This is a genomic window from Pirellulales bacterium (genome assembly GCA_036267355.1).
Taxonomy (GTDB): domain Bacteria; phylum Planctomycetota; class Planctomycetia; order Pirellulales; family DATAWG01; genus DATAWG01.
This window is the reverse complement of the sequence record DATAWG010000050.1, coordinates 1-57,671: the sequence shown is the minus strand read 5'-3', so window position 1 is coordinate 57,671 and position 57,671 is coordinate 1. Positions and strand designations below refer to the sequence as shown.

Here is a 57,671-nt window from a genome sequence, read left to right as displayed (position 1 = left end):
AACCGAATTCTGGAAAGGCATTCAGCTTGATGAAGTCGCTAGTCCCATTTTGCTGCTCGATCTGGCCCGCCGGCACGAGAAGATCCAGCCCGGCGAACTCGACCGGCTGTGGCTAATGGTTCGCAAGGCGGCCGGCTATATCGTGCGGCATGGGCCGTCGACGCAGGAAGATCGCTGGGAAGAAGACGCCGGCCTGACCGCGTACACCCTGGGGGCCATGATCGCGGCGCTGCTGGTCGCCGCGGAAATGGCCGCGGGAAACAACGAGCCGAAACTCGCCGCCTACCTTCGCGAGACGGCCGACGCTTGGAACGATGCAATCGAAAGGTGGACCTACGTCGAGCAAACGGCTCTCGCCAAGAAAGTCGGCGTCGACGGCTACTACGTGCGCATCGCTCCCAAAGAACGGCTTTCCGGGCGGATTCCGCTGACCGAGGAAATGATCAAAATTCCGAACCTGCCCGGCGACAATGAGTTCGCGGCCGATGCGATCGTCAGCGTCGATTCGCTGGCGCTCGTGCGATTCGGCCTGCGAGCCGCCGGCGATCCGCGGATCGTGAACACGGTGCGAGTGGTCGATGCGGTGTTGAAGGTCGACACGCCGAAAGGCCCGTGCTGGCATCGCTATAATCACGATGGCTACGGCGAACACGAAGACGGAAGCCCGTTCGACGGCACCGGCGTCGGGCGCGTCTGGCCGCTGTTTGCCGGGGAGCGGGCTCATTACGAGTTGGCCGCCGGCCGCACGCGTGAAGCCCGGCGGCTGCTCGAGTCGATGGAAGCCCTGGCCAGCGACTCGGGCCTGATTTCCGAGCAGGTTTGGGATCGCGAGCCAATCCCGGAAAAAGAGCTGTTTCCGGGCCGGCCGACCGGATCGGCCCGGCCGCTCGTTTGGGCGCATGCCGAGCACGTCAAACTGCTCCGATCGCTTGCCGATGGCAAGGTGTTCGACACGCCGCCGCAAACGGTGGAACGCTATTTGGTGGAAAAGACGCGCGGCAAACATGCTCCCTGGCGGCTCGACGCCCAGGTTCAACGCATTCCTGCGGGGCACATCCTGCGGATCGAAACCGAAGCCCCGGCCCGCATCCGCTGGAGCGCCGATGGCTGGAAAACCGCCGAGAACACCGATTCCCGCGATACGGACATCGGCATGTACGTGGCCGACCTGCCGATACGATCGCTGGCCGCCGGCGCCCGGATCGTCTTCACCATCTACTGGCTCGACGCCGGGAATTGGGAAGGGAAAGATTTTTCCGTGGGCGTCGTGAACTGAATTGCCGTGCATTGTGCGACTATGAACGATGTCCCCAAGATCGATCGGCTCGACCTCGCGATTTATCGCGTTCCGACCGATGAGCCTGAATCCGACGGTACGCTCACATGGGACCACACAGATGTGGTTGTCGTTCATGTCGCCGCCGGCGGTTCGACCGGCTTGGGCTGGACCTTCGCCGCTCCGGCTGCCGCCAGTATGATCTCGGGCATTCTCCGCGATAAGATCCTCGGCCAGTCGGCCTTGGCCATCGAAGGGGCCTGGGCGACGATGAACCACAGCCTGCGCAACGTCGGCCTGCCCGGCGCCGGCTCGATGGCTGTGGCGGCGGTGGACATCGCGCTCTGGGATCTGAAAGCGAAATTGCTCGGCACGTCGCTGGTCGACTTGTTCGGCGCCGTTCGCAGCGCGGCCCCCATCTATGGCAGCGGCGGTTTTACCAGCTACACGCTCCGCCGCCTGTCGGAGCAGCTCGGCGGCTGGGCGGCGGAGGGAATCGGGCGGGTGAAAATGAAAGTCGGCCGTGAACCCGAGGCCGATTTGCGCCGTGTCGGCGCTGCCCGCGATGCAATCGGAGCCGATATCAAATTGTTCGTCGATGCCAACGGGGCATACTCGCGGAAGCAAGCGCTCGCCCTGGCCGAACGATTCGCCGAAGATTTTCAGGTGTCGTGGTTCGAAGAGCCGCGGCCGTCGAACGATGTGGCGGGATTGCGGCTATTGCGAGATCGCGGACCGGCCGGCATGGACATTGCCGCAGGCGAATATGGCGACACGCCCGCGTATTTCCGCCGCCTGCTCGACGCCGGGGCCCTCGATTGCCTTCAGGCCGACGCCACGCGCTGCGGCGGCTACACGGGCTTTCTCAAAGTGGCGGCGCTGTGCGAGGCTTATGAAATGCCGCTATCGGCCCACTGCGCTCCGCAGTTGCACGCCCACGTCGCTTGCGCCGTGTCGTGCCTCCGGCATGTCGAATACTTCCACGACCACAATCGCATCGCTCGCATGCTTTTCGACGGATCGCTCGACCCGCGCAACGGCGCTCTCTCGCCCGACACATCCCGTCCCGGCCATGGCATGACGCTGAAGACCGCCGACGCGGAACCATACCGAATCTAGCTGTGAGTCTCGACGGGCATTTCAAACAACATCTATCTCGATCTATCTCGCATACCAAGCCACCAGCCGTTGCAGGCTCCCGTCGTAGGCGATCGTTGCCACTCTCCGGCGATGCCGGGCACTCAATAGCGGCACGTAGCCCATCCCACGATCCAAGCAGCCGATGATCGGAATGATTTCTTGGGGTTGGATTCCTTCGCGTCCGGACGCCCAGCGCCATAGCCACAGTGCGACGGCATAGGACAGCGCGGCTGAGCGAATCCCTTCGAGCATCGGCCAATCGGCGTAGCCGAGCCGCGCATACCGCCAGGATGCGACGAGCGATTCGAAATATCCGTCGAGCGGGGCAATCGTTTTCGGGTCCAGCGCCCCGAGCGGCCGTTCCAAGTCGGCAAAATCGACCGGTGGAAACCCCTCGATCAGATTCGGCAGAGCGCCCTGGCCATGGACGAGTTTCACCGCGGCCCCCGCCACTCCCAACCGCTGCCGCCAGGTGGCTTGAATCAGGCTCCGCGGATGCAATCGCAGATATTCGCCGGCCGTCTGCCGGAAGAGCACCGCCATTGGAGCGCTCGGCGGCTGCCGCTCGCGAAACCAATCTCCCGCTTCTTCCAACGCCGCCCCTTCGAACACTTGAACCAGTTCGCCGAGCGCTCGGCTATCCATGGCCCGCAGTTTTCGCAGCCGGCATTCCGACAAAAGCCGGCCGAACTGCAACAGGTGGATCCAGCGCCGCACCATCGGATAGCGTCGATCGGTCGCCAGACGTTCCAACGCGGCAGCGACGATCCGCGCGGTTTGCCAACTGCGCCGCAATCCGCGCAGAATTCTCGGCGGCGCGCCGGCCGTATAGTCGGAAAGTTGATACGGCTTTCCTTCGATGCGCTGCTTCGCAACGGGCCGGCCGACATCGGCGGCCGCGGAGGGGCAGCTTCGCCGCATCGTGAGCAAGGCCACGTCGTCGAGCGCGACCAACTGCAAGGGAAACAGCCGGCAGATGCGCGGCTTCGCTTCTTCGCCGTGCAGTTCGTGAATTCGGCAGCGGCCTTCGGCGGTGAGAAACACGCAACTGCCATCCGGCCGCTTGGCCAGCATGTGTGTCTTCGACAATATTCCTTGCGAAACGACGGTTTGCACGCCGTGAAACTCCGGCTGCTCGTCCCATCGCTGCCCGCGCAAGCGGGCGAGATCGTCGTCATCCAGCCGAACGATCGACCCGCGGCAACACTGCCCGCACTGCTGGCAATCCCAATGCTCGAGAATCGGCAACGTGCGGATCGGAAGAGACATCGGCGCGGAACGGCGAGAGTGTGGGGGACAGGATGAGGTGCCGTGAGCGGCAAGGCGCTAGCCGCCGTGCGGCGGGACCTCGGCTCTATCCCGATTGTAACCGGCGGCGGCAGCCGGGTGAAAAATTGGCTGAGGCGCGAACGTCGGCCCGCGTCGGATGGCACACATAGCGCGGTGCCCGACCCTTCCGAGGCAAAGGGACTGGTCTGCCAGCTTCGCCTTACAGAAACGGAGCGGGAGCAATTCGAGGATGCGCGACGAAAGCCGGCGTCAAGCTCTCAGCGTGGATGCGGAACAGGCTAGCGAAGCCGCCGTGCGCGAGCCCAGGCGTGACTAGCGGAAAGAGGGGGAGTCGAACCCATTCGGCGCAAGCCGATGCCTAGCCGGGCTTATAAAGTCACCGCCGCCGCCAAGACGCGGCCGCCCTCCGCGATTTCCCGAAGAAAGGAACCAGCGATGGCAGATAAATAATCTGGGGATGTACATACAGACAGCAGACGCGGTACAATGGCGAAGGTTCGATTGGAACCCGACTGAAGCCCAGCAGACCGATGGCAAAAAACGATCCCGACACATTGCTGGGGATTGGGCTTTATTCTCCGCGCGAGGCAGCCCTATACGCGCGCTGCTCGACGCAAAAGCTCTCTCGTTGGTTCTACGGTACGGCAAAAGCCGAGCCGGTGTTGAGTCCGCAGCTAGGGCCCGATTCCGATAGAATCGTCACATTTCTGGATTTCGCGCAATCCTTGTCGGTGAATGAAATCCGGCTATCAATCGGAATTCCGCTGCAAAAAATTCGCGCGGCGTACATGGCTGCGCAAGAAGAATTTGGGGTCAAGTATCCGCTTGCCGTGGAAAACGGCATTTTCGTGTTCGGAGACCTAGCGCGCCCAAATAAGTGCGAGCTTGCGATCTATCTTCCCGATAGGGGCCACGACGCCGCGGAATGGAAGCAAGAGCGACTTGCCGCGATCAGCGAACGCTGCGTTCAATTGACCGGCAAGCACAGGGGCAATTTTCTTATCAGCAGGGTTGTCAGGCAATTTTCGCACAACCTGATATTCGGCGAGGATGGCGTTGCAACGCGCTACGTCGCATTTAAGCACCACCGCCACAATATCGTGATGGACCCGCAAATTCGATTCGGCAAGCCTTACCTGGAGGATTCCGGCTACGAGGCCCAGACGCTCGCGGACGCCGTGCTGGCAGAGAAGAGCCCTGAACGCGTAGCAACGCTGTATCGCGTTGAAGTTGCGGCCGTCCGGGCAGCATTAGAATATCAGCAATTACTGAAGACGCCTCCAACAAGAACGCCGCCTAAGCGAAATGCTGCGTGACCAGCATCCAGTGTCGGTTATTCATCGACGAGTGCCTTCCTCCTGAACTAATTGATACGTATCTAAGACCGCATATCGCCTTGGCGGGCATCGCTGCCGAGACGGTCCATTGCGTCGAGAAGTTCGGCCCGAACGGCAAGTGGAAAGACCCTGATATTATTCCCGAGCTAGCGCGGGATCGTCGGTGGGTGGTTATAACTGCCGACCGAGGCAAGAATAGCTCAACGTTCGACGGAATGCGGCATCTTTGTCGATTGCATAACGTCACGCTTATTTGCATTTCCACGGCAGTCAACATTCGCGGATTGTCTTTCTACGGTCCACAGCTCCTGTCGCACTGGGACGCGATGCTTTGCCTGAGCGACGGCCCTCGTGGCCAGCAGTACGTTCTGCGAATGGATGCGGCTAGCAAGCGAACGTTATTTCACGCAACCCATTGCCCATCCGGATACCGGCTCGACAAGGGCCGTTGCGTTCAAAAATAAATTCTATTTTTCTACCGTTGTTTCCTTACACGTCCCTGAAAAGACATCGCTACCGAGAACGGCAGTTTGCCCTGAACGCCAAACTGGACGCGAGCCGCAATGCTCGCGCAGACGGCACACGGAGTGTGCCTGCTACGTTGTTTAACCTAGCACGGGACAGGTGTCGAACCAGTTGCAGGCTTGGTCTTGCATCCAGGTCGTGGCGACTTCGGGGCCCCAGAGATCACGATCGTAGGGCAATAGCGCCGGCCGGTTCGTGTCGCGCCATGCGGCGAGGATCGGGTCGATGATTCCCCACGCCAATTCGACTTCGTCGGCCCGGGCAAACAAGCTCGCATCTCCCGCCAAGGCATCCAGCAGCAGTCGCTGATAAGCCTCCGGCATTTGACCGGCAAATTCGCGGCAAAAACTAAAATCCAAATCCGTCAGCCGAAGTTTCATTCCCTGGTCGGGCACTTTGGTTTGAAACTGCAACTGGATTCCCTCGGCCGGCTGCACCTGAATGACCAACCGATTCGCTTCTTCTCGGTATCGTCTGCGGCCGTCGGCAAACAACATGTGCGGTGGCTGGCGAAATTGGATGACGATTTGCGTCGTGCGGCACGACATCGCTTTGCCGCTGCGGAGATAGAACGGGACACCTTGCCAACGCCAGTTGTCGATCGCCAGCTTCACCACCGCGTAGGTCGGCGTCTGGCTGTTCTCGGCAACGCCCGGGCTGCCGCGATACCCGCGATATTGCCCGCGGAGCGTGTCGCGGGCGACTTCCTCGGGCGAGAGCACGTGAATCGCCTGCAGCACCTTCACCTTCTCGTCGCGCACCGGGTCGGCCTTATATTTCACCGGCGCTTCCATCGCCGTGATCATCATCAGTTGCAGCAGGTGGTTTTGAAACATGTCGCGCATCACGCCCGCCGAGTCGTAATAATCGCCGCGCCGCCCGACATCGACCTCCTCGGCCACGGTGATCTGCACATGGTCGATATAGTTGCGGTTCCAAACCGGCTCGAAAATCGTGTTGGCGAATCGCAGCACCAACACATTCTGCACCGTTTCCTTGCCGAGATAATGATCGATGCGATAGACCTGCTTTTCGGAAAACACGCGGTGCACGGCTTCGTTCAAGTGCTGGGCGGTTGCCAGGTCGGTGCCGAACGGCTTTTCGATGACCACTCGGCGGATGCCATTCGCCTCGTCGGCCATCTTGGCCGCGCCGAGATGTTCGATTGCCGGCTCGTAGAATTGTGGGGCCATGGCAAGATAATAGAGCCGCGTCGTGTTCTTGCCCTGTTCTAGTTCGTCGAGCATTTGGCCGAGGGCGGGGAAATCGTCTTGATGGCCGATATCGCCCGCATGGTAGAAGATCGACTTGGCGAATTCGTTCCAAGAATTTTTGTCGAACTCTTTGCCGGCGAATTCGGCCGTGGTGTCGGCGAGCTTCGAGCGCCACGCGTCGTGCGAGAATTTCGATCGCGAGAAGCCGACGATCCGCGTCGATTCCGGCAAGCGACGCTTGCGAAAGAGCATATACAGGGCTGGCACAAGCTTGCGGCTCGTCAGATCGCCCGAGGCGCCGAAGATCACGATCGTGCTCGACATGGCCGACTCCTTTTTGACCGACTCGTGTGCGGATCGCCGAAGTGCACGAATTATAGCGTAGGGTGAGAGGCCAGCTAGGGTTAGGGGATAGGGGTAGGGGTAGGGGATAGGGTTAGGGGATAGGGACGAAGCGGTTGCCGAATCGGAGCCGTGGCCGCATGCACACGCGGCTGATATTATGGCGTGAATCGTGAATTGGCTTCATTGCGTCGTACTGTTCTCGCCCCTCGCCCCTCGCCCCTATGCCTTCCTACGATTACGAGATCCTGGTTGTCGGCGCGGGGCACGCTGGCACGGAGGCTGCGCTGGCCGCGGGGCGATTGGGCGCGCGAACGGCGCTGCTGACGACCAATTGCGACACCGTGGCCCAGATGAGCTGCAATCCGGCGATCGGCGGAATCGCCAAGGGGCAAATCGTTCGCGAAATCGATGCCCTCGGCGGCGCGATGGGACAGGCCATCGATGCAACCGGCATCCAGTTCCGGCTGCTCAATCGCCGCAAGGGTCCGGCGATGCACAGCCCGCGCGCCCAAGCCGACAAAAAACTTTACCAACTCGAAGTAAAGCGGATTGTCGAAGAGCAGCCGAATGTCGTGTTGCGCCAAGAAGTGGTCGAAGAACTGCTGACCGAAACCATGGGCGAACAAACGCGGATCGTCGGCGTTCGCGTGCGCGGCGATGCCATCTATCGCGCCCAAGCGGTCGTGCTCACCACCGGCACATTCCTGCAAGCGATCATGCACACCGGCACGACCCAAACGGCCGGCGGACGAGCCGGCGAGGGAACCACCGCCGGCATTAGCGGCTCGCTCGCCCGATTGGGTTTCGAACTGCGGCGATTCAAAACCGGCACCCCCGCTCGCCTCAACGGCCGCACGATCGACTATTCCCGCACCGAACTTCAACCGGGCGACGACGACCCGCAGCCGTTCAGCTTTCTCACCGATCGCATCGCGCAGTCGCAGCTTCCGTGTTGGATTACGCACACCAACACGGCCGTTCATGATTTGATCCGCGCCAATCTGCATCGGGCACCGATGTATTCCGGCCAGATCGTTTCCCGCGGTCCGCGCTATTGCCCGTCGATCGAAGACAAGGTCGTCCGGTTTGCCGACAAGGATCGCCACCAACTATTTCTCGAGCCGGAAGGACGGAACACGCGCGAGGTGTATGTCAACGGCGTGTCCACCAGTTTGCCACGCGACGTGCAGGATGCGATGTTTCGCATGATACCGGGCCTCGAGCGGGCGGAGATCATGCGCTACGGCTACGCCGTGGAATACGACTTCGCTCCGCCGCAGCAGCTTTGGCCAAGCTTGGAAACGAAGCGCGTCGGCGGGCTTTATTTTGCCGGGCAGATCAATGGCACTACGGGCTACGAAGAGGCCGGCGCCCAAGGGCTCATGGCCGGCATCAATGCGGCGCTCGCGCTAACGAACAAAGAGCCGCTCGTGCTCAGCCGGCAGCAAGCTTATATCGGCGTGTTGATCGACGACCTGGTGACAACCGGCGTCGACGAGCCCTATCGCATGTTCACCAGTCGGGCCGAATATCGACTTTCGCTGCGCCAAGACAACGCCGATCGCCGGCTTTCGCCGATGGCCGCGAGCATCGGCCTGATCGATGATCCACGTTGCCAACGGTTAGCGGCGAAAGAGGCGGAAATTCGCCGTGCGCTGGAATTGCTTGCGTCGGCTCGCGATGAGGATGGCAGCCTGCTTCAATTGCTGCGGCGGCCGGAGATTTCTTGGGCCGAATTGGCAGCGAGGCTGCCGGCACTGCAAGCCATCTCTCCGGCGGCTGCGAAGCAGGTCGAATACGACGTGAAATACGCAGGCTACGTGGCCCGCCAAGAGATCGACGTGGCCCGGCAACAGCGGCTGGCCGACAAGCGAATTCCGCCGGCATTCGACTTCGCCTCGATCACTCAGTTGCGGACCGAGGCCCGAGAAAAGCTCACCCGCGTTCGGCCACTGAGCCTTGCACAGGCCAGCCGGATTAGCGGAATCACGCCGGCCGACATGGCCTTGCTGCTGGTTCATTTGGAGGGATCGGGTCGGCGGGGCTAGCGGGAAGCCGCAGTTCGTCGTTCGCGAGTTTTTTCCGTTCAAAAGGCTCGTGTTTTCCTGGGGGCGCGGTGTCTGTTGCGGCTTAAATTCGCCCCGTCTGGTTTTCTGACGACCAGCACTGGCCTGAAAATGGTATGTTTCGCGGCTTTTGCGTAAACTGTTAGTTGTTTGACGGTTGCGCCAAATAGATCGATATTGACTCGTCCTGGTAGATGGCTATAATTGGGCGTCGATGGCAATTCTGGCAAGCTTGGTAGCCTGACGGCGAGTTCTGCTGCGATTATTGCAGTGCTTCTGATGCTCGCAGGGCGAAATTTTCCGAAAAAGGCCAATCAACCCCCATCTAATGGGTGGATTTGCCGCGTCTAGCGTGACATGGAGGACTAGGAACTTTCTCGCCGCTCGTGGACGGGTTGGCATTGAAAGTCCCGCTTAGACTAGCTGCACCATCGGCTAGGGAGAGGGGTGGTTCGCAGATGAAGACAGTTTTTACGACGGGCGAAGCGGCGAAGATTTGCAAGGTTAGCCAGCAGACAATCATTCGCTGCTTCGACTCTGGCCAACTCAAAGGTTTTCGCGTTCCGGGAAGCCGCTTCCGCCGCATCCCCCGCGATCAGCTCTACTTGTTCATGCGCGACAACGGCATTCCGACCGACGCGTTGGAAAGCGGCAAGCGCAAAATCCTGGTCGTCGACGACGATGAAGAACTGGTGGAACTGATTGTCGACGTGCTGCAGCGCGACGGGCGCTTCGAAGTGCGCAGCGTCAACAACGGTTTCGATGCCGGCATGATGGTCAAGGAATATCATCCCGACCTGATCGTGCTCGACATCATGCTGCCCGACATCAACGGCAAGGAAGTATGCCAGCGGGTGCGCAGCGACGCGACGATGGACGATGTGCGCATCATCTGCATCTCCGGCATGATCGAGGCCGACAAGGTCGAAGATCTGAAAGTGTCCGGAGCGAATGATTTCTTGCAGAAGCCGTTCGAAGTGGAGCATCTGGTGGATCGGATTTGCCATCTGCTCGATGTCGAGGCGATGGCGACCGGCTGAGGTGCTGCTACCAGTCGGTCATAATCGGAATGCATGAGCAGCACCCAGTTCGCGCCCGTTGAACTGCTTGCCGCAAGTGCAGCGTGGCGCAAGCGCCTGTTGATCGTGCGCCCAAGCCCAGGGAAGGCCGCCATCGTGTTTACCATTGGCTAGCGTTTCGCCCGGCCTTCCCTGGGCTTTCGGGGCTGAACATCCTCTTTCCCAGCCCGCCATGAACGATCGCGCGTTGATCGAGCGATTGGCAGAGGCGCTGGCGGCAATCGGCGCTTTGCCCGAATCCGAGGGCGACGGCGACGCGGCCCGTCCGGGTTCGGTCGCCGGCCCTGATCGCAATCGCTCGAGCGCCGCAATCAACGGCCTGATCGCCGAATTTCCCGACCTTGTCGCCCGGCTTCGCCGGCTCGCCGAGTTGGAAGAGCGCTTCGACGCGGCAGTCGAACAGGCCAAGCTGGATGCACTCAAGGAATTGGCCTACGGCGCCAGCCATGAATTGAACAATCCGCTGGCGAATATCTCGGCCCGCGCTCAGACGCTCTTGCAAGAGGAAAAAGATCCCGAGCGGCGACGGCGGCTGGCGGCGATCAACAGCCAGGCTTTTCGGGCCCACGAAATGATCGCCGACATGATGCTCTTCGCCCGGCCGCCGCAATTGCAGCCGCACACCGTCAACCTTGTCGAACTGCTCGAGGACCTGATTCGCCGGCTAGCGGACGAAGCCGCCCAGCAAGACACGGAGCTGGTGTTCGTCGGCCCCAATTCGCCCGTCGAAGCCAGGGTCGACCCGGTTCATCTGCGGGCCGCGGTTCGGGCGCTCGTGATCAATGCGCTCGAGGCATTGGCCGATGGCGGGCGAATCGAAGTCGGCGTGCGGGCTGTGCCGGGCAGCTCGCGAACGTCTGCCGCCATGGCGGAAATCGTCGTTGCCGACAACGGGCCCGGAATCTCCGCCGAAATCCGTGCCCACATGTTCGACCCATTCTATTCGGGCCGGGAAGCCGGCCGCGGCTTGGGATTGGGGCTCTCGAAATGCTGGCGCATCGTCACCCAGCATGGCGGTCGAATCGAGGTCGAAAGCAACCCGGCCGCCGAAATCGGCGGCCGAGGTGCGCGGTTCAAAATTATGCTGCCGATTTCCGCTTGATCCGCCTCAGGCCGCCGCCTTTTTCTTGTGGTGATGATGGCCGGAGAGAACGGCGATTTCGTGGACCGTGCCGTTATGTTCGCCGATGGCGACATGCTGGCCGACTTGCAGCTCGGACACCGAGCCGGCCGTCTTGCCGGTCGAACTGACCATGACAACCTTTGTCGCGTTCGAGATCTCGAATGTTTTGCTTTCGGTCGCGGGGGCAGCGGCGTTCGCGCCCTTTTTGTGATGGTGGTGCACGGTGATCGTGATCGAAGTGGAACTCACTGCGGTGATCTTGCCGTGGATATGGTGATGACGATGATGGGTGGGGGTTGTCGCAGCGGCCGCTTGAGCCGAGCTATTCGACATCAGAGTCCCCGCCACGAGCCCCGCCAAAAGCACGCCCAACCAGCCAATCTTTGTCTGCATCGGATTTCCCCCCTTCGCAATCGTTCTGTTCCAGAAACTACTTCGTTCAAAGCCCAACGACCGCCCCGAGCGGCTGCTGGGAGCCTCGCACGCCCCCACTCAACCCTTTAACCCCACACAGCGCGAAAAGTGTCGCGCTGCGGCGCCGATTTTCGATGAATTTCCCCGTGAAAATGCTGGCCACGGCGGCGGTTAATGTCCCAGCACTTGGCCCGCCAGTTCGCCGCCGCTCAGGCCTTTCCCCCAGCCACTCAACCTAATCCAACGTGGACGGCCCCCGCAAGCGAATTTATGATTTAGTCTGACAACAACTTCGGAGCGATGTGGAATGAAAATCTTGCTGGCCAGTCCGCGCGGGTTTTGTGCCGGAGTGAATATGGCGATCGACACGCTCGATCAAGCCATCCGCCTGTTCGGCACTCCGATCTATGTCTTCCATGAGATCGTCCACAACCGCTACGTCGTCGAGCGATTTCGGCGAGAAGGGGCGGTTTTCGTCGATGATCTGGCCGAGGTGCCGGAAGGTTCGCGGCTGCTGTTTTCGGCCCATGGAATTTCGCCGGAGGTTCGGGCCACCGCCGCTGCGCGACAACTCCGCGCCATCGACGCCACCTGCCCGCTGGTCACCAAAGTCCATCTGGAAGCGGTTCGTTTTGCTCGGCTGGGTTACAAGATTCTGCTCATCGGCCATGCAGGCCACGACGAAGTGCTCGGCACGATGGGCGAAGCCCCCGAGGCCATGCGGCTCGTGCAATCGCCGGAAGAAGTCGATTCGCTGAATTTCCCATCCGGCGCCCGGCTGGCCTACCTGACGCAAACCACCCTATCGGTCGACGACGCCAACCGGATTATCGCTCGGCTCAAGCAGCGATTTCCCGAGATCATCGGGCCGCCGAAGGAAGACATTTGCTACGCCACGCAGAACCGTCAGGAAGCCCTCCGCCAATTGGCCGCCGAAACCGATCTTTGCCTCGTGCTCGGCAGTGTCAACAGTTCCAATAGTCAGCGGCTGGCTGAGTTGGCCCGCGAGTCGGGCATTCCGGCCCGGCTCATCGACGGGGCGGCGGAAGTCGATCTCGGTTGGTTCAATGGCGACGAGACGGTGTTGATCACGGCCGGCGCGAGTGCCCCGGAATCGGCGGTCGAAGAGTGCATCGAGCTATTGCGCGAAAAATTCGCCGCCACGGTCGAGCATCGCACGCTGCGCGAAGAAGATGTCTATTTCCCGCTGCCAAAATCGCTACGGGCGGCGAGCGCCTGATTCAAGACGAAATGGCCCAGGCCAACTAAGTCCGGCCATAGAACCGGTCGTCGCTAACTCCATCGGCTTCCGTGAGATGGAAATGGCGACGGATTGCGTTGATCACCGGGACAGGTTTTATGTCTCCTTCGTTATGGCATTTCGTCGGGTAGCGGACCGTGCGGCCAGCGACAATGCCCACGAACATCCGTTCAGATCCCTTTCCGCGGGATTTATCCTCGCTGTTGCCGAATCTCTTCAGAATGGTGCGGAGTTCGCGGTAACGGAGTGGGGTTTTCCGTCCCGTGGGACCTCAAACCAATTCGAGTTGGCGCATCTCGAAGCGTTCGACCGGGCGTTCCGGCCTTCGTGGCGAGTTGCGCGCCGCCCTCATCCAGAACATTTTCCAGAACCCGGGCGGCGCCGGTCGAAAGACTGATTCCAATTCGCCTTCTTTGGCTGCGACGGCCACTTGCAATGTCGCCAGTTCCATCACGTCTTCCATCGCTTTTTCAGGAGTATCGGCATCGGCGACGATATCCAATTCAAGACAATGAGCCAGCCAACCCCCCCTCGCAATACACGACTGCGCTCAGGGGTATGCTCGGGCCACGCTCGCGTTTGGTTATCTTTTTTGTTGCCATTGCTTCCTCTGGGCTCACGACCTCGCGGCAAAGAAATTATAGTGGCGAGCCGGCCGGACTTCGAGAACGCCGCCTTGCCGGGGTGTAGACCGCCGCATTAGAATTCTGGTGCAAGCGGGGAATGTTGCGCCCAAGCGCTATAGCCTTTCGTCTGATCTACTTCGCCGTTCTCGGTTTTTCCGCCGAGCGGCATTTTCACCCCCAGAGGTGACTCATGGCCACGATGACCGAACCGCGCCAACAGCCGAAAATCCATCAAAACCAATGCTTCATCGGCGGCCAATGGCAGCCCGCCGTCAGCGGCAAAACCTTCGAAACCATCAATCCCGCCACCGAAGAAGTCATTACGCAAGTGGCCGAAGGCGATGCGGCCGATATCGATCTCGCCGTGGCCGCCGCCCGAAAGGCGCTCGACAAGGGTCCCTGGGGCCGGATGGATGCCCGCGATCGCGGCCGGTTGATGTACAAATTAGCCGATCTGATTGAAGAGGAAATCGACGAACTGGCCGCGCTCGAATCGCTCGACAACGGCAAGCCGATTCGCGAAGCCCGTGGCGGCGACCTGCCCTTCGTGCTCGACGTGCTCCGCTACTACGCCGGCTATGCCGACAAGATCCACGGCCAGACGATTCCGGTCCGCGGCGAATATTTTTGCTACACCCGCCGCGAGCCGGTCGGCGTCGTCGGCCAGATTATCCCTTGGAATTTCCCGATGCTGATGGTCGCGTGGAAATGGGGCCCGGCATTGGCCGCTGGTTGCACGATCGTGATGAAGCCCGCCGAGCAGACTCCGCTCAGTTGCCTGCGGATGGCTCGGCTTGCGCAGAAGGCCGGCATTCCCGACGGGGTGATCAATGTCGTGCCCGGTTTCGGCCCGACGGCCGGCGGCGCGATCGTCAAACATCCGGGCGTCGATAAGGTGGCGTTCACCGGCGAATACAAGACGGCCCAGATCATCATGCGCGAGGCTTCGCAAACGCTGAAACGGCTTACGTTCGAACTTGGCGGCAAAAGCCCGAACATCGTTTTCGCCGACGCTGATCTCGACGCCGCCGCCGCCGGCTCGCATTTGGGGCTTTATCTCAACCAGGGCCAATGCTGCTGCGCCGGCAGCCGGCTGTTCGTCGAGGAAAAGGCCCACGATAAGCTGGTGGAAAAGATCGTGGCCATGAACAAGAGCCGCAAGCTCGGCGAACCCTTGGATCCCGAAACCGAGCAGGGCCCGCAGGTCGACAAAGCCCAGTTCGACAAGATCATGCACTACATCGACGTGGGCAAGAAAGAAGGGGCGAAGTGTTTGAGCGGCGGGCAACGGTTTGGCGAGCGCGGGTTCTTCATCGAGCCGACGCTGTTTGACAACGTCAACGACGATATGAAAATCGCCCAGGACGAGATTTTCGGCCCGGTGCTTTCGGTGCTCAAATTCAAGAACTTCGACGAGATTGTCGAGCGGGCGAACAACACATTTTACGGTCTCGCCGCCGCCGTTTGGACGCGCGACGTCGGCAAGGCCCATCGCCTGGCGGCCAAGATCAAGGCCGGCACGGTGTGGGTCAACTGCTACGACGCTTTTGATGCGGCGGCCCCCTTCGGCGGCTTCAAGATGTCCGGCATGGGCCGCGAACTCGGCGAACGCGGCCTGGAAGCCTACACCGAAACCAAAACCGTGGTGGTGAGCACAACGTAGCTCAGGCTTTCCAGCCGGGCCTGATCGTATCGCGGCAATACCGGCCGAAAGCGGTTCGCGGGAGAGGGCGACGGGTTTGAAAAGCGGAGTTTATTTTTCGGCCGAGCTAAATAACATTCTCATTAGGGCGGTTTCAAACCGCGGTCTCTTTGCCGCGCAGCCGCCCTGACCGCTGAATTCCAACCGTTGGAGTTCACGCTGCAGCGTGTCGACTCCTCCCAGCCGCGCGCTTTCTCGGCAATTTGCTCGCCGATCTGTAACAAATGCGCCAGCCCGACGCTTTTGCTAGATACAGGGCGAACGAGTGATTCGCCCGGAAATGAAAATTCTGCATCGAAAGGGTGGTGTGCCATGTCCCGTGTTTCAATGATCGCGACAGCTTTGATCGTCGGCCTGCTGGCCGGCAGCGCCGCCAGCGCCCATGCCAACAGCAAGCAGAAGAACGAACACAAGCAGAAGACTCAGGCCCACAAAACCGTCGGCCTGAGCCCGGTTGATTTCCCCCGCAAGGCTCACGGCGACAAGGACCACGGCGACAAGGATTGCAGAGACCACGACCACCACGGCCGGGATCAATGCAACGATCGCTGCGGCAAAGACCATGGCGGTAAAGACCACAGCGGCAAGCACCACTGCGGCAACAACCAATGCAACGGCAACGATTCGTGCAAAAACGGCTCGAAGCCGCCAAAGGAATACATGGGCGGCTCGATCTATAGCCCACCGGGCACGCCGGGCAATCCGGTCATGCCGAGCAAGCCCACGCTTCCCACGACCCCGATCAAATACTACGGCCTTAAGAACGGTGCTCTTGCCAGTTCGCTGTTTAACCAGCACACTGGCCCCACGCCCCCGCGCGGGAGGCCAGGACAAGGCGGCACGCCAAGCCAAGGCTCGATTCCGAATATCGGCACCGGCTGGTCCGGCTTGGCGGGGGGCTATGCCATGATGGGCATGGAACTCGGTGGCGCGGCACGCAGCATCGGCTACATCGGCAAGACCGTCGGCTCGACAGCCGTCCAAGTTGCCGAAGGGATGTATACGGGAGTCAGCGGTCTGGTCGGCGAAGCCGGCTCGATCCTCGGCGACATCCTTTGAACGGAAGAGGCAGCGGTCACACCACAAACGGCCGGGAGGTCCAAAGGGCCTCCCGGCCGTTATTTGCGGTTCGATCGAAGGTGTACAAAGGGCTCTTCCCGGATCAGGGAATAAAACGACCGCGGAATCCATCCAATCCGCGAATCCGTCCAGCAGTTTGTCAAATCGTGAGAAACTGAACGACTTTTCTTGCGTCCCGATGACCCCGATTGGAAGAATGGGATAGGCTGGGATCGATGCATCGTCGAACGCATCCCGCCGATCAGCGGCGGCCAGCGCGGTCCGTGGAGGTGTTTGCGTGTCTGTTTTTGCGTTTCGAGTATCCCCCACAAGGAGAACGAAAATGCGACGACTTGTGTTTCTGACCGCCGCCAGTGCGATTCTCGCAATGGCCGCGGGGTTATCATCCGCTCATGCCGCCGAGGGCGAAGGCCACGGCGGGCACGGGCCGGTGCGGAATGGTGGTGAAGGTGTTCACGCAGGTCCGACGAAGTCGGCAGAACACATGGAAACGCACAAAGGTCCCTGGGTGCCGCCCAAGGAGATTCCCCATGAAGGAGGCGTAAGCATCTTCGGCGGCAAGGAACACAATCCCGGCGATTGGCGATACCGTTACGAGCATGGCGAATGGTGGTACTGGACGCCGAATAACCATTGGAACTATTACGACAACGGAGCTTGGCAAGACTACGCGGCCGACGGTGCCGCCGTGACGGTGCCAGTTCCATCCGATCCCAACTACTACTGGTACAAAAACCAATGGTGGTATTTGCGGGGCGATCACTGGTCGTATTACGATCACGATCATTGGCACGAGGGCGCCCCGGGAATGGGCCCCCCGCGCCGCGAAGGCGTCATTCACGGCGAGATAAAAAACGAGCACCCGCCGCGCGTCGATGAGCATGAGGGGAAGAAGAAATAGCGCGGTCGAGCCGAATTGAATCGGGGCGCAGCTGGCATTCGCAACGAATCGCCAGCTGCGCCCCTTTGTACTGCGAAGGTGCGAATTCTTGGCAAGGCGCCGAAGCCGCTCAATCGTAGCAGGCACACTCCGTGTGCCGTCGGCGCTCCGTGGGCCGCCACGCACAGCGCAGGGCAGACGGCACACGGAGTGTGCCTACTACTTTGGTTGCGGCCAAAGGCCGCGCTGTGTTCAAATGCGCTCTCTGGAGCGCGCAGTTTCGGTCGCCGCCGCCGTGCCACCGGCAACCGGAGTCGCATCTCACGTTCTCGTTCCGTTTTCGGCGGCGTGGCCGGCGGGCAGCCGCGTCACCAGAATTCGATCGATGCGTTGGCCTTGCATCGCGAGCACTTCCAGGCGCAGGCCGGCCCATTCGGTGGCGTCGCCGACGACGGGGATGCGGCCGAGGCCGTCCAGCACCAGGCCCGACACGGTGCTGAAGCCACGTGGTTCCTGGCCATCGACATCGCGAATATCGAGCCGCTCGATCAAATCGGCAACGCTCAACATGCCATCGACGAGCCAACTGTTTTCATCGCGCTGTACGAAGAGATCGACTTTTTCGCGGCGATGCTCGTCCCGAATTTCGCCGACCAATTCCTCGAGCACGTCTTCGAGCGTCACCATCCCCTCCGTGCCGCCGAATTCGTCGAGCACGATCGCCAATTGATTGTGCTGCTCTTGAAACAACTCCAATAGCCGATCGAGCGGCAGCGATTCGGGCACGAACAGCGCCGGATGCAAAAGCTTTCGCAATTGGATCGGGCGGCCGAGATATTGTTGCAAAAACAAATCCTTGATGTGCACGAAGCCGATAATGTGGTCCAGATCGCGCTCGTAAACCGGCAACCGGGAAAAGCCGGCCATCGCCATCGCGCCGTTGACTTCCGACACCGGCGTGTCGGCATCGAGGGCATCGAGATCGATGCGCGGCCGCATGATTTCGCGAACCGAGCGATCGCCGAGCCGCAGCGCCTCGACGGCCACTTTCATCTCGACCGATTCGACCACGCCTTCGGCTTTGCCGGTGTCGATCATGTGTTCGATGTCGTCGACCGATACGGTCGGCCCTTGCCGCGTTTCCGAGTTCACAAGCGTCAGCAGTGCGTTGGTCGCCGAACTCATCAGCCACACCGCGGGGCCGGCCAATCGCGACAGCCGTTCCATCCACGGGGCGACGAAGCGGGCAAATTGCTCGGCGCGGTGCAGCGCGAGCCGCTTGGGAACCAACTCGCCCAAGATCAGCGTAGCCACGGTGATCGCCAAGCCGACGACGACGAGCGCCGCGATATGGGCATGGAGCGCCACGAGCGGAACGGGAAGCGTGGCCAGCCACTGGGCCAATTCGCCGACGAGATTCGCTCCGCCGAACTCGGCCGTGAAGGTGCCGATCAACGTGACGCCGATTTGACCTGTGGCCAGAAATCGGCTCGGATCGCGAATCAATTCGAGCGCCGTTGCCGCCCGTTTATCTCCCTCCTCCGCGCGCTGCTGGAGCCGGCCGCGGCGTGCGGCGACGATCGCCATTTCGGCCGCGCTGAAAAATCCATTGGCCAGGATCAGCACCAGGATGATCAGGATTTCGCCGACGTAGGCAGGCATGAGGAAGGGGGCTAGGGGCTAGGGGCGAGGGGCGAGGACAAAGAGAGCGACGCGGCCTTTGGAATCTCCGCCGAGCCGCTCACCGTGCGACCGTTGACGTTCGTGTTCACGCTCCACCGCAGTTTGGGCAACGTTGCTTCGTCTCCTAGCCCCTCGTCCCTCGCCCCTCGCCCCTTGCGAGATGGTCGCGGTGGATCACCTCATCGTGGGGGCAGTGGCCGAGAGCGGTGGCGATTTGGTCGGTCTTGAGCCCCTTGATGCGGGCGATTTCTTCGGAGGCGTAGTTCGACAAGCCGCGGGCAAACTCTTGGCCTCGAATGTCGTCGAGCGCCACCACATCTCCTTTGCGAAACGTACCATCTACGCCGATGATTCCGATCGCCAGTAAGCTGCGGCCTTGATGCTCGATGGCCCGCCGGGCCCCGTCGTCCACGGTCAATCGGCCACGCGGCTGGGCCGTCAGGCCGAGCCAGCGTTTCCAGGATGAAACCGATTCGCCTTGGGCGACGAACAGCGTTCCCACCGGTTCGCCGGCCAAGATTCGTGCGAGCGTGCCGGGTTGCTTGCCGCTGGCGATGACGACGTTTTCGCCGGCGCTGACCGCCATGCTGGCCGCTTTGAGCTTGCTGGCCATGCCGCCCTTGCTCAACCCCGTGGCCCGATCATGCACCAGGGCCCAAATCGATTCGTCGAGCCGCGTTACGGTCGGGATCACATTGGAGCGATCGCTCGGTTCGCCGTCGTACAGCCCCTCGACGTCCGACAGAAGCACCAACAGCGGAGCGCGGATCAGGTTTGTAACCATCGCAGCCAGCCGGTCGTTGTCGCCAAAGGTGGTTTGAAGCTCTTCGACGCTGACGGTGTCGTTTTCATTGATGACTGGCACTGCTCCGAATTCGAGCAGCGCCAACAACGTATTGCGGATATTGAGATAGCGTGTGCGGTTGTCGAGATCGTCGGCGATCAGCAGCACTTGGGCCGCATGATGCCCGTGCAGGCGGAGATTGCGGTCGTAGGCTTCGACCAGGGCGCTTTGGCCGACGGCGGCCACGGCCTGTAGCTGGGCCAGATCGGTCGGGCGGCGTTTGATGCCGAGCCGTCCCATGCCGGCCCCGACCGCGCCGGAACTGACGAGCGCCACTTTTCGACCCGACGCGACGACATGGTGCAACTCCTCCGCCAGCGCAGCGACGCGCTCTTGATCCAAGAGCCCATCGGCGCCGGTGAGGATTCGCGTGCCGACTTTCACGACGAGCGTGTGAGCGGCAGTGGCGATTTCTTGTCGCAATAGGTCGGTCATGGTTTCCTGCGATGGAGTGCGCGACGGCGCTAAAAACGCCCAGGGAAGCCCGGAAAAGTTTTTTGCAATTGGGAGACGCTGTGCGGGCCTTCCCTGGGCTTGCCGCGACGGTTAAGCGCGGAGCGGTTAAGCGCTGGCGCTAGAATAGGATAGCGTTCACGAGCGTGGACCAAAACCCTTGGCGGAAACCCGCGATGTCCCGTGCGTTGTGATTCGAGCCCGATCCGCGTAGAATGACATTGCCGGATCAATCGGTCGACTTGCGTCTATTTCCCTGCGCCTGAGTTGAAAACCTCGCTACGAGTTTTCGGCATGAGCGATTTGCACCATGAATGCGGCATCGCGGCGGTTTATCATCTTCCGGGCCGGGAAATCAGCCCGCTTTGCCCCGAGCAGGGGCCGGAAGAAGTGTCGCGGCTTGTGCCGCGAATGCTCCTCGACATCCAAAATCGAGGTCAGCTTTCGGCCGGAATGACATCGTTCAACCCCAACCGCAACCAATTGCTCAGCACCTACAAGGATGTGGGGAGCGTCAGCGAAACGTTTCGGATGAACCATGCCGGCAAATATGAAAGCCTGATGAAAGACCATTCGGGCCGGGCCGCCATCGGCCATGTCCGTTATGCCACTTGCGGAGCCGAAGATCTCAACTATGCCCAGCCGTTCGAGCGGCAGCACTTGCAAAAGCACAAGTGGTTCAGCTTCGGTTTCAACGGCCAATTGGCAAATTATCAGGAGCTGCGCAAGGAGGTGCTCGCCGACGACGACAATCACCTTTCCCGCGACAACGATACCGAAATCATCCTGCACTGCATCAGCCAGGAGCTCTCGGGCGACCGCCGGCCGGCAATGGTCGACGTCATGCGAAACATCAGCCAGCGGTTCGACGGGGCTTACAACCTCGTGATCCTGAATGCCCTCGGCGATCTGGTCGTGGCCCGCGATCCGCTCGGCATTCGGCCGCTTTGCTATGCGAAGGAAGGGCCGCTTTTGGCCGCGGCCAGCGAAAGTGTCGCCCTATTGAATCTCGGCTTCGCCAGCGAGAGCATCAAAAGCTTGCTGCCCGGGCAGGCGATCATCGTCACCGACGGCCGGATGGAGATGCACACGTTTGCCCGCAGCGCACGCCGGGCGCATTGCTTCTTCGAGTGGATTTATTTCGCCAACGTGGCCAGCACGATGGATGGCCGCAGCGTTTATTTATCGCGCAAGCGGCTTGGGGAGGAAATGGCTCGGTTGGAGACGCTCGATATCGACGCCGACACGATCGTCGTTCCGGTGCCCGACACGAGCAAGGCCGCGGCCGACGCGATGGCCTATAAGCTCAAGGTGCCGTCGCTGGAAGGCTTGATTCGCAATCGCTACAGCGGGCGAACGTTTATCGAAGGGGGCGGCAATCGCAAGCGCAAAGCGGAAACGAAATACACGCCGCTCCGCGAAGTGCTCGAAGGCAAGCGAGTCCTGTTGGTCGAAGATTCGATCGTCCGCTCGACCACGATGCGCGTGCTCGTGAAACGAATTCGCGATATGGGGATGGCGCGCGAGATCCATGTGCGGGTCGCCTGTCCGCCGATCATTGCCCCGTGCTTTTACGGGATCGATTTTTCCACGATTGGCGAGTTGTTTGCGCCGCGCTACGTCAATGGCGCAGGGCTGACCGACGAAGTTCAGGCCGAAATGGCGGCTCGCTTGGGCGCGAATTCGCTCCGCTATCTGCCGGTTGAATCGATTTGCCGGGCGATCGGGTTCGACAGCGATCAACTTTGCCAGGCCTGCATCACCGGCAAGTATCCCACGGTTTGCGGCCACGAGCTCTACCAGATCGCGCTGGGAAATGTCGGCGGCGAGCCCGGCGGCCGGACGTATGAGTTGAAGGCGACATGAGCTGCAAGGCTTGAGGCTGTAGGCTACAGGCTACGGACGGGGCGCCAACCGCAGCACGGCGACCCAGCCCTTCACCGGCCGGCCGTATTCATAGCGGAGCACTTCCGCGGTTCGGCTCGCCACCTGCAGCCCGGCCTGTTCCGACTTCGAGCAAGTGGTCTCGATGGTGGGCAAAACGGCCCGAATCGCCGAGCCGAAACGGGAATTCCTCCCCTTGCTCGACCGTGAACCCCAGCACGCCGCCGGGAGCTAAATGCCGGGCCGCGGCGGGAATAACCTGCCGCAGATCGCCGAAGTAGATCAGCGTGTCGCAAGCAGCGACGACGTCGAATCGCGATGATTCGGCCGGTACGCCGGTTTGCGGCCGGGGCCGCTGGTCCGCGAGCCATGCGGTGATTTCAGCTACTTCCAAGTGATCGTAGAGGCGATTCGGATCGCCCGCGTTTATTACCGTCCGCCGGCTGGCCCGCTCGATCATTTCGACCGAGAGATCGATGCCGATAAGCCGGCGCGAACGCGGGCGGAAAAGCTCGCCGAAAAGGCCGGTGCCGCAGCCGAGGTCGAGCACCGTCAAATCCGTTCGCTCGCCGACGGCGGCGACCAAAGCGGCATTCAACAACTCCGGCGCGCGATAATCCAAGTCGCCACGCATGTTGTCGTCGTAGAAATCGGCAAAGTAGCTGTAGAGATACTTGATGTAGTGATCGGGCGCACGGTCCGGCGGTTGCTCATCGCGGAGCGCGACCAACAGATGTTGGATTTCGACGTCGTCGGGATGCGATTGTCGATAACGCTCGTATGCGGCACGAGCTTCGTCGCGGCGGCCTGTGATATGGGCTGGCTCCGCGAGCGCATACCAGCCATCGGGATCGCCGGGCACGAGTTCCGTTGCCCGCCGCTGGCAAACGTATGCCGCCAGAACGCGATCGCTGCGCCGCAACCGCTTCGCAAGCTGGGCCAGCTCCGCCGCGCTGATGGCGCGGCAAGCGATCGGCTCCGCGGTTTCGACCAGCAGTTCGTCGTCGATGGCCTGAGCGATCCACGCCGCGCAGCCGGCCAGTGCGTTGGCGTCGGCATCAGCCCCCGCGTGGCGTCGACGGGCGCCGTCTTAGCTGATGTAACGCGTGGGTGCGAAAAACCGCCGCGCAAAATCGTGAATTCAAGCACGCAGCGAGCCTTAGGAGTGCCCCAGCACGGGATGCGGCCGATACGGCTCGGCGAGTGATTTCAACTCGTCGTCTGAAAGCTTCACGTCGAGCGCTTTCACCGCCTCTTCCAGATGCTGCAATTTGCTCGCGCCGACGATGGGAGCGGTGATTCCCGGTTGGTGCAGCACCCAAGCCAACGCGATCTGAGCGTTCGACACCCCGTGCTTCGACGCCAACTCACTGACCCGATCGACGACGGCAAAATCCGAATCCTGGTAGTAGAGATGATGGGCAAAATCGTCGGTCTTGGCACGCGATGTTTCGCCGTATCCTTTTTCGGCCGCCTTGCGATTGCCGGCCAGAAATCCGCGGGCCAACGGGCTCCAGGGAATGATCCCGATCCCCTCCGATCGGCAGAGCGGAATCATTTCGCGCTCTTCTTCGCGATAAACAAGGTTGTAGTGATTCTGCATCGTGACGAATCGGCTCAGGCTCAGCCGATCAGAGGCATGCAGCATTTCGGAAAACTGCCACGCAAACATCGACGACGCGCCGATGTAGAGCGCCTTGCCCGCCCGAACGACATCATCGAGCGCCGCGAGCGTTTCTTCGATCGGCGTTTCCGGATCGAAGCGATGAATCTGGTAGAGATCGACATAATCCGTTCCCAGCCGCCGCAAGCTATTATCGATTGCATGGCGAAGATGCTTGCGCGACAGGCCGCGCTGATTGGGGTCATCGCCCATCGGGTTGAACACTTTGGTGGCAATGACCACCCGGTCACGCGGGATGCCGAAGGTTTTCAGGGCCCGGCCCAAAATCTCCTCGCTAACGCCGAGCGAATAGACATCGGCCGTGTCGAAAAAGTTGATTCCCAACTCCAAGGCCCGGCGGAAGAATGGTTGGCTGGCTTCTTCTTCCAGCACCCACTCGCGCCACTTCTTGCTGCCATAGGTCATGCAGCCCAGGCAGAGCCGCGAGACCTTCAGGCCAGTCGAACCAAGATTGACCATCTGCATGGCGATCACCGTTGTGTCGAACGAAGTTGATCCACGAACCGCCGCCGGACGCCATGCCCACGGCTTTGCGTGGGCATGTTTTGGTCGACTGCCCGACATTCTACAGGCCCGCGCCGAGGCAGTGGGCGTGGCACCCAGCAATTCGATGTCGGCGTCACGTTTCGACGATTTTCGGCAATTCCTATGCCGACGGGGCCGCGCCGTATTTCTTGAACCATGCCTGCAGGCGCTTCCAGCCATCTTCGGCGGCTTCTTTGTGGTAGCTCGGTCGGTAGTCGGCATTGAAGCCGTGCGGCGCGCCGGGATAAACGACGATCTCGCCAGGCCGATTGGCATCCTGAAGGGCTTTGCGCATCTGCTCGACGTGTTCGGCAGTGATATGCGTATCGGCGCCGCCATAGAGGCCAAGCACTGGCGCTTTCAACTGCGCTGCCAATTCGACCGCCGTTTTGGGATGCAATTCATCCGGCTTGCCCACCAGCGGGCCATACCATGCAACGCCGGCCTTCAGTTTCGGATTGTGGGCCGCATACAGCCAAACGATCCGGCCGCCCCAACAAAAGCCGGTAATGCTTAGCTTGTCGGTGTTTCCTTTGCCGCCCTCTTTGGCCCAACGGACGGTTGCATCGAGATCGGACATCACCTGGGCGTCGGGCACTTTCGACACCACCTTGGACACGATGTCGCCAATCTCCTTGATCTTCGACACATCGCCTTGCCGGGCGAATAGTTCCGGCGCGACGGCCATGTAGCCGAGCTTTGCGAATCGCCGGCAAATATCCTTGATGTGCTCGTGCACGCCGAAGATTTCTTCGACCACGAGCACCACGGGTAACGGCCCCCCAGCCGACGGCATGGCGCGGTAGGCTGGCATTTCGCCACCCGTGGCGGGAATCTTCACCTCGCCGGCTTCCAGGCCGGCCGCACTCGTCGAAATGGTTTCCGCAGATACGGGCTGGATCGCCGCGGCGAATCCGGCGGCCAACGTCGTGACAACAAATCCACGCCGCGTGAAATCGGTTTTCGGCAAAACGCTGTGAGGCTCATCGTGCATGGCTGTTCGTCCTTTCGATCTGTGGTGCAGGCTTTCGTTCGGGCGCGATCAAGCGATTCTCGCCGGGAGGCCTTTCAAAGTCGATGCATGATAGACCCAAGCAATGACTCTGCCAACACTTCGGCCGCGCCGGCCACTTTGTTCTCGCGATTGCATCGATCGCCACATACAGCTGCGGTACGCTCTCGAATTGTTTGAAATATGCGACCATTCCAGGTAAATTACGTTAGGGGGGCAAAACCATCCAAATGGAGGGCCATTTGGGAGGCTTTGCCCCCGCCCCGCCAGGAAAAAACGACGTGCATGCATTCCAATCAGCCGCAGTATCAAGCGCTGAACAAGGTACCGATCCTCCGAGCGACGCGAGCGCCGGCATCTCCGCTCCTACAATGGATCAGGGCCCTCGTTTTTGGCAACCGCGATTGCTCAGCCCTGTGATTCGATCAACATGGTTTCGCGGGCGCGCGGGATTCGTGCTGCTTTCCGCGGTGGAGTTGTTTTTGCTCCAAGAGGCGACATTCGCGTTGGCCTATAACCCCGGTACGCTCTTCAGCCTTGTCGCGCGGGCCACCCGTTTCTTCTCCGATCTGTTTTTGTTGGGGGCAATCACCCTTCTGCTTCCGCGCGTGGGCATGATCGTCATGGCAGTGGTAGCGTTGGGCATCAATCTCGGCTTGGTGGCCTATTACAGCTACTTTGGAATCCCATTGTCGCTGTTTACCATGATGAATCAGTGGCGAGAGGGGCGAGACGTTGCGAAGTTCTCGATTACGGCAATTCCATTGCTTGCCGCGGTCTTGTTCGGCGCGGCGCTGTTGGCAAAGATCTTTCTCGTGCGATCGGCGCGCGGCACCCGAATTCAGCTCCGGCGCGCGTTGGCCGCCAGCGCAGCGCTATTTGTTGCCTACGTCGGCCTCCAGGCAGCGTTCTCGTGTTACGATCGTCCGAGCCTAATTCGCGAGATTGTGCCGCCGGCGCGGTTTGCGCGCGGGCGCGGCTATACTGAGCTCTGGCTGGCCGAATGGTACTACCTGGATAATTCGGCCGTTTTGAAACGGGCCACCGACACAACTCGCATGGCCTCCGACCGGCTAACCGACCTGGAGGTTCCGCTGAAGATCGCCAGCCGGTTGATCATTATCCAGGTGGAGAGCCTTGGGTTCGAAGCCGTCGACCAGACGATCGATGGAAAGGAACTCATGCCCTTTCTCGATAGGCTCAAAGACCAATCTCTGTTCTATCGCATGCGATCGCCAAAACGCTTCGGCTCCGCGGATGCCGACTTTTGCATTCTGAATGCACAATGGCCGTCACCGGATTGCATCAATTACAAAATTCCGAATTTCCCATACGATGGGGCACTCCCCAGGTTCCTGAAGCAATTTGGATTTCAAACGACTTGCTTGATGGGCGACGCCGGCTCGACGTTCAGCCGTCGCGGGCCCTATGAGCAGATGGGTTTTGAAGAAATACTTTTCAAAGAAGAGTTGCTCGCGCGCTATCCGGTCGAGATCGACGATTTTGGCGTGCGCGATCCCGATCTATTCCGCGTATCCAGCATCCTGATCCGAAAACCGACTGATTCGAGACGTCCCGCCAAGCCGATATGCCAATTCATTGTCACCACGACATCGCATTGGCCTTGGCACAACCTGCACGATTCAGAGAAGGAAATCTTTCCGAAATCCACCGCGGAAGTAGAAAACTATTGCAACGCGTTCCGTTCCTTCGATCATACCTTGTGCGATTACATGATGACGTTGCCGCCTCGGACAACCGTCGTCATCTACGGCGACCACACATCGCGAATCAAATTCCGAAATATCGTGGCGGATTGGCACGGGACGACTCATTTCGTACCCTGCTGGGTATACGTCGTGGGTGAAAATCTGGCGGCACAGCAACGTACGCGGAATTCGCCGGTCGCGCGCGATGGAAGCCTCACCCTGCTCGATCTGGCAAACTACATCCGCTCCCAGGTTCGCCGCTCGTACGCAGCACCCTAAAAATTCGACCACCGGCTCGGATGATCGGCGATGCGGGCCGCATCGACGGCGAACGACCGTGCGTAAGCCGTCGCAACAGCACGAGCGACATCTACTCAGGCCGATGAAAATGAGAGTCGGGCCGTACTTTCTTCGTCGCTGTGCTAGTCCGGTTGAAAATCACCCAATCGCTTGGTGGCGAACCAGCGAACCGGCCTCACATCGGACACGGGATTGCCGCTTCCGTGGCAGCCTAATGAGCCCGAATGACGGCATTTATACCTGCCTTCTTGGTCCAGTTCCTATAAACAATAAAGCGAGAATTACTCTAGAAAAACGCGATATGGCAACTACAATCCGAGTTTTATGGACAACTTCAAAACACCTGTGGCGATGCACGGCGACGGCAATCATCCGACGAATCAAGTCACGCCCAATCTCTTGCGGCGCGTGAACGAGCGGCGAATCCTCGAAGCGATTCAAACCAAAGGCTCGCTCTCCCGAGCCGGGCTCGTGCGCCAGACCGGCATCAGCCCGCCCACGGTCTCGAAATTGGTCCGCTCGCTGATCGCCGCACGGCTTCTGGAAGAGGGCGATGTGCTGGCCCCCGCGCCCGGCCGGCCAGCTCGCGTATTACACTTAGCCCACGCCGGAGTGCGCGTGCTGGGGGCGGTGGTCGAAGCGAACGAATGTTGCATTGCCGCCACCGGGCTCGACGGCCGGCTCCGCGACAGCCAAACGCATCGCTTCCCGACGCCCGACAGCTATCCGGCCTTGATCGAGGCCCTGGTAAAGCACGCCCGGAGATTGACGCCGCGCGGCGAAAAAGCGGGCACGCTGGCCCTCGGCATCAGCGTTCCGGGGCTCATCGACCGGCGGCAACAGCAGGTGTTGCTCTCCTCGAATCTGCACCTGCTGGAGCAACACACGTTTGCCGAGGATCTGCAAAAGCGTCTTGGCGTGCAAACGATCCTGTTGCACGACACGCATGGCCTGTGCCTGGCCGAGCGAGCCTTTGGGCAAGCGAAGGGCATCGACGATTTCGTGTTCATCGATGCCACCGGCGGCCTCGGCGCTGCCGTGATGAACGATGGCCGGCTCATGACGGGGCACAGTGGCCTGGCCGGCGAAATCGGCCATGTTACCGTGGATCCCAAGGGCCGCCGCTGTGGATGCGGCAATATCGGTTGCCTGGAAACCTTGGCCACGGATGTCGCTTTTGCCGAAGCTGTTTCCGAGCAACTCGGCGAGAAGATGGATATCGAGCGCGTGGTCCAAATGTTGCGGTCCGAGGAATCCGATTCAACCTCGGAATCTCGGCGAGCAAAGATTAGCGCCGAGATCGATCGCACGCTGGAATACCTGGGGATCGCGATTGCGACACTCGTGAATATCTTCAACCCGGCCGCGGTTTTCGTGCGCAGCCGGATGTTCGACATCCGCGACGATTTGTTCGACGCACTGTTGGAGCGGGTGCGCCGCCGAGCCTTGGGCCCGCTGCTGGCCGGCTGCAAAATCTTGCGCGCCACCGACAGCAAGCTGCACGGCGCGATCGCCGGCACGATCCACCATCTCACCAGCGTGCTCGGGCCGAAGATGTAAGTGGCGATCGGCAGCGGACTCGTTCCGCGTCCCGTGCGTCTCCGCGCGAGCATTCGGTTGTCGCAGATTGGCTGGAATTCTTGGACGAGCCCAAAGAATGATTTCTCCCCGCCCTGCCATCCCCGCCGGCCTTCCCCTGCGCTGCTATAATGCGGCCATGCTCACCAGTTACAAGCCAGTGCTGAGCGGTTTTGTTTTTATCTGCGGAGCGCCGTGCGCCTTTGTCGCGTGGCAGTCCTATCGCGCCGGCAACGCCCACGATGCAGGCCAATTCGCCGTGGGAGCGATCATCGCGTGGATGGTGGCACTCTCGCCGCTCTTTAAGCGGCCACCCAAGACGCTCTGATTGCAAAAACGCCCTGCACACGACTTTCAGCCACTACCCGCCTTCGTAGCCGCTTGCGAACGGCGGTCGGCTGAATCACAATGACGCCGTGTTGCGTCCCACCCCAATTTTTCCCGCCCCTTTTGTCGCTCCGGAGACGTGTTCCATGAAAACGCGCATCGTCGGTTTCGCGTCGCTATTGTTGGTTGCCGGCCTGGCGAGCATCGCTAGCGGTCACGGCGAGCCCGCATTCACCGATCCGGCCAAGGCCGGACCCGATTTTGCCGTGCAAGGCGAATACGTCGGCAAAATGAAAGTCGCGGGCGAAGAAAAACCGGTGGGCGTGCAGGTCATGGCGCTCGGAAAGCACGAATTTCAAGCAACCCTCTTTCACGGCGGCTTGCCCGGCGACGGCTGGAAACATGGCGACAAGGAAGACAAGGCCAAGGGGCAAACCGAAGGCGACAAGACGGAACTGACCGGCAGCGCTTGGAAAGCCAAAATCCAGGGCGACACGATGACGATTAGCGACACGAGCGGCGACACACTCGGCGAGCTGAAGAAAATCGAACGCAAAAGCCCCACGCTTGGCGCGGCCGCCCCGGCCGGCGCGATCGTGCTGTTCGACGGCAAGAACACCGCTGCCTGGCATCACGGCAAGATCGTCGAAGGAGATCTGCTGGGCATCGGCCCGACGAGCAAGCAGAGCTTCAAGGATTTCACGCTGCACGTCGAATTCCGCTGCCCCTTCATGCCCGACGCTCGCGGCCAAGCCCGTGGCAACAGCGGCGTGTATCTGCAGGACCGCTACGAAGTGCAAGTACTCGATTCGTTTGGCGCGGTGGGCGACGGCGGCGATTGCGGGGCGCTCTATTCGATCGCGCCGGAGTCGATCAACATGAGCTTTCCTCCGCTCTCGTGGCAGACCTACGACATCGATTTCACCGCCGCCCGCTGCGACGAGCATGGCAAGAAGACGGCCGATGCCCGCGTGACGGTGAAGCACAACGGCGTGGTGGTTCACGACAATTTGCAAATACCGCACAACACGCCCGGTCAGATCGGCAACGAAACGCCGGCGAAGGGCGACACGGTCGTCAGCGGCCCGATTTATCTACAAGACCACGGCGGCGATCCGGAAGCGTTTCGCAATATTTGGGTCGTGGAGAAGAAGTAAGGCCGCAGTTCCTCTCTCCCCTTGCGGGAGAGGGCAGGGTGAGGGGTTTGAAAAAAGGCAAGAGCGGTTGATCGCCAAAACTGGTTTGTCGAAATTGGCAGTAATTGGCTCGGCATAAGAGTTGCATTTTAAGGGGGTGTTCGGTCGTGAACGGGAAGGCGAAGCGTTTCGAGAAATTTTTCCCCGGCTAATGCCGAGAGCCGTTTTTTGGATTAAGATTGAGGTGTAGTTCTTGCCGATGTAAATCGCCAGCAAGATGGTAGCGTCGGCAGTATTCGGAACGGTTTTTTGAGTTCGTGCGTTCAAATTTGCCTTGAGAAACCAAACCCTCTCTTCAAGCATTCCGTCGGAGGTGCCAACCCAAACCGCGTAGGCCCGGATCAACGTACGCCAGTGCAGAAGCACGGCCGATCCGCGCTTTTCTCGCAGCGACTCCACCGTCGCAATCGAAGAGGGGTTTGATCTATTGGCCGCGGCGGCTCAGATTTGAGCCGCCGCGGTCGTTTTATTTGGTTCCAAAAGCCAGACCAACAACCCACGGATCCACACGGATTACACGGATAAGGAGAGCTCGCCCCAGCAAGCTGCGGCTATGTGGCCCTCGTGTTCCTGAATCCGTGTCATCCGTGTGATCCGTGGTTTTACTCCTTTGCTCGCGCGGCCAACGATACGGGCTCGGGATTCGCTGACGGCCGGGCGGTCCAGGTTCGCAAAATATCGCCCCACGATCGGCTGGCGGGCTCGCGGATCTTGGCCGCGAAGACGACGCCCGCCAACCGCAGCGCCAGCCCAGCCAGGAAAATCGGCGCGTAGGAAGCCGCTCCGTGAAGCTGCCAAACTGCTTCGGCATACTCGACCGTGCGGATCGCCAGAAACCCGCTGATCCCGCTCGCCATGGCATAGGCAACCGCGCCGACCGCTTCGTGGGCTGCCAGATAGGCGGCCCGATGCTCGTCGGGCGCAAGCTTCAATGCCAGATTCGGCAAGCAGACGTTGTGCCCCGCATAGGCCGACCAACAGATATAAGCCCCGATTGGCAGCCACACTCGCCATGCCGGCCCCGGCGACGCGAACAGATAAAATAGCATCGCCAATCCGACGAACCACTGACTGAGAACGAGCACCGGCCGATTGCCGAAGCGATCGCTGAACGGCCCCGCCCAGCCCGTGTAGGCGATCTGTCCGCCGCGCATCGTGTTGCCCATCAGGGCCATGTCGCCGACGCCCAGATGCAGCACGAGTTTGCCGAAAATCGTTTGTGCGGCTTGCGTCAAACCATTGGCCATCGAAAACCAGCCGTGGAAAATCAAGAACCGGCGAAATCGTCGATCCGTTAGCGGCAGCCACAGCGACGACCAGCGATCGAACCGGCTGCGCGGCAAGCTCCGCGTGGCGGGAACGAGGGCCAGCGGCACGAGCGATAAGAGCAGCAAGCCGGCACCGATGCCGTTTGGAATCGCGTAGCCCTGCAAATAGGTCGACCACGGGCTGCGCGCATGCCGCGCGAGCCAAAGATCGGTAAATCGGCCGAACGCCCAAAGCGTCGGGATCAGCGCGATCAATTGCCAGATCTGCACTCGGCCGAAATAGCGACCGCGGATTCGCCGCGGCACGATGTCTCCCCACCATGTCCAATAGGCGGCAATGCCCACCGCGCTCAGCACATGGGTCGCGCATAGCAAGCCAACCAGCGACACGACGGCCGAAGGCCGTTCGACCTGGCCGACCGCCGGCAACAACAATAAGAGCAGCGTCGAAGCGGCCGCGTGCGCCGCAAGACATGCCCGTTTGGCGCTGCCCGTCCAGCGGATCACGGCCGGCGTGCCCATGCGCAACAGCCCGGCCAGCGCCGGCATCGCCAAGATGAAGCCGAACGAGAAGCCGGCGGCGCCGAGGTCGAGAGCCAAATAGCGAATCAGTTCGCCGCCGGTCAATCCGGCGCCGACCGACCAGAGCACCCCCGAAACGATTCCCAATCGCATCGCCCGACGGCGGCTCGACCCTGGGGCAAAAACGGCATGGCGCTCGGTCATGCTCGCAAGCGTAGCGATTCGACGCGGCGCTAACAACAAGTAAACGGCGCAAGAGAACGCCATGCCCAAGCCGCGGCGTTGGCATGCAACACCGGCGGCTAGCGCCTTGCCGCTCACCGTGAGTGCTTCCCACCTCAAGCGCTTTCGAGACAGCTGGCCTGGCTTTCGAGATGGCTCCCCTCGGTCGGCACGTGCATCGGTCGGCTTTCATCGGCGCTCGACGCATCGGTGTAGTGGTGCACTTCGACCGCACCATCCAATACTGTGAGATAAACGCATGGAGTCTCGCACCATGAGCCGCTATTGAAATATGAAACGCCGTCGATCGTGCTGCTGCGTTCGAGATGGGTGTGGCCGCAAAGCACGATGTCGCAGCCGAATTTCGCCGCGTACTTTCTGGCTTCGGTCTCGATCTTGGCCGAGCAGCGCAGAAACGTCTTGCTGGAATGCTTTGCCCATTTGCTGAGCCGGAACGATTTGTCGATCTTGTGCAGCCAGCCATAGAAGAAGTCGACGACGTGGGTGACGATCGGATGGTCGGAGATAAAGCTGTCGAAGATATGGCCGTGGAAGACCATGATTCGCCGATGGCCCGATTCGAGAATGTATTGATCGAGGATTTCCGCGCCGATCAGATGGGCCACCGTGGAAGCATCGGCCGGCTCATCGTGATTGCCGGTGGTCCAGACGATCCTTACGCGGTCGGATAGTGAACGGATGATCGAAAGCACTTTCCAATGGTTTTTCTTCAGCCGGCGGAAATCCCAAGAATCGAACACATCGCCGTTGAGGATTAGTTCGCGCGTGGTGACGAGATCGTCCTTGATCGAATCCAAGAAGCGAACCAATTGCTTGACCTGGCAAACGTCGCTGCCTAGATGCAGATCAGAGATTACGATTGCATCGTACATGAGCCTACACCTCGAAAATGCGAGAAGGCGCCTGATTGTCCGTGCTCTTGCAAACTCGGCCGACGCAGGCCAAGCATCGACCAAAAAAATAACTTCGGTTTTCTTGAAACCCCTCACCCGCAAGGGACGAGGGCGCTGCGGAGAAGTTATTTTTCGGTCGATCCCAACTCGGTCGAAATCCGTTTCGCGGCATGGCAAGTTCTGTCAAACGGTGCACCGCGCGGTGTACACCTATCTCTATACGCAACCTCGCAAGAAGTCACTAGATGAAACCGCCGTTTGTGGATTCGTGCGCTATTTCTCACGAAACGCTAACGCTGCGCCAACGATCCCCCAGCATCCTGCAAGGAATCACGGGCCGCCCAATCGCATGCTATCGCGACAGATTGTCAATCAGGGCGCCCAACGGCAGCATGATCGCCAGGCCCGCCAGCACGAGAACTGCGATCGGCAGAAGAGCCGTCAGCAAATACCATGCGCGCTCCAAGAGCCCACATCGCGTTTTCTGGAGCAATACGCCGACCGCAAGCACGGCGCCCGCCCAAGCGCCGATTGGCGCGAAGCACAGGAACCACCAATCGTAGAGAAAATGCGTCAGGCTTATGACGAGTTTGGCGGCCGCCGGAAGCTCCATTTTGAAATCGCGGAAGATTCTCTCAAAGCGCGGTACGTACAACACCAAAAATGCCCACGCGCTGCACCATGCGACCGCCTGATAGATCGCAGCGATCACGGGCCATCGAAATCGGACGGATCGGTCAGGATCAATCATGGTGTTTTCCTCCATCGAATCGAGCCGCATTCCACTCGCCCGCGCCGGCCAACGACGGCAGCGAGTCGTTTGCCAGCGGTCTTTCATCCACCGCGTCCTTCCCGTCCGGAAGCTTGCTTGCTCGGCGAGAGCGGCGGCATCGCCTCGGTCGGCGGGATCTCGCCGCGCATCATCTTCGCCGCCGTGCCGACGAGGCGTAGATAATGGTCGCTCGGCAATCCTTCGTATGTCAGAAACGATGAATCGCCGACGGGCACATTGTTCGTGCATTTATAGATCGCCGTTCCCTCATCCACTTCGTCGAACATGGCTTGATAAACCATCCTCGCTCCGGCCTCTTTCGCGTTTACGAATTGCGACCACAAGAATCGACCGCCGAGGCGCGGAATCTGGTTCAGCGGCGAGCGCGGATTCTGGTTGTGCCAGCTAAATCCCGGAAAAACGACCGGCATGTATTCCACGCGATGCTCTTTGCACCACGCAAGGTCGGGCCGCACGGTTTTGGCGGCGTAGTCGGCCGCTTGTTTCGGATTCGCATATCGCCCGACGGTCCATGGGCTGACGATATCGGCCTTCGCAATCAATTCCAGCAGCGCCGGATCGCTGACGGCATCGCGATCGAGCGTTCGCCAATACGTCGGCACGCCGAGCATCACCGTGCATCCGCCGGCCGGAACGCTCTTCAGAAATGCGACAAGATTCATGCCTTCGCGGAGGGTGTATTTCCGCCGGTCGCTGAATCCGAAGCCCCACACCGCCACGACCGGCTTTCCCTTGTGATGCAAGTAGGCCGGGTCTTCGGTGATATGCATCTTGCCGACCAGCAGCTTCCAATCCTCCATGACGCGATTCATCTCGCCAGCCCGAATGCCCGAAAGATCGTACATCACCGCATAGGCTCGGCCGGATTTGTTCGCTCCTTCGCGGCAATGATCGAGCACGGTGTTGAATTGCCGCAGCCCGAGCGGATGAAATACTTCGCCTGCGAAGCGCTGCACGAAGACGCCGTCGATGCCGTAGTCGCTCATCCAGCGGAAATGCCGCAGCACCGTCTTGGCGTTGAACGCGCTATATACGTCGGCCGTTTTTCCGTCGGCCGTTTTGAACGGAGTCGGATAGCGCTCGTCGGCATCGAGCTCGCTTACGTCGGGCCAGAGATCGACGTTGGTGCTGCCCGGCCGAAAGCCGTGGTGGCCCTGCCAGTGATACCAGCCCCGACCGCAGCCGTCGCCGTCGGCCGCATGCCATCCCTGATAGCCACACATCACTTTGCCGTCGAGCGTCGAGCAGTCGACCCCCTTGAGCGCAACGCCATTAAATGGATGCATCGTCTGCTCGACGACATCATCGCGGGATATTTGCGGCTGGCTGGGCGGCGATTGGGCGCGGCTCGCCCGTGGAATCGACGCGATCGCGCAAGTGAGCAGGCAAGCGGCTATGGCGGCAGTTTGATGTCGCATGATTCAATGTGCCGCCTTCCCGAGTGCTGCGTTGCCAAAAGTGAGAACGACACCGTCACAAGCGATGCGCTGCCGGACGACGGCGGGGCGTATCTGCCTGTTATAATTCGGCCATCCCCATTCCCGCTACGGCGGCTCCCCGTGTTGTGTCTTGCCCGAAGCCGATCGGCAGCAGCCCGTCGCGATAAATTAAAGAAATGCAACCATTATAACGTCGTGCGATTGCAGGATTTCGGCAATGATCTGAAACAGATGTGGCTGGCGATGGACTGGGTCGAGGGAAAACCGCTGGCGACGTTCATCAACCAATTCAAGCGCCAGCGAAAAAAATGCGTCTGCGAAGACATCGGCGAATACATCGCCCAGATCGCGCGCGGCTTTCTTACCTAGCGCAGCCCTCGGCCGCGACCAAAATCGGTAGTGAACAAACCCCTGCACCTTGATGCGCCCAGCGCGCAGCGAAGTCTAACACCGCGACTCTATCCCCTCGTCGGCCGCGCATGGTATCTTGAAACCATGAACGAACCGACCTCGATGCCGGAACCACCGTCGCCGCGGCCAATCCTACCGGCATTCCCGGCTGCCGAACCTCCCTCGGCCGAACGATCGGCCTCCAATACCGAACACCGCGCCGAAGTTCCATCCGAGCCTGCGGCAGATCCGGTTGCCGAATTTGCAGCCGCATTCGCCTCTCAAGCGGCTGGCGGCCCCGGGCAGGTGCCGACGGCGGAAATGGCCCTTGAGCCCGGGCCTCGGGTTCCGAATCGGATGCTCGATGAATGCGATTTGCGTTCGCCGCGAATTCGCCGTCGGGTTGTGTTGCCGGTCGTGTTGTTCCTTACCGCCTGTGTCACGACATTCGCTGCCGGTGCGTATGGCTGGAAAATGGCTGTGCTCGACGATTCATTCTTCCAACTAGCCCGCGCGAATTGGCGGCAGGGTTTGGAATACATGGCCGCGGCGATGGCCGTGCTTCTGGCGCATGAGATGGGCCATTTCCTAATGAGCGTGCGATACCGCGTCCCGGCGAGCTATCCGGTTTTTCTGCCGGTGCCGATAATGCTCACCGGCACGATGGGCGCCGTGATCGGCATGGACGGCCGGCGCGCGGATCGGAAACAACTGTTCGATATCGGCATCGCCGGACCGCTAGCCGGATTGGTGCTGACGGTGCCATTGATTTTCGCCGGAATCTTGACCGCCAAAGCGGCGCCGCCGCTCAAAGAACCCGACCCGGCGGCGTTGTTCAGCCCGCAATCGCAGGCGATCGAGCATGCCAACGAAGAGGCACTGCAGGCCCACTTCGGCCAGCCGCTGGCCGTGACGCTATTGCGGGCGTGGCTGCGGCCGGAAATTTCTCCGGATGCCGAACTGGTCCCCAACGCACTTTACATGGCCGGTTGGCTGGGATTATTGATCACCGGGCTCAACATGCTGCCGATCAGCCAATTGGACGGCGGGCATATCATCCATGGCCTGTTTGGCCGCGATGCACGCTGGATCGGGCGATCGCTGTTGATCGCGGCCATTGCCTACATCATCGTCGCGGAAGCCTACAGTTGGACGCTGATGCTGCTGTTGGTGATTTTCTTGGGCACCGACCATCCTCCGACTGCCAACGACCAAGTTCGCATTGGCGCTTGGCGCTGGGCACTGGGCATTGCATCCTTGCTGATCCCCATCTTTTGCTTCACACTGGTTCCGCTATTAACGGATTAATCCTCTTCCGCGGCCGCAGCCGTCATTGGCAATAAGCCGGCGGCTAGCGCGTTGCCGCTGACCTTCGGTGCGCGAGAGCGGCAGGGCGCTGGCCGCCGGTTCAATCGTTGGCGAAAAGTTGGTTCCCGCTTTGCTGTTCAGACAATTCGCGGACGTGCTGTGTCGCACCGCTAAAAAATCCCTGCGCCGAAGCCGTCTGCCGGCGGCGGCGAACGGCCTACCAAGCCCGCGCTGACGGCTTCGCTTGTCGTCGAAGCGGTGGTCGTTGCCGCCACGACGGTGGCCGTCGCCGCCGAGGCTGCCATGATGGGGATCGAGTGGGGAGGAGGCGGCTGCTGTGGCTCGGCCGGTTGAACTCGGCTGGCCGGTTCGCTGCCGGAGCGCGTGTAGGCGGGGGTCTCGCGCGCTGCGCCGCGTTCGCCGGCAGCCAACTCGCGCCGGCCGCGACCGCTTGCCGACGCCGCCGCCACGAAATCATCGCCGTCGAAATCTTCGTATCGCGAAACGTAGCCGGGCTGCTTCGAACGCACGATCTCCTCGCGGAATTCGCGAATCACGCGATCTTGAATCATCTCGCGGCAAGCCGAATTGATGGGGTGCGCGATGTCGGCGTAGAGCTTGAGTCGGCCCTCCTCGTCTTTGATCGTGCGGTCTTCCTTCAGCCGCGTGCCGCATTGATTGCAATAGGCCGCGCGGAGATGGTTCTTGCACCCGCATTGCGGGCAATGCGCCGTCAGCTTTCGGCTCGGCATGGCAACGAACGGACCATTCGCTCCGCCGATGATCTTCAGATCGCGGATCACGAAACAATTGTCGAACGTTATCGAACAAAACGCCTGAAGGCGCTCGCCCGCCTCTTCGATCAACTTGATGCGGACCTCGGTGACTTCCACGGCCATGCTCCTCATGCTTGCGGCATTCAGGCCCGCGCCCTGACGGGCCGGGTTGCCCCCGCCGGTTCATCCAGCGGTCAGTAAACTCACGATCATTCGCTAACGCTCAAGCGAAAAATGACTTACGTTTTTCAAACCCCTCGCCCTGCCGTCTTCCGCAAGGGGAGAGGGGATTGCCGAGACGTTATTTTTCGACCGATCGCGAACCATTCGCTCAATCTATCGACCGAACCGCCGCGCTGCGGCTCCAGCCGCGAGCCCGCATCCAACGGGCCGCGCGCCGGGCATGCCGCGACGTTCGGCAAATCCCGAAACAACTCGTTCCGCTGCCGCTCATTTGCACGCCTGTGCAACCGCAATCGGCCAGTTCATGCTTCACCCGGCCAATCCATGGCGACAGTTGCTCGGCGGCCATGCCGAGCCCGTTGTGCATTGCCGCCGCGACCTTCCGCATGTCGCCCGTCCGCAACGCGGCAGCTAAGACTTCGGCTCGCCGCGGCGCGGCCGCCGGCCGGCAACCGCGATACACGTCGGCCGTCGACAGCCCGCCAGGGGGTGCGACGACCACGAAATTCATCGCCGGAATGGCCGGCAGTGCTTCGATCCGCTCGCCGCGCCCCCGGCACAAGGCCGCGCCCGAGTCGAGGAAGAACGGAACATCGCTCCCAATTTCCGCCGCGACCTCGTGCAATTGCTCACGCGACCAACCAAGATTCCACACTCGATTCGCTGCGACCAATGCGGCTGCGGCATCGCTCGATCCGCCGCCCAAACCGGCAGCGGAAGGAATTCGCTTCGTTAGCGCGACAACCGCCCCCGCCCTAGTTCCTGCGCGAAGGCGCAACAATTCGATCGCTCGGACGACAATGTTTTCGCCTCGCTCGGGCAATTCTTCCCAATCGGCAATCGGCGGACGGCCGCCGGCAGCCGATGTGGCTTGCCGCGCGACCATGCTCGGTCCAGCATCGCGCTTCGCCATTTGCAGCCCTGGCGCCCAGCGACACCTTAACCGCACGCTTCCTTCCGGCTCGGCTCGCACGGTCAAACTATCGAATAAATTGATTGGCACCATGAGCGTTTCAATCTCATGGAAGCCATCTTCTCGCCGGGCAAGCACCTCGAGCAGCAGGTTCAGCTTTGCCGGGGCCAACAGATCGCAGCACGCAAAACCCCGGCGCGCGTCCACAATTGCTCCTTGAAGCTGCGCTTCCCTGTTGCCCGATCGTCGTCTTGCCGGATCGCCACGCTCTGCGATCGATCGCTACGGGGCGACACGCAACCGCGCGACCATTCGCATTGATCGTTGCTGTACCGCGAACCAAGATTCCGAACGCCATCCTGCGCCAAGCGAAAGAATGAATGAATGATTCGAGCACCGATCGGCTCGCCATCCTGGCGCAGGATGATGGTCTCAATCTATCGCTGGAAAAAAAATCAGTCAATTAAACTTTCGCAAGACCGCGAAAAATACCGGCAAACCGCCGGAATAGCCAGCTGCGCCGTGGAGATTAAGCCCTGAGATCAGGCTGTTGGCCGCAGGCCGGAGGCAGCAGAAACGGCTTTTTTTCGCCGCCATCGCCGGAGAACTCGCGCCCATTGCACCACGGTCGCCGTCACCCTCACCCTCACCCTTCCGCCGCCGCGGCGTCGGGAGCCAAGAGGCCGGCGATCCACGATTGGGCGTCGGCGGCGATCGTCGATAATCGCTGGCAAAGCAGCGACCGCGAAAAGGCCGATAGCCGGGGTGCTAACATTTCGTCGAGGCCCTCCAAATTAAAGCACGAGAGAAGGCTGGCGGCGATCTGAGCGTTGAGATCCGCGTTGAACGTGGCCAGCCGCCGGCACGACGCAAACGCCTCGCGCCGCGAACGCGACCATAGCTGCCTCGCGGTGTCGCCCACTATATGGGCCGATCCTTCGGCCGCGTCCCGCACGCGATCGTCGATTGCATCTTCGGCAAAATCGGCGAGCCGTGCGGAATCGTGAGCAAGATCGGATAGTTCGCCGAGCGCGGCCAACGGGGCAAGCAATCGATCCGACCAACGCTCCGCCGTGCGCCGTAGGTGATCTAGGCGTTTTGCCTCAGCGTCGGGCAAACCGTTTCCCGCGGCCAGCAGGCTCAACACACTTCGGCGAGCCTCCTGATGGCCGATCCAAACGCTGCGGGCAAGCGGCTCCGCCTCACGGCTGCCACGGCGGCGATCGAATACTGCACAGAAGCCGGCACACACCCGGGTGAGAATCTCGCTGGCAAGCACTTCTCGGCACACCGGCAACGCGGCTCGCCAACACGAACGAGCGGCCGCCGACGTTGCATCCGGCGAGATTGCATCGGCCCGCGCTGCGCGCCGTGTTGCATCCGCCGATCCGCCGATTAGCCGCAGTCGAAAACTTTTTAGCCGGGCTGTCCATCGCTGCTGGCGGCACTTCGACGCCGCCCAATAGCCCGCCAAACCGCCGGCGGAAATTGCTCCCGGCACGGCAAACAACACCGGCCCTTCCGCAGATAACGCAGCGGCTAATTCGATCAGTTCGTCGGCATCCATCGGCGTGCTTTCACGGTTGCTTTCTTAGGTCCGCGCCTGCTGGAAAAGGGGTAGGCACCTCGCGGCGAGCGAAACTCCGATAAAACCGGCTGGTCGCTCGTAGCCAGTCCTCTCTTTCAACAGGCCCCTAGCGCCGCCGGTGCGAGAGCCCAGGAGGCGATCGCTCTCGCAACCGGGCGGCGTCGATGAGAATCCGATCCATAAGGCATTTCGAGTGCCGGACGGTCGCAGTTTGTCTCTCCGCCCAGCAACGGCGCCTTGCAATCCGTTGGCGCGAAGCCAGATACACTCGCGGCACGCCGTTCCATGCCAGTGGCGGGGCAGCCGCGGATTGCGGTGGCGGATGCTTTTTGGCAACAACGGTCTCGCCCGCATGTCGCCGTGTGGCGACAATAGAAAACGTGGCCGGGCCCACCCAAACGCCGAGTCTCCCGCAGCTCTATTTGATTACCGGTCGATTGGATCGCCGATGTGCGGACGCTATACATTGCGAGCTTCGCCGCAGCAGATGGCGCTCGCGTTTCATGTCAACATGGCCATCGACCTGCACCCGCGATACAACATCGCTCCGACCCAGCAGGCGCCGGTCGTCCGTTCGTTGGCGGACGGAAATCGCGAGTTGGCCGAACTCCGTTGGGGCCTGATTCCACGTTGGGCCACCGACCGATCGATCGGCAGTCGGATGATCAATGCCCGTAGCGAAACTGCCGCCACGAAACCGGCGTTTCGCGAGGCGATGCGCGAGCGGCGCTGCTTGATTCCGGCCGACGGTTTTTACGAATGGCAGAAACAAGGGGGCCAAAAACACCCCATGTTCGTCCACTGCCGCGATGACGCCCCGTTTGCGTTCGCGGGCCTGTGGGAGCATTGGACCGATGAGCAGCATCAGCCGCTCGAAACGTTCACTATCCTTACCGCCCCCGCCAACGATCAACTGCGGCCGCTGCACGATCGGATGCCGATCATCATCCGGCCGGAGAATTACCAGCGTTGGCTCGACCCGACGATGACCGACGCCGCCGCGGTCGAGATATTTTTGGCCGATCCGCCGGAAGACCTCGTGCTCCAACCTGTCGGCTCGCGTGTCAACAGCGTCGCCAACGACGACCCGACTTGCATTGTCCCCGTCCGAGCCCAAAAGACACTTTGGGACTAACCTCCGTCTCAAAACTCGCCGATCGCGAACACAAGCCCGAAGCGTTAGCGAGGACGGGCGCTAACAGGCGCCGCAATCTTTATGTGGCACCGAGGTGTGCCACTGGCCAGCGAAGTCGGCCAGTGGGAGCACCGCTTGAGCTCGAACATAAATCGAACGTCCAGCGGCGTGCGTCCCTCGCTAACGCTTCGGGCTACAATCGCCAACACAAGCCCGAAGCGTTAGCGAGGACGGGCGCTAACAGACGCCGCAATTCTTTTTTTGGCACCGCGGTGTGCCACTGGCCAGCGAAGTCGGCCAGTGGGAGCGCCGCTCGAGCTCGAACATAAACGGGACGTCCAGCGGCGTGCGTCCCTCGCTAACGCTTCGGGTTACAATCGCCGACACAAGCCCGAAGCGTTAGCGAGGACGGGCGCTGACAGACGCTGCAGGGGCGCTGCACGGGCGCTGCGATTCTCTTTTTGGCACCGGGGTGTGCAACTGGCCAGCGAAGTCGGCCAGTGAGAGCGCCGCTTGAGTTCGAACACAAACGGAACGTCCTGCGGCGTGCGTCCCTCGCTAACGCTTCGGGTTACAATCGCCGACACAAGCCCGAAGCGTTAGCGAGGACGGGCGCTGACAGGAATCGAACGTCCTGCGGCGCGCATCCCTCGCTAACGCTTCGCCCTACAATCGCCGACATAGCACGCTTGCGGTTTCGTGCGCCACATCCGTCTCGCGCTCTCGGCTCAACGATCCGGTCGCCATGCCGTGCTGTTGCGAGGCGGCATCGATTGGGTGGTCGTCGAATTCGCGCTGCCAGATGGGCTGTCGGCCGGGGCTGGCTCGTCGGGCTCGAATTCGCCCATGTCGTCGCGCGGCGGGGAAGTGGCAACGGCACTGGCCGCCAATCCGGTCGCGGAGATTTCCGCCGATGTTGTACTGGGCGGCGGTGCGTCGTGCGGGGCCGGTGAATCGGCATCCGGGTCTGCGATGCTCGGCCCGGCAACTTGCGAGCTTCGCTCGGCAACTTGCGAGCTCGGCTCGGCAACATCCGCACTCGCGACATTCGAATCGTCGACCGGCGCTTGCGGACCGAGGCGGACGTAAATCGTCTGATTCGTTTCGAGCTTTTCGCCATCCGCGGTCGTCAGTCGAACAAACAGCTTCAACCGTTCGTGCTGCGGCGCTCCGTGCGGCCAAAGCAGGTCGAAGCGATACGCCTTGCCGAACAGATTTTGCCGGTAGTGCGTCCGGACCTGGGCCGGCGAAAAGTCCCACCGCGCCACCCGTGCGCCAGGTCCCGAAAGCGCCGGATCGATCACCACCATCGACACGGCTCCTTCAGCGGCGACGGGGCGGTCGGCGGCGTCGCGCGGCGTGAAGGCGACCTGCAAGCCGTTGTCGCCCATTGCCGCGTCGCGGTTCCCATGACTCGCGGCAACGTAGCTTGCTCCATGGCCGCCGAATTGGTGTCCGGCGGTCAGAAGCCGAATCATCGAAATCCGCATGGCTCTCGGCGCTTCTTCTTCATACGACGACGTGGTGGCGCCGGAAGCCGGCGGCGCGTCTCCGTCGGCAGCGCCCGGCAGCTTCGGAGGCACCCATTCCTCCGAGTGCGATCCAGCAGGCGGCGTCGATTCCAACGGTGCTTCCGTGCCGCGATCGATCGTCGGCGGATGAAACGCGGGAGGCGCCGAAGGCGGAGGCGAAGTCGGCGGGGCCACGCTGCGGGGCGACAATCGCGACGACGATTCGCTTGGCGCCGCGGAGCGATTCGCGCTTCCGCCGCCGAGCTGCCGCTTCAGAGCGGCGTTCGCACGCCGGCAATCCTGCAGGTCTTGCTGCGCTTCATCGATCTGGTCGCGCAAATCTTCGATCGTTTTTTCCTGCTCGAAATTCTCGTGCTCGAGCAGCGTTTGACTGGCCGGTGTGCGGCATCCGGAAAAAAGCATGGCGGTCGCCAATAGCGACAGCGCGGCCCGGCCAGACCTTGATCCCGACAGGCGTGGTTTCATACTCGCCTCATGCGAAAAGCAGCCTGCACACCGCCGCATCCTGCGACAGCTGTTTATTGCGTTAGAACGCGAATGTCGATTCGACCGGGCGCCACGCAGCCGGTCCAAGGCGCCAAAGGAAAAGAGACCGGCCGGAACTTGCTCCGAACCGAAGCGTCGCGGAAGAGCGCCGAAAGGCCGTCCTCGCGAACGCTTCGGGCTAGTGTGTTAGTGGGATGGCACGATTTTCTCCCGCACTTCCATGTGCTCGATCACCTGATCGATCAGCTTATATTCCATCGCTTCTTGGGCCGACATGAAACGGTCTCGATCCGTGTCTTGCTCGATCTTGTCGAGCGGATGGCCGGTGTGCTTCAGCAGGATCGCGTTGATCTTCTGCTTGATCTTCTTGAATTCCTTGGCGTGGATCATGATTTCCTCGGCCGTGCCTTCCATGCCGGCCAGCGGTTGGTGGATCATGATGCGCGCATTCGGCAGGGCTCGCCGCTTGCCGCTCGTGCCGGCCGTGAGCAGCACGGCGCCCATCGAGGCGCATTGGCCGATGCAATAGGTCGACACGTCGCAGGTGATGAACTGCATCGTGTCGTAAATCGCCAGACCAGCGGTGACGCTGCCCCCCGGCGAATTGATATACAGGTGAACGTCGGCCTTCGGGTCCTCGGCTTGGAGAAACAGCATTTGGGCGACAATCGAATTCGACACTTCGTCGTTGATCGCCGAGCCAAGGAAAATGATGCGATCCTTGAGCAGGCGACTGTAAATATCCATCGCCCGCTCTTCGCGGCCGCTTTTTTCAATGACGTAGGGAATCAGGGGCATTGGTTCAACTCCGTGGCCGAAGTTCTGAGAATTCGATTGTGGCAATCGCGAGGGCAACCCGGTCAATCCACGTCGCCGTCAATCCTCATCGTCTTCGGCCTGCTTGGGGGGCTTGGTGAGGATGTCGTCGACCAAGCCATATTCCTTGGATTCGGCCGCGGTCAGATAGCGATCGCGGTCGGTGTCTTTGGCGATTCGTTCGATCGGCTGACCGGTGTGATCAGCCAGGATTTGATTGAGCACTTCGCGGGTTTTGAGGATTTCGTCGGCTTGGATTTCAATATCCGAAACCTGGCCGCCGACTTGGCCATACGGCTGGTGGATCATCACTTTGGCATGCGGCAGCGCAAACCGTTTTCCTTTCGAGCCGCCGGCGAGCAACACGGCGCCGCCGCTGGCCGCGAGGCCGACGCAATAGGTTGCGACCGGGCAGGACAGGATTTGCATCGTGTCGTAGATGGCCATCGTCGCGGTGACGCTGCCGCCCGGCGAATTGATGTAAAAATGAATTTCCTTGCGACGATTTTCGCTTTGCAAGTAGAGCAGCTTCATCACGAGTTCGTTGGCATTGCCGTCGTAGATTTCGCCTTGCAGCAAAATGATGCGATTTTCAAGCAGCAGGTCGCCGAGCGTGAGCTGCCGCTGCCGCTGATATTCGCGGTAAGCGGCGCGAGGTTCGACAAGCTGGATATGAGAATCGTTCATCGGGGGGCTCATAGGGTTAGGGATTAGGGTGAGGGGAAGACGCCGTCAAGCCGCGTCTATCCGCGCAAAAACATTTGAGAGAAGGGAGCAGGCAATTCCTCGCCCTGATCCCTCACCCCCGCCCTAGTCAGATTTTATCCGCGGTGTTCCGCTCCGGGGAGCGGTTCAGCCTGACCTCCATGCTTGGCTTCGGGGATTTCCTCCTCCGCTTCGTCCACCTCGCGGCCGGCCGACCAATCGAGCGCTTCGACATCTTCTCCCTTCGGCGCGAAAGGAACGTCTTCGAACGTGGCCTGCGATAGCACCAGTTCGATCACCTTGCGTTCGATGATTTGGTTCCGCAAAACATCCATCAAATCGCGTTGTTCGAGATGGGCCCTGACGCGCCGCTCGCTTTCGCCGCTCTGGCCGGCGATCAAACTGATTTCATCGTCGTAGTCTGTTGGCTGGTCGCCGATTTTTTCTTCCTCGGCGATCCGCTCGAGGATGAAATGCTCCTTCAGCAACCGAGCCGTGCTGGCCAGGACATTTTGGCGAATTTGATTTTCTTGTTCTTGAATCTGCTCGTCGCTAAAACCGCTCCTTCGCAATTCGAGCTTGGTGCGCTCCATTTCGCGGCGGCTTTGGCGGTGGAGCAGCTCCGGCGGAAGCTCCCACGTGGCCGCGGCCGTCAAGAGGGATGTCACCTGCTTGCGGGCTTCCTGCTGCTGGTGATACTTGAGTTGCCGATCCAAGTCGTCGCGCAGCGCGTCGCGGAAATCTCCCTCCGACGTGAAATCCCCCAGCTCTTCGAGCAGCTCGGGCGTCAGTTCGGGAACTTCCAGTTTCTTGACTTCGAGCACCTCGAATTTCGCGGTGAGCTTCAGTCCGCGCACCGATTCCTCGGCCGACTCGGAAATCTGCACCGGGAGCGAGCGCGTTTCGCCGCCGCGCACGCCCGCCATCGACGGCCCGAAATTCTCGATCCGCGCATCGCGCAGGCTGAGCACCGCCGCGAGCCGGATCACTTCCTCCGGATGCTCCGAGACGACTTGATCGCCGTCGAGGAACGTAACATTGGCCGTGATATGGTCGTCCACTTCGGCAGGGCCGTCGAACGGCACCAGCCGGCCTCGCTTGCCCACCATGCGAACGAAATGCCGCTGCACATCCACATCGCTCGTTTCGCGCACCGGCCGGCGGATCGTCAGCCCTTTCCATTGCGGCAAATCGAATTCCGGGCGAACTTCCAGATTGAATTCGTAGCTCATCGGCCCTTCGTCGGGCACTTCGACCGCTTCCAAATCGAGGTCCGGCTCGCTGATCGCCGAAAGCTTGTTGTCGTCGGTGATCTGCGACAGACTGTCCATCACCAGCGAGCTTTTCACCTGCTCAGCCAGGTCTTTGCGAAAGCGATGCTCGACGAGCTTGCGCGGCGCCCGCCCTGCGCGGAATCCCGGCACCGTGGCCGAGGGCATCAGTTCGTCGAACGCCTTGCCAAAGTAGCGTTCGATATCGTCGCGCGGGATGGTGACCGTGATGTGCCGCTGGCAAGCGCTCGGCGAATCGATTTTCACATCGAGATTGAGCGGCTCGCGCTCGGGCGCTTCGGATTCGGCGCCTTCGGCAACGTCGGTATCTTCGGGATCGGTATCGGATGGCGACATGCGTTCAATCAGCTTTGGATCAATGGGCTAAGGACAAAGCGCCGCAACAAACGGCCGCAACCGCGAGACTCCTATCCACAAAGCCAAGCGACCACCGGCCACTCAAGCCAGGGCGGCGTTGCAATTCTGTACGCATTGCAATCTTTCCGGGCGCCGCCGTCGGACCCGCAACAGCGCCTCTCGAGGAGGAGAAGAGCGGGTGATGGGATTCGAACCCACGACAACGACGTTGGCAACGTCGTGCTCTACCAACTGAGCTACACCCGCGACGGTTTCGCCAAGTACAAACGACGAACCCAATGCTCCCCCTTTCGCCGAGCCACGGTCATCGACTCGGCCGACAAAACGGGATTCAAGCGGATTATAGGTCAGCTTCGACCGCTTGCAAGGGCAATTGTCGTGCCCACGGCCCTCGGCGAAGCATTGCTAGCGACCGCTTCTCGTTCTGTGAAATGTCAGGCTAAACCGTCAAGCCGTGCAGCGTCAAGTCCCCGGCGCCGACCGAACGCCGGCTGTGGCGATCCACACGCGCCCCCAAGGCGGAGGTTGCATACGCCGCTTGTTGCCAGCGGCATTTCGGGCCAGTATAGTCAGTTATATTGGGCGGTTCGGGCGGTCCATTGGCAGTGCGGAATTCAGTGGCAGTGCGAAATTTGCCATCGCGGGCTGGGGTTGCAGCTTGGTGCGTTCATTCTGAGGCGCGTTCGATGAAGGCCAAATTGGTTTTGATTTCGCCCGATGCCGAGACCAAAGAATTCAAGCTCGCGCTGCCGACGAAAATCGGCCGCGGCCAGGAAGCCAAGCTCAAGTTGCTGCACCCGCTGGTGAGCCGCGTTCACTGCGAGATTTACGAGCTGGATGAACAGTTGATGGTGCGCGACATGGCGTCGCTCAATGGCACGTTCGTCGACGACGAGCGCGTCGCCGACGAGATGGCGCTGCCCAGCGGTTGCCGATTGACGGTCGGCTCGGCGCAATTTCACGTCCTCTATGGCGACGATTACGATCGTCCGCCGCCTGCGAAGAAGGTGAAATCCGACGCGCCGACGAAACTCGCCGACGAAACGGTGCCGATGTCGTCCGTGCCGGCGGGAGTCGCCGATGGCGAGCAGGATTCCGAGCCATGGAACCTGGGCGGATCGCCGGCCGAGAAATCGGAATCGCACCAAGACACGCGGACGCTTGATTTCGATTTCCTTTCTGACGACGAGCCGCCGGAAACCGTGCCGGGGCCGGCCGCTGGCACTGCCGCGCCGGCGAAGCCCGCCGCGCCGGTAAAGCCGGCCGCGGCGGCAAAGCCCGGGGCAAACGTGGCGCCTTCCAAGCCCGGGGCCACGAAGCCAGCCGCAGCCGGCCGGCCCCAGAATCCGGCTGAAATGGCCGACGACGAGGAAATCGCGGCTTCAGGCCGGGCATTTTCAGCTTCGGGTCGCGCTCCTGCGGCGGCGTCGGCGCAAACGCCGATTCCGCCTGCCGATGAAAGCGACGAAATGCTCGCCGAACCTGCCGAGGAGCCAGCCAGCGGCGAGGACGACGCCGACTTGGACGATTTCTTCCGCTCGATCATGTAACCACGGCCATGTATGGCTCAGCCGAAAAACAACTTCTCCACAGCGCGGTGGAGCCGCAACCAAAGTAGCAGGCACACTCCGAGCGCCGTCTGCGCCGCTCTGCCTGCAATGCGCCGCGGTGCGCCCGACGGCACACGGAGTGTGCCTGCTACGATAAAGACGCTTGCGTCGCTCCTTAGGAAAGAATTCGTGTGTTTCGTGACACAGAGTCGTCTCCCCTTGCGGGAGAGCGCGAGGTGAGAGGGTTCGAAAAACGGAAAGTATTTTTCGGCCATCGTCGACTCAAGATCGGCAATTTGGTCGTCCTCGCATCGGCGTGAACCATTCGGCATCTTTCCGGGGCGCCTCATGCTGCTGTTCAAAAAAAAGTTTCTCGAGCAGATTCGTTCGGGCGAGAAAACGCAAACGATTCGGCTTTGGAAATTTCGCCGCATGCGGGCCGGCCAGCGGAGCTACATCCCCGGAGCAGGATATATCGAGATCACGGCCGTCGATGAAGTGGCACTACCGGATCTGACGGACGAAGACGCTCTCCGCGACGGCTTTCCAAGCGCCGACGCCTTGCGCCGCGAAGTGCAGGATCTGTACCCGAAACAAATCGCCGACGGCCATCGCGCCTATCGCCTGATTTTCCGGCTGATGTCGGCGGAGGAAACGCGGGTTATCAAGGAAAATCGTCGGCCCAAGGCCCGGGTCAAGAAGGGCGGGGCCTAGGCTTTGTCTCAAACTTGCCGATCAATACACTAGCCCGAAGCGTTAGCAAGCGAATCGATGACAGACGGGCGGTCTCCGCGTTGCAGGAGCAGCGGCTCGTGTTTGGAGACGAAGCTTGGTTGGTCAATAATGCTCGGAAAACCGTTTACGCGTCTTGGTGCGACATCCTCGCTAACGCTTCGGGCTAGTGTGGATCGTCGCCAGGCTACACAGAACTTCTTCGCCCAAATTCCTTCCGCACGAAAGAATCCCGCCATGAACACAAGCATAAAGCTCTGCGCCCTGATGGTTGCCGCATGGTGCGGCGCCGCGCTGGCTGCCGACGCGCCAAAGAACGACACGCGTTCGCCGTCCGATGTCGTCGCGCACCGCAATATCGAATACGTTCCAAACGGTGGAAAATCGCAATCGCTCGATCTCTATCTGCCTGCCAAGGCCGACAAGCCGCTGCCGCTCGTCGTCTACATCCACGGCGGCGGCTGGCAGGCGGGTTCGAAAGAGGGTTGCTGGGCCTTGCCGGAAGTGAAACGCGGCTATGCGGCCGCGAGCCTCAACTATCGGCTCAGCCAGGAGGCAATCTTCCCCGCCCAGATTCAAGATTGCCAGGCGGCAATTCGCTGGCTGCGGGCCAATGCGAAGAAATATAATATCAATCCCGACAAGATCGGCGTGTGGGGCGATTCAGCCGGCGGACATCTTTCGGCGTTGCTCGGCACCGCCGGCGGCAAGAAAGCGTTCCCGCCGATCGGCGAAAATCGAAATGAATCGGATCGAGTGCAGGCCGTTTGCGACTGGTATGGCCCGACCGATTTTCTTAACTTCGCATCGCAAATGCCCGCCGACGACGGGCTCCATCCCAACAGTCCGAATTCGCCGCTGAGCAAGCTATTCGGCGGCCCGGTGGCGGAGCACAAGGCACTTGCCCTGTCGGCGGGCCCATTGCACTATGTCGACAAGAATTGCCCGCCATTCTTGATCGAGCACGTGACAGGCGACAACATCGTGCCGATTGCGCAGAGCGAAGAACTGGCCGACGCGCTGAAGAAAGCCGGCGTCGAAGTGACGCTCATCAAGTTTGAAGGCAAGGGCCACGGCGTCGGCATGCGGTCGAAGCCCGACTGGATGGATCCCATCTCGGCGTTCTTCGACAAGGAATTGAAAGATTAGAGGCGCGAGAGGAGCGTTTGGTTTGTGCGAAGTTCGGGGCCACACACGCGAAATCGCAAGCGCGCCGCCATCTCAAACGGAAGAGACTCGCGCCCGCGGCTTCGGGCGTCTCTAACTTGCCGCGGAGCCAGTTAACCTCGGCCGAAAAGCAACTTCCGTTTTCTGAACTCCTCATCCTGCCCTCTCCCGCAAGCGGAGCAGGATCTGTGGAGAAGTTGTTTTTCGGCCGAGCCTTATCGTCGCACCTAACCCGCCAAGCGCGCAATCCGGTTGAACGGAATAATGTCGGGCTCGTCGTTGGCGTGGCGAAACTGCATGAGATACGCGTCTTCCGGCGTGTCTTCATAGAATTCGTGCAACACCGACACGGCGCGGAAGCCGTTGTGCCGGAAGAACAGTTGGGCGGGCAGATTCGTTTCGCGAATCTCGAGCAGAATTCGCGTCCGCCGCTGATCCGACAATTTGCCGGCCAGCTTCGCCACCATCTGCGATCCGATGCCCAGGCGGCGATAGCGGTCGGCCACGGCGAAGTTGAGAATATGCAGCCGGTTCTTATGCAGCTCGTAGATCATGAATCCGACTACCTGGTCGTCCATTTCCGCGACCATGCCGATGCAGTTCCGCTGCCGCAGACAGCGGACGAAGTCGTCCTCCGACCAGGGGAACTCAAAGCTTTCATTCTCGATCGCGATCACATCCGCCATGTCGCGGCGGATCATCCAGCGGATGTGGATTCGGATCTCGGGCTTCGACGACGAACTCATACCGGCCTCCTTCCTTGTCGGCAAACCAGCGCGCGCAAGATACGGATGCGTCGAGCGATGGCAACGGTGAGCGAATTGGCCGGCCGAGCAGACCTGTTTTTCGCCGGAAGCCACGCAATCCGGCGTGCAATCCAACGGCTCGGCAGGCGGAGGGCAGAGGGTAGCAAATCGATTCGGCCGTGCCAAGACGAACTAGCGCCGCCCGCAACACCGCCGAGGCACTGACCCCTTTTACTGAGTCTTTCGGAGCAAAAGGGCACCTGTCCCCTGAATGGCACTAAGATATGGGAGGCTGCGCGAAGGCGATAAGGCCACGTAGCGGATCAAAAATGCGGCGGTAGCGCTCCGTCTTCGTCGGGGTTCGGAAAAACAATGTGTGGCTTGCGATCGAGATAGTAAATTAGATAACTCTCGAGCTCGGCCATCAGCATCTTGACGGTTGGCCAGTTTTTTCCGAATAACCATGTTCCGTGACGGTCATTCTCGGCGAGCGTTTCGGCCGAGAAATCCGGTTCGCGATTCAGCCGAACCTTTGCAAAATCAATGATGTAAGGGGGCGTCTGCACGATGTCCATTTCGATGACCAGCAGGTCGTCATCGCTTCCAAGCATCTCCGGAAGCCAGAATCCGGCGATTGTTTCTGTGACTCCGTGGTCGGCAAGCCTCTGGTAGGTGTCTCGCTCATCTTCCCACTCCATCCCTCGAAACTTCGCCACGATTGCGGTGGTCGTGCCCGCAAGATGCTCTTTCAGCTTCGGATAGCTGCGGAGTCTGGGAGCAAAAGGGGCCGGCGTCTGTTCCCGTCTCTGCGGACGACGCCAACGCAATTCACGTCGCAGAATCGTCGCTCCCCGCGCCGCCCGCTCCGATCAGCGGGACGAACCGGCAGGCGGTGAGTTCGCTGGCTTCCGGCCGGCCGTTGATCCTGCGAATCTTCAACAGCGATTGCGATTCGGAATCGCCGACCGGCAGCACCAAAATGCCCCCCTCGCGAAGCTGCTGGAAAAGCGCCGGCGGCATTTCGTCGGCCGCCGCGGCCACCAGGATCCGATCGTAGGGCGCCGCCGCCGGCCAGCCGAGTGTTCCGTCGCCGACAATCAATTCGGCGTTGCCGTAACCCAGTTCCGTCAACACCGCCGCCGCTTGGATCGATAGCTCGCCATGTCGCTCGATGCTCACCACATGGCGGGCGAGTTCGGCAAGAATGGCCGTCTGATAACCGCTGCCCGTGCCAATCTCAAGCACTGATTCGGTTCCATCCAGCAGCAACGCGTCGGTCATCAATCCGACGATATACGGCTGGCTGATCGTCTGGCGGCAATCGATCGGTAGCGCCCGATCTTCGTAAGCTTCGCCGCGTTCTCCGCTCGGAACAAATCGCTCGCGTGGTACATTGCGAAACGCGGCCAACACGCGCGGCGAGCGAATCCCGCGGCGAAACAGTTGCCGCCGCACCATTCTTTCCCGGGCAGCAGCGAATAGCGAAGGCGTCGACATAGCAGCAACCAAGCGAAACGAGCGGCCGAAAGAAGCGACAGATCGCCGACCAGGCATATGCCAATGGCCTGCGACGAGCCGCTTGGCGCGGGAGTCGTGCGCATGCCGCTGGTTCTGCCAGTGCGTCAACAAGGGGCGCCGGCGGAACCGGTGGCATAGGCTGAACCGGCAGCCGGCGGCGAATCCGGCGTTCCATCGACCGTGCGCCAATCGACGATATGCAATTCTACCGTCCGCCGCCCTTGAAAATGATTCACGATCGGACGAAATACCACGGCGATCGGCGCGGCGAGGTTTGCCAGTTCGTCGATGCGTTCTCCTTGCCCGAAAGCGACGCCGCGCATGCGACTGCCATGTTGTGCGAGCCGCAAGCTCAAGTGGCGTCCGCCGCCGCCGATCGCCCGCGGCGATTCGCTGATCGACACGCCGGCGGCGCAAAGCAAGGGCCGGCGATTGCCTTCGCCGAAGGGGCCAAGCGATTCGAGTTGTTCGACGGCTTGCAGCGTGAGTGCGCTGAAGGTGGTTTCGCCATCGATCCACAGCTCGGCGATTCGCTCGCCGGCCGGGATCATCTCCGCGGCGAAGCGGCAAAATTCTTCGCGGAACGCTTCGATCTGCACTTCCTCAATTTTGAGCCCTCCGGCCGCCGCATGACCGCCGTGGCTGAGGAGATAGTCGCTGCAGGCGGCAAGTGCCTGATGGACATGAAACCCCGCCACGCCACGCACCGATCCGACCCCAGGCTTCACCCCCAAACCGTCGAGTGCCACGACCACGACGGGCCGGTGATATTTTTCCGCGAGCCGGCCGGCGACGATGCCGACCACGCCCGGATGCCAATCGCGCCCGGCGAGCACCAAGGCAGCGTCGCGCTCCAGATCGAACTGTTCTTGCGCCTGCTTGTGGGCCGCGAGATAAATGCTCCGCTCGAGGCTATCGCGACTGTTGTTCAGCTCATGCAGATAGTCGGCCAACGCCGACGCGCGCTCGGCGGAATTGGTCGTCAGCAATTCGACGGCCAATTGCGCTTGTCCCAGCCGTCCCGCGGCATTCAATCGCGGGGCGAGCATGAAGCCGATGTCTTCGCACGCCAGCGCCGGCTTCCCGGCCAGCTTCGTCAATTGCAACAGCCGTTGCATCCCCAAGCCGGGCCGGCCGCCGAGGCTCGCCAAACCATGGTGAACCAGAATCCGATTTTCATCCACCAGCGGCACCACGTCGGCGACGGTGCCGATCGCCGCCAGCCCGACCGCTTTCAGCAGAAACTCGCGCATCGGCGGACTGACTTTTTTCGCGTCGCTGGCCCGCTTGCACACCGCCCAAGCCACCTTGAACGCCACCCCCGCCCCGCTCAAGCCGCCAAACGGATAGGCCGACCCAGGCAAGCGCGGATGAACAATCGCCGCGGCGGCCGGCAATCGTTCGCCCCATTCATGGTGATCGGTGATGATCAGCTCGAGCCCCAATTCGCGAGCGATATCGGCTTGAGCAATGCTCGCGATGCCGCAATCGACCGTCACCACGAGCGAAGCGCCGCGGCCGGCCAGCATTCGCAGCGCTTCCTCGTGCAGGCCATAGCCTTCGTCGATCCGATGAGGAACGTAATAACTTGCCTGCGCGCCGAGCAGCGTGAGGCATTCGTAGAGCAGCGCGGCGCCGGTGATGCCGTCTGCATCGTAGTCGCCGTAGACGACGATCGGCCGGCGGTCGCGAATGGCGCTCATGAGCCGATCGGCAGCGGCCGCGGCCCCCGGCAATTCGTCGGGATCGCGCAGGCCGCTGAGCTTGGGATTCAAAAATTCGCGAATCTGCTCGGCATCGTGCAGCCCTCGGCACGCCAGCAATTGAGCGACGACCGCCGGCACTTTCGCTTCACGTTCGAGAAATGCAATTCGCTCCGGATCGTGAGGGCGAATCCGCCACAGCTTGGTCATGACGCTCCTTCGGACCGAAGAACATGCGGTATCCCAACCTGATCCCTATTGGAGCAAAGCGACGGGAACACGGCAAGCAGCCGGAGCCGCCGGTGGCGATGTCTTTCGACGGTTGTCAAAAAAAGCGAAGCCAAGCTTACGGAGCGATCGTATCGTTCTTTCCAAGTTCCGACGCTTGCACGGCCTTGACGCTATGCCGACGCCCCATCAAAGACGCCACGCTGCCCACTTATGAGCGGCCGCCGGTTGTTGAAACCGTGTTGGGCATCCAACTCGACCCCATCGCCAAGGAAAGCCCCCCGCTTCGGATCGTCCCAGACGTTCAAGGCGGAATCGTTTTTGAGTTTGAATGGGGGCAAATGTTTGAATCCCTTCACATCCCTCCGGTTAGCAACATCGAATATCGCGTCTTTAATGGCAACCGACATGTGTCGCGCGGCCCGTGGTCGGACTCGGACCCCACTTGATCGAATGGCGGCGGCGGTATGTCACTCCAGCCCGGAACCGAACCGATAGCGGCCGACGAGATTCTGTATCGCCGTGTTCCGGTCTCAACGGGCGTAATTCGGCTGCTCAAGAAGGTCTTGGAGAGCAACGGTGCCCACGCCATACTCGGCGAGAAATAAAGCGGATGGGGAGGGATTCGAACCCCCGGTGGACTTTCGCCCACAGCGGTTTTCAAGACCGCCGCCTTAGACCGCTCGGCCACCCATCCCAAAAAACGATTCGACGAACTGTCCGCTCGCGACACCCCCGCTCGTCGCAACATTCTACCTCGCCGCCAAACAAGCACCAATCGGCCAATCGCGCGCCGGTCCAATCTCGGGCATGCCGACAAATGGGGCACAAATCTGCCTGAATCGTGCGCACTTTCGTGCGGACCAAAGACGAAATAGCAGTACTTCCCGGCGAATTCCGCTGAAAATAAGAAGCCCCGAGAGCGGCATAGGCTTTGCGTTGGTTTCTGAAAATCTTTTGCTGGAGCAGCAACCGAGTTCTCAAAAGGCTCGGCCGACAAATAACTTCTCTGCAGCCGCGTCTCTGCTTGCGGGAGAGGCGATGGGTGAGGGGTTTTGAACAGCGGAAGCTATTTTTCGGGCAAGCCCAGTTCATTCGCAGCGCAAAACGCGTGCACTCGATTATGGCCACCACTCTTCGCGCACGGCACTGGACGAGGAAGGAAATCGCAGCGCTGAGCTTTTCGCAGGTGGCCGAATTGAATTACGACGAAATGATCAGGCTGGTATTGGATTCGGGGGTGCCATTTCGCGACGTGAAATCGTTGCACACGATGGATGGCGACGTTCTGATGCGCCACGTGCATTGGGCTCGCCAATATTGCCGCCGCGAAACGACCTGGCCTCGCTGAAAACCAAGGCAGCGGTTTCGGCGGTCGATTGTGCCGCCGCCGGGGACTGGCTCACTTTGCGATGCCCGGTGAGCAAAGAGTGCCCGTCCCCCTCTCCTCGTCCGCTTGCCCGGGGACTGGCTCGCTTTGCGATGCCCGGTGAGCAAAGGGTGCCTGTCTCCCTCTTCTCGTCCAGATAGAGCGCGATGGCTTCCGCGATGTTTGTGCGAGCTTCTTCGACCGTATTGCCTTCCGAAATACATCCCGGTAGCGCCGGCACATAAACCGTGTAGCCACCGTCATCAGACGCTTCGAAGACAATTCTGAATTGCATCTTCAATGGGGCCGCAGTCTTTCGACTGCGTAGAGAAGAGAGGCGAATGGTCGAGGGCATCAACTCCGCGGAGCGGCGGCTTCAATTGGACCGCAGCCAATCGGTTGCGGCGCCAACGCCGTCAAGTCAATTCTACAACGCGGCCAAAAAATCGTCGAGAGAAACGGCAGCCTGTTTGAGAATGTGGCTCAATGTTGATCGCTTGATTGGTCGATGCGCTGGCACCGTAATCTTCAGCGTTTCGTCCGGAAGGGCTTTCTCCATTCGGATATGGCTTCCGCGCTGCCGAACGACGACGAAGCCGAGGCGTTCCAGGACTGCGACGACTCGATCGTAATTCGCGGCCGGCATCTTCGGCATTCTGGAAATCCATTTTCAAGGCCGCGATCGAACTCCCGAGGATGCAAATGGACCTAGCTGTCGAATTACGCGATGGCGACCGATCCTTTAGCGAGCCCTGTTTCGGTCAAGCAAGATATCTTATCGGGAATGCTCGACGAAGCGATTCGTCAAATGTCTTCGGCATCGAGCGGATCAGAGATTCCTCCGATGCCGGATGGGTCCGAGACCCGCGACAAATAATTATACGAGGGGGGCTTGATTTCCTCATTCGTGCAGGTATACATACGTGATCCAAGAAACAAGCTGGCATCGGGGGCTCAATGATGGCGAATAACTCTCGCCCCGCGGTTGGGTTTCGCGCATTCTTCCGTCAAGCCACGGGCATGCCCGATCCGTATCAGGAGCGATTGGCCCTATCGAACCCGCTCCCGCGACTGCTCGACTTTCAAACCGGCCTCGGTAAAACCGCCGCCTATATTCGCTTGGCTACCGCCGGTTCACGGGCGAACGAAGTGCTCCCTTTGCCATGTCGAGAGTCCCTCCATAAACTCTGCTGAAAGGTCAAAACGACGGCTGACGCTCTCCGCGACGAAAACGAACTTGCAACTGTTTTGAAATGCGTTAGAATCCCCTCGTTGGCGAAAAGCTGGCGAGCACGGAGGCAAGCCTGCAGCCGAGAACCCGGCTTGTGGGTCGGGGGCTCGGCAGCCAATTTTTCCCGTCCTGGACTTGCGACGCGGGCCCCATTGAAGCGTTTTCGTCGCCGAGAGCGTTAAAGCTCTTTACGCCCTTTCCGCGATCGATAGATCGCGGCCCCATTGAAGCTCGC

49 protein-coding genes and 2 tRNA genes (1 of these 51 running past the window's edge) are annotated in these 57,671 nt (G+C 60.8%); 24 read left to right on the top strand and 27 right to left on the bottom strand.

Annotated features, from left to right (window positions below):
- Together VHX65_08315 and VHX65_08310 are read left to right on the top strand one after the other, a co-directional pair.
- On the top strand, positions 1-1,276 hold the 3' portion of the coding sequence (locus VHX65_08315; GenBank protein HEX3998537.1) for a glucan 1,4-alpha-glucosidase. The gene continues 1,151 nt to the left of window position 1, outside the view; 1,276 of the gene's 2,427 nt are visible here — the last part of the coding sequence; its start codon lies beyond the left edge, outside the window; its stop codon occupies positions 1,274-1,276.
- A gap of 21 nt (positions 1,277-1,297) precedes the next feature.
- Positions 1,298-2,395: an enolase C-terminal domain-like protein gene (locus VHX65_08310; protein ID HEX3998536.1), complete on the top strand. Its 1,098-nt coding sequence runs from the start codon at positions 1,298-1,300 to the stop codon at positions 2,393-2,395.
- A gap of 42 nt (positions 2,396-2,437) precedes the next feature.
- On the opposite strand, the gene VHX65_08305 is transcribed toward VHX65_08310, so the two are convergent.
- Entirely contained in the window at positions 2,438-3,685 is a 1,248-nt protein-coding gene (locus tag VHX65_08305) for a YkgJ family cysteine cluster protein (protein HEX3998535.1), read from the bottom strand.
- Positions 3,686-4,236: 551 nt separating this feature from the next.
- On the opposite strand from VHX65_08305, the gene VHX65_08300 reads away from it, so the two are divergent.
- On the top strand, positions 4,237-5,022 hold the full coding sequence (locus VHX65_08300; GenBank protein ID HEX3998534.1) for a DUF433 domain-containing protein: 786 nt from the start codon (positions 4,237-4,239) through the stop codon (positions 5,020-5,022).
- Entirely contained in the window at positions 5,019-5,507 is a 489-nt protein-coding gene (locus tag VHX65_08295; GenBank protein HEX3998533.1) for a hypothetical protein, read from the top strand. The genes VHX65_08300 and VHX65_08295 overlap by 4 nt, the downstream gene beginning before the upstream one ends.
- A gap of 141 nt (positions 5,508-5,648) precedes the next feature.
- Here VHX65_08295 and zwf read toward each other — a convergent pair whose 3' ends face one another.
- Positions 5,649-7,106, bottom strand: a complete 1,458-nt coding sequence (zwf, locus tag VHX65_08290; protein ID HEX3998532.1) for a glucose-6-phosphate dehydrogenase — start codon at positions 7,104-7,106, stop codon at positions 5,649-5,651.
- Between the two features lie 242 nt (positions 7,107-7,348).
- Here zwf and mnmG point away from each other — a divergent pair, with 242 nt between their 5' ends.
- The 3 genes from mnmG to VHX65_08275 all read left to right on the top strand — a co-directional run bounded on the left by mnmG (position 7,349) and on the right by VHX65_08275 (position 11,374).
- Positions 7,349-9,175 (top strand): tRNA uridine-5-carboxymethylaminomethyl(34) synthesis enzyme MnmG, encoded by a 1,827-nt coding sequence (gene mnmG, locus VHX65_08285; GenBank protein HEX3998531.1) that lies wholly within the window; start codon positions 7,349-7,351, stop codon positions 9,173-9,175.
- Between the two features lie 476 nt (positions 9,176-9,651).
- On the top strand, positions 9,652-10,233 hold the full coding sequence (locus tag VHX65_08280) for a response regulator (protein HEX3998530.1): 582 nt from the start codon (positions 9,652-9,654) through the stop codon (positions 10,231-10,233).
- 211 nt (positions 10,234-10,444) lie between these two features.
- A complete protein-coding gene (locus VHX65_08275; protein ID HEX3998529.1) occupies positions 10,445-11,374 on the top strand; it encodes a HAMP domain-containing sensor histidine kinase in 930 nt (309 codons plus the stop codon).
- Between the two features lie 6 nt (positions 11,375-11,380).
- Here the strand turns inward: VHX65_08275 and VHX65_08270 are convergent, their stop codons facing one another.
- Positions 11,381-11,788: a hypothetical protein gene (locus VHX65_08270; GenBank protein HEX3998528.1), complete on the bottom strand. Its 408-nt coding sequence runs from the start codon at positions 11,786-11,788 to the stop codon at positions 11,381-11,383.
- A gap of 328 nt (positions 11,789-12,116) precedes the next feature.
- Here VHX65_08270 and ispH point away from each other — a divergent pair, with 328 nt between their 5' ends.
- Positions 12,117-13,049 carry a 4-hydroxy-3-methylbut-2-enyl diphosphate reductase gene (ispH, locus tag VHX65_08265; protein HEX3998527.1) on the top strand — a complete coding sequence of 311 codons (933 nt, stop codon included), beginning with the start codon at positions 12,117-12,119 and terminating at the stop codon, positions 13,047-13,049.
- 292 nt (positions 13,050-13,341) lie between these two features.
- Here ispH and VHX65_08260 read toward each other — a convergent pair whose 3' ends face one another.
- Positions 13,342-13,572 (bottom strand): hypothetical protein, encoded by a 231-nt coding sequence (locus VHX65_08260; GenBank protein ID HEX3998526.1) that lies wholly within the window; start codon positions 13,570-13,572, stop codon positions 13,342-13,344.
- Positions 13,573-13,886: 314 nt separating this feature from the next.
- Here VHX65_08260 and VHX65_08255 point away from each other — a divergent pair, with 314 nt between their 5' ends.
- The 3 genes from VHX65_08255 (at position 13,887) to VHX65_08245 (ending at position 17,379) form a co-directional block, all read left to right on the top strand.
- Complete coding sequence (locus VHX65_08255; protein HEX3998525.1) at positions 13,887-15,359, top strand: aldehyde dehydrogenase family protein; 1,473 nt, start codon at positions 13,887-13,889, stop codon at positions 15,357-15,359.
- A 351-nt stretch (positions 15,360-15,710) separates the two neighbouring features.
- Complete coding sequence (locus tag VHX65_08250; GenBank protein HEX3998524.1) at positions 15,711-16,457, top strand: hypothetical protein; 747 nt, start codon at positions 15,711-15,713, stop codon at positions 16,455-16,457.
- 343 nt (positions 16,458-16,800) lie between these two features.
- Positions 16,801-17,379 carry a hypothetical protein gene (locus VHX65_08245; protein ID HEX3998523.1) on the top strand — a complete coding sequence of 193 codons (579 nt, stop codon included), beginning with the start codon at positions 16,801-16,803 and terminating at the stop codon, positions 17,377-17,379.
- A 300-nt stretch (positions 17,380-17,679) separates the two neighbouring features.
- On the opposite strand, the gene VHX65_08240 is transcribed toward VHX65_08245, so the two are convergent.
- Positions 17,680-19,020: a hemolysin family protein gene (locus tag VHX65_08240; protein ID HEX3998522.1), complete on the bottom strand. Its 1,341-nt coding sequence runs from the start codon at positions 19,018-19,020 to the stop codon at positions 17,680-17,682.
- 145 nt (positions 19,021-19,165) lie between these two features.
- The gene (gene proB / locus VHX65_08235) at positions 19,166-20,320 is read right to left on the bottom strand and encodes a glutamate 5-kinase (GenBank protein HEX3998521.1); all 1,155 of its coding nucleotides are present in this window, start codon (positions 20,318-20,320) and stop codon (positions 19,166-19,168) included.
- Positions 20,321-20,632: 312 nt separating this feature from the next.
- On the opposite strand from proB, the gene VHX65_08230 reads away from it, so the two are divergent.
- A complete protein-coding gene (locus VHX65_08230; GenBank protein ID HEX3998520.1) occupies positions 20,633-22,204 on the top strand; it encodes an amidophosphoribosyltransferase in 1,572 nt (523 codons plus the stop codon).
- Between the two features lie 88 nt (positions 22,205-22,292).
- Here VHX65_08230 and VHX65_08225 read toward each other — a convergent pair whose 3' ends face one another.
- From VHX65_08225 to VHX65_08215, 3 genes are all read right to left on the bottom strand, one after another.
- Positions 22,293-23,144, bottom strand: a complete 852-nt coding sequence (locus tag VHX65_08225; GenBank protein ID HEX3998519.1) for a methyltransferase domain-containing protein — start codon at positions 23,142-23,144, stop codon at positions 22,293-22,295.
- A 237-nt stretch (positions 23,145-23,381) separates the two neighbouring features.
- Complete coding sequence (locus VHX65_08220) at positions 23,382-24,371, bottom strand: aldo/keto reductase (protein HEX3998518.1); 990 nt, start codon at positions 24,369-24,371, stop codon at positions 23,382-23,384.
- Positions 24,372-24,552: 181 nt separating this feature from the next.
- Positions 24,553-25,425: a dienelactone hydrolase family protein gene (locus VHX65_08215; GenBank protein ID HEX3998517.1), complete on the bottom strand. Its 873-nt coding sequence runs from the start codon at positions 25,423-25,425 to the stop codon at positions 24,553-24,555.
- A gap of 434 nt (positions 25,426-25,859) precedes the next feature.
- Between VHX65_08215 and VHX65_08210 the strand changes: the two genes are divergently transcribed.
- From VHX65_08210 to VHX65_08195, 4 genes are all read left to right on the top strand, one after another.
- Positions 25,860-27,431 carry a sulfatase-like hydrolase/transferase gene (locus VHX65_08210; GenBank protein HEX3998516.1) on the top strand — a complete coding sequence of 524 codons (1,572 nt, stop codon included), beginning with the start codon at positions 25,860-25,862 and terminating at the stop codon, positions 27,429-27,431.
- A gap of 345 nt (positions 27,432-27,776) precedes the next feature.
- Positions 27,777-29,012 carry an ROK family transcriptional regulator gene (locus VHX65_08205; protein HEX3998515.1) on the top strand — a complete coding sequence of 412 codons (1,236 nt, stop codon included), beginning with the start codon at positions 27,777-27,779 and terminating at the stop codon, positions 29,010-29,012.
- Between the two features lie 97 nt (positions 29,013-29,109).
- Positions 29,110-29,358, top strand: a complete 249-nt coding sequence (locus tag VHX65_08200; protein HEX3998514.1) for a hypothetical protein — start codon at positions 29,110-29,112, stop codon at positions 29,356-29,358.
- 145 nt (positions 29,359-29,503) lie between these two features.
- Positions 29,504-30,514, top strand: a complete 1,011-nt coding sequence (locus VHX65_08195) for a DUF1080 domain-containing protein (GenBank protein HEX3998513.1) — start codon at positions 29,504-29,506, stop codon at positions 30,512-30,514.
- A 641-nt stretch (positions 30,515-31,155) separates the two neighbouring features.
- On the opposite strand, the gene VHX65_08190 is transcribed toward VHX65_08195, so the two are convergent.
- From VHX65_08190 to VHX65_08175, 4 genes are all read right to left on the bottom strand, one after another.
- A complete protein-coding gene (locus VHX65_08190) occupies positions 31,156-32,547 on the bottom strand; it encodes a hypothetical protein (protein HEX3998512.1) in 1,392 nt (463 codons plus the stop codon).
- Positions 32,548-32,681: 134 nt separating this feature from the next.
- On the bottom strand, positions 32,682-33,458 hold the full coding sequence (locus VHX65_08185; GenBank protein HEX3998511.1) for a UDP-2,3-diacylglucosamine diphosphatase: 777 nt from the start codon (positions 33,456-33,458) through the stop codon (positions 32,682-32,684).
- Positions 33,459-33,831: 373 nt separating this feature from the next.
- Positions 33,832-34,230, bottom strand: coding sequence for a hypothetical protein (locus tag VHX65_08180; GenBank protein HEX3998510.1), 399 nt, complete (start codon positions 34,228-34,230; stop codon positions 33,832-33,834).
- A gap of 83 nt (positions 34,231-34,313) precedes the next feature.
- Entirely contained in the window at positions 34,314-35,558 is a 1,245-nt protein-coding gene (locus VHX65_08175) for a glycoside hydrolase family 71/99-like protein (GenBank protein ID HEX3998509.1), read from the bottom strand.
- Here VHX65_08175 and VHX65_08170 point away from each other — a divergent pair.
- On the top strand, positions 35,553-36,080 hold the full coding sequence (locus VHX65_08170; GenBank protein ID HEX3998508.1) for a hypothetical protein: 528 nt from the start codon (positions 35,553-35,555) through the stop codon (positions 36,078-36,080). The genes VHX65_08175 and VHX65_08170 overlap by 6 nt on opposite strands.
- Before the next feature lie 126 nt (positions 36,081-36,206).
- Positions 36,207-37,409: a site-2 protease family protein gene (locus tag VHX65_08165; protein ID HEX3998507.1), complete on the top strand. Its 1,203-nt coding sequence runs from the start codon at positions 36,207-36,209 to the stop codon at positions 37,407-37,409.
- A 170-nt stretch (positions 37,410-37,579) separates the two neighbouring features.
- Here VHX65_08165 and VHX65_08160 read toward each other — a convergent pair whose 3' ends face one another.
- The 3 genes from VHX65_08160 to VHX65_08150 all read right to left on the bottom strand — a co-directional run bounded on the left by VHX65_08160 (position 37,580) and on the right by VHX65_08150 (position 40,848).
- A complete protein-coding gene (locus VHX65_08160; GenBank protein ID HEX3998506.1) occupies positions 37,580-38,302 on the bottom strand; it encodes a SpoVG family protein in 723 nt (240 codons plus the stop codon).
- A 214-nt stretch (positions 38,303-38,516) separates the two neighbouring features.
- Positions 38,517-39,488, bottom strand: a complete 972-nt coding sequence (ispE, locus tag VHX65_08155; GenBank protein HEX3998505.1) for a 4-(cytidine 5'-diphospho)-2-C-methyl-D-erythritol kinase — start codon at positions 39,486-39,488, stop codon at positions 38,517-38,519.
- Positions 39,489-39,927: 439 nt separating this feature from the next.
- Positions 39,928-40,848, bottom strand: coding sequence for a hypothetical protein (locus tag VHX65_08150; GenBank protein ID HEX3998504.1), 921 nt, complete (start codon positions 40,846-40,848; stop codon positions 39,928-39,930).
- Positions 40,849-41,317: 469 nt separating this feature from the next.
- Between VHX65_08150 and VHX65_08145 the strand changes: the two genes are divergently transcribed.
- Entirely contained in the window at positions 41,318-42,004 is a 687-nt protein-coding gene (locus VHX65_08145; protein HEX3998503.1) for an SOS response-associated peptidase, read from the top strand.
- Positions 42,005-42,732: 728 nt separating this feature from the next.
- Here the strand turns inward: VHX65_08145 and VHX65_08140 are convergent.
- From VHX65_08140 to VHX65_08120, 5 genes are all read right to left on the bottom strand, one after another.
- A complete protein-coding gene (locus tag VHX65_08140) occupies positions 42,733-44,001 on the bottom strand; it encodes a hypothetical protein (GenBank protein HEX3998502.1) in 1,269 nt (422 codons plus the stop codon).
- 207 nt (positions 44,002-44,208) lie between these two features.
- Positions 44,209-44,820 (bottom strand): ATP-dependent Clp protease proteolytic subunit, encoded by a 612-nt coding sequence (locus VHX65_08135; protein ID HEX3998501.1) that lies wholly within the window; start codon positions 44,818-44,820, stop codon positions 44,209-44,211.
- A gap of 78 nt (positions 44,821-44,898) precedes the next feature.
- Positions 44,899-45,525, bottom strand: coding sequence for an ATP-dependent Clp protease proteolytic subunit (locus tag VHX65_08130; GenBank protein HEX3998500.1), 627 nt, complete (start codon positions 45,523-45,525; stop codon positions 44,899-44,901).
- Between the two features lie 134 nt (positions 45,526-45,659).
- Positions 45,660-47,171, bottom strand: coding sequence for a trigger factor (tig, locus tag VHX65_08125; protein ID HEX3998499.1), 1,512 nt, complete (start codon positions 47,169-47,171; stop codon positions 45,660-45,662).
- 194 nt (positions 47,172-47,365) lie between these two features.
- A tRNA-Gly gene (locus tag VHX65_08120) sits at positions 47,366-47,438 on the bottom strand.
- A gap of 440 nt (positions 47,439-47,878) precedes the next feature.
- On the opposite strand from VHX65_08120, the gene VHX65_08115 reads away from it, so the two are divergent.
- The 3 genes from VHX65_08115 (at position 47,879) to VHX65_08105 (ending at position 50,623) form a co-directional block, all read left to right on the top strand.
- Positions 47,879-48,742, top strand: a complete 864-nt coding sequence (locus VHX65_08115) for an FHA domain-containing protein (GenBank protein HEX3998498.1) — start codon at positions 47,879-47,881, stop codon at positions 48,740-48,742.
- Between the two features lie 348 nt (positions 48,743-49,090).
- The gene (locus tag VHX65_08110) at positions 49,091-49,456 is read left to right on the top strand and encodes an ASCH domain-containing protein (protein HEX3998497.1); all 366 of its coding nucleotides are present in this window, start codon (positions 49,091-49,093) and stop codon (positions 49,454-49,456) included.
- 255 nt (positions 49,457-49,711) lie between these two features.
- On the top strand, positions 49,712-50,623 hold the full coding sequence (locus VHX65_08105; protein HEX3998496.1) for an alpha/beta hydrolase: 912 nt from the start codon (positions 49,712-49,714) through the stop codon (positions 50,621-50,623).
- A 245-nt stretch (positions 50,624-50,868) separates the two neighbouring features.
- Here VHX65_08105 and rimI read toward each other — a convergent pair whose 3' ends face one another.
- From rimI to recJ, 4 genes are all read right to left on the bottom strand, one after another.
- Positions 50,869-51,387 carry a ribosomal protein S18-alanine N-acetyltransferase gene (gene rimI / locus VHX65_08100; protein HEX3998495.1) on the bottom strand — a complete coding sequence of 173 codons (519 nt, stop codon included), beginning with the start codon at positions 51,385-51,387 and terminating at the stop codon, positions 50,869-50,871.
- Positions 51,388-51,710: 323 nt separating this feature from the next.
- Positions 51,711-52,103, bottom strand: coding sequence for a hypothetical protein (locus VHX65_08095; protein ID HEX3998494.1), 393 nt, complete (start codon positions 52,101-52,103; stop codon positions 51,711-51,713).
- Positions 52,104-52,215: 112 nt separating this feature from the next.
- Positions 52,216-52,884: a protein-L-isoaspartate(D-aspartate) O-methyltransferase gene (locus VHX65_08090; protein HEX3998493.1), complete on the bottom strand. Its 669-nt coding sequence runs from the start codon at positions 52,882-52,884 to the stop codon at positions 52,216-52,218.
- Between the two features lie 125 nt (positions 52,885-53,009).
- Positions 53,010-54,818, bottom strand: a complete 1,809-nt coding sequence (recJ, locus tag VHX65_08085; protein HEX3998492.1) for a single-stranded-DNA-specific exonuclease RecJ — start codon at positions 54,816-54,818, stop codon at positions 53,010-53,012.
- Between the two features lie 23 nt (positions 54,819-54,841).
- Between recJ and VHX65_08080 the strand changes: the two genes are divergently transcribed.
- Positions 54,842-55,285: a hypothetical protein gene (locus tag VHX65_08080; GenBank protein HEX3998491.1), complete on the top strand. Its 444-nt coding sequence runs from the start codon at positions 54,842-54,844 to the stop codon at positions 55,283-55,285.
- 161 nt (positions 55,286-55,446) lie between these two features.
- On the opposite strand, the gene VHX65_08075 is transcribed toward VHX65_08080, so the two are convergent.
- A tRNA-Ser gene (locus VHX65_08075) sits at positions 55,447-55,533 on the bottom strand.
- 426 nt (positions 55,534-55,959) lie between these two features.
- Between VHX65_08075 and VHX65_08070 the strand changes: the two genes are divergently transcribed.
- Positions 55,960-56,187, top strand: a complete 228-nt coding sequence (locus VHX65_08070) for a hypothetical protein (protein HEX3998490.1) — start codon at positions 55,960-55,962, stop codon at positions 56,185-56,187.
- A 445-nt stretch (positions 56,188-56,632) separates the two neighbouring features.
- Here VHX65_08070 and VHX65_08065 read toward each other — a convergent pair whose 3' ends face one another.
- Positions 56,633-56,860 (bottom strand): type II toxin-antitoxin system HicA family toxin, encoded by a 228-nt coding sequence (locus tag VHX65_08065; GenBank protein HEX3998489.1) that lies wholly within the window; start codon positions 56,858-56,860, stop codon positions 56,633-56,635.
- Positions 56,861-57,671 lie beyond the last annotated feature (811 nt).

Excerpts from the sequence above, each read along its gene's own strand:
- VHX65_08300 (HEX3998534.1), top strand. The coding sequence starts at position 4,237 with ATGGCAAAAAACGATCCCGACACATTGCTGGGGATTGGGCTTTATTCT.
- VHX65_08140 (HEX3998502.1), bottom strand. The coding sequence starts at position 44,001 with ATGAAACCACGCCTGTCGGGATCAAGGTCTGGCCGGGCCGCGCTGTCG.
- VHX65_08170 (HEX3998508.1), top strand. The coding sequence starts at position 35,553 with ATGCATCGTCTGCTCGACGACATCATCGCGGGATATTTGCGGCTGGCT.
- VHX65_08175 (HEX3998509.1), bottom strand. The coding sequence starts at position 35,558 with ATGCATCCATTTAATGGCGTTGCGCTCAAGGGGGTCGACTGCTCGACG.
- VHX65_08230 (HEX3998520.1), top strand. The coding sequence starts at position 20,633 with ATGAGCGATTTGCACCATGAATGCGGCATCGCGGCGGTTTATCATCTT.
- VHX65_08165 (HEX3998507.1), top strand. The coding sequence starts at position 36,207 with ATGAACGAACCGACCTCGATGCCGGAACCACCGTCGCCGCGGCCAATC.
- mnmG (HEX3998531.1), top strand. The coding sequence starts at position 7,349 with ATGCCTTCCTACGATTACGAGATCCTGGTTGTCGGCGCGGGGCACGCT.
- recJ (HEX3998492.1), bottom strand. The coding sequence starts at position 54,818 with ATGACCAAGCTGTGGCGGATTCGCCCTCACGATCCGGAGCGAATTGCA.
- proB (HEX3998521.1), bottom strand. The coding sequence starts at position 20,320 with ATGACCGACCTATTGCGACAAGAAATCGCCACTGCCGCTCACACGCTC.
- VHX65_08065 (HEX3998489.1), bottom strand. The coding sequence starts at position 56,860 with ATGCCGAAGATGCCGGCCGCGAATTACGATCGAGTCGTCGCAGTCCTG.
- tig (HEX3998499.1), bottom strand. The coding sequence starts at position 47,171 with ATGTCGCCATCCGATACCGATCCCGAAGATACCGACGTTGCCGAAGGC.
- VHX65_08245 (HEX3998523.1), top strand. The coding sequence starts at position 16,801 with ATGCGACGACTTGTGTTTCTGACCGCCGCCAGTGCGATTCTCGCAATG.
- VHX65_08240 (HEX3998522.1), bottom strand. The coding sequence starts at position 19,020 with ATGCCTGCCTACGTCGGCGAAATCCTGATCATCCTGGTGCTGATCCTG.
- VHX65_08080 (HEX3998491.1), top strand. The coding sequence starts at position 54,842 with ATGCGGTATCCCAACCTGATCCCTATTGGAGCAAAGCGACGGGAACAC.
- VHX65_08190 (HEX3998512.1), bottom strand. The coding sequence starts at position 32,547 with ATGACCGAGCGCCATGCCGTTTTTGCCCCAGGGTCGAGCCGCCGTCGG.
- VHX65_08145 (HEX3998503.1), top strand. The coding sequence starts at position 41,318 with ATGTGCGGACGCTATACATTGCGAGCTTCGCCGCAGCAGATGGCGCTC.
- VHX65_08280 (HEX3998530.1), top strand. The coding sequence starts at position 9,652 with ATGAAGACAGTTTTTACGACGGGCGAAGCGGCGAAGATTTGCAAGGTT.
- ispH (HEX3998527.1), top strand. The coding sequence starts at position 12,117 with ATGAAAATCTTGCTGGCCAGTCCGCGCGGGTTTTGTGCCGGAGTGAAT.
- VHX65_08215 (HEX3998517.1), bottom strand. The coding sequence starts at position 25,425 with ATGCACGATGAGCCTCACAGCGTTTTGCCGAAAACCGATTTCACGCGG.
- VHX65_08305 (HEX3998535.1), bottom strand. The coding sequence starts at position 3,685 with ATGTCTCTTCCGATCCGCACGTTGCCGATTCTCGAGCATTGGGATTGC.
- VHX65_08275 (HEX3998529.1), top strand. The coding sequence starts at position 10,445 with ATGAACGATCGCGCGTTGATCGAGCGATTGGCAGAGGCGCTGGCGGCA.
- VHX65_08255 (HEX3998525.1), top strand. The coding sequence starts at position 13,887 with ATGGCCACGATGACCGAACCGCGCCAACAGCCGAAAATCCATCAAAAC.
- VHX65_08270 (HEX3998528.1), bottom strand. The coding sequence starts at position 11,788 with ATGCAGACAAAGATTGGCTGGTTGGGCGTGCTTTTGGCGGGGCTCGTG.
- VHX65_08090 (HEX3998493.1), bottom strand. The coding sequence starts at position 52,884 with ATGTCGACGCCTTCGCTATTCGCTGCTGCCCGGGAAAGAATGGTGCGG.
- VHX65_08200 (HEX3998514.1), top strand. The coding sequence starts at position 29,110 with ATGATTTCTCCCCGCCCTGCCATCCCCGCCGGCCTTCCCCTGCGCTGC.
- VHX65_08185 (HEX3998511.1), bottom strand. The coding sequence starts at position 33,458 with ATGTACGATGCAATCGTAATCTCTGATCTGCATCTAGGCAGCGACGTT.
- VHX65_08205 (HEX3998515.1), top strand. The coding sequence starts at position 27,777 with ATGGACAACTTCAAAACACCTGTGGCGATGCACGGCGACGGCAATCAT.
- VHX65_08110 (HEX3998497.1), top strand. The coding sequence starts at position 49,091 with ATGCTGCTGTTCAAAAAAAAGTTTCTCGAGCAGATTCGTTCGGGCGAG.
- VHX65_08195 (HEX3998513.1), top strand. The coding sequence starts at position 29,504 with ATGAAAACGCGCATCGTCGGTTTCGCGTCGCTATTGTTGGTTGCCGGC.
- VHX65_08220 (HEX3998518.1), bottom strand. The coding sequence starts at position 24,371 with ATGCAGATGGTCAATCTTGGTTCGACTGGCCTGAAGGTCTCGCGGCTC.
- VHX65_08070 (HEX3998490.1), top strand. The coding sequence starts at position 55,960 with ATGGCCACCACTCTTCGCGCACGGCACTGGACGAGGAAGGAAATCGCA.
- VHX65_08310 (HEX3998536.1), top strand. The coding sequence starts at position 1,298 with ATGAACGATGTCCCCAAGATCGATCGGCTCGACCTCGCGATTTATCGC.
- VHX65_08135 (HEX3998501.1), bottom strand. The coding sequence starts at position 44,820 with ATGCCCCTGATTCCCTACGTCATTGAAAAAAGCGGCCGCGAAGAGCGG.
- VHX65_08130 (HEX3998500.1), bottom strand. The coding sequence starts at position 45,525 with ATGAACGATTCTCATATCCAGCTTGTCGAACCTCGCGCCGCTTACCGC.
- VHX65_08250 (HEX3998524.1), top strand. The coding sequence starts at position 15,711 with ATGTCCCGTGTTTCAATGATCGCGACAGCTTTGATCGTCGGCCTGCTG.
- zwf (HEX3998532.1), bottom strand. The coding sequence starts at position 7,106 with ATGTCGAGCACGATCGTGATCTTCGGCGCCTCGGGCGATCTGACGAGC.
- VHX65_08105 (HEX3998496.1), top strand. The coding sequence starts at position 49,712 with ATGAACACAAGCATAAAGCTCTGCGCCCTGATGGTTGCCGCATGGTGC.
- VHX65_08150 (HEX3998504.1), bottom strand. The coding sequence starts at position 40,848 with ATGGATGCCGACGAACTGATCGAATTAGCCGCTGCGTTATCTGCGGAA.
- rimI (HEX3998495.1), bottom strand. The coding sequence starts at position 51,387 with ATGAGTTCGTCGTCGAAGCCCGAGATCCGAATCCACATCCGCTGGATG.
- VHX65_08115 (HEX3998498.1), top strand. The coding sequence starts at position 47,879 with ATGAAGGCCAAATTGGTTTTGATTTCGCCCGATGCCGAGACCAAAGAA.
- VHX65_08180 (HEX3998510.1), bottom strand. The coding sequence starts at position 34,230 with ATGATTGATCCTGACCGATCCGTCCGATTTCGATGGCCCGTGATCGCT.